Here is a 57,671-nt window from a genome sequence, read left to right as displayed (position 1 = left end):
CGTCGACGTGTGCCGCAGCCATCGGATGGGACTCGAGCCGGCTCTCACACCAACTCAGACGGCTCGAGAAGCGTCGGCTCGTGGAACGGAAAACAGGCGTGCTCGACGACGCCCGATCATCCGTAATAGCGATTTCGCCAGCGGGGTCTCGAGCCCACCGTGCCGCAGTCGGGGCGCACCTCCGAGCCGCTCAGACATGGTTCGCGGAAGCGTTGGACCCCGCCCAGCTCAGCGGCCTGCGCGACGCGCTGCTGGCCTTGGCATCCCATGTCGACCGTCTCGACCACCAGAACGAAAACACCTCAGAAGAGAGCAGAGCATGACCGAGAACACAGTTGGAACGTGGACTACACCGCAGGTACGCCTCGCTGGGAAAACCGTCGTGGTTGTTGGCGGGAGCGGTGGCGTCGGCGAGGGTGTCGTCCAAGCGTCGCTCGCTGCAGGCGCAACGGTGATCGCGACCGGACGCGATGAGAGCCGACTTCAGGAACTCGCGCAGAGAATGCAGGAGCTTGGACTGCCCGGCTCGATGCACGCACGCGTCCTTGACGCGATGAGCGCATCGCTGGAGTCCGATGTTGCGGCACTCTCTTCGGAGTTCGGCAAGTTTGACGGAGTCGTCGTAGCCGTCGCCTCGTGGGGTGACCAGGGCCGGAAGCCCGCATTGGCCCTGACCGATGCAGAATGGCAGCGGCTCCTCGACGGCAACCTCACGAGCGTGTTTCGCCTGTTCCGCGCATTCCTTCCCGTCACTGCGCCGCGAGGTGCCCTGCTGCAACTCAACGGGATGAGCGCGGACATGCCGTTCCCTGGTGGTGCCGGTGTAGCGCTGAGCGCGGCTGCAACGAAGTCCCTCACGTTGACGCTGGCCGCGGAACTCGGAGGTCGAGGACCGCGTGTTTACCAGGTGATCCTCGGAGTCATCCGCACCCGAGCTCGCCAGCTGGCGGGCATCGATGACCTGCGATGGATCGATGCCACCCAGGTCGGCGAGCATGTCGCCGGGCTCGTGGAGGGGACGAGCCCGTTGACGGGAACCGCGCTGCATTACTTCGTCGACCGAGCCGTGGGACCGCAGTCCGGTTCCGAAGAGAACTGACCGAGGGAATCATGCTTGAAATCGTTCGTCCCGCTGATAGCGGGTACTCGGAGTTGCAGCACGTGTACTCACGGGCAGGGCACCCGGCCGCCGTGTACCTGCCACGCTCCGCTAGTGAAGTCGCGGAGGCGGTCTCGCGAGTGCACGACAGCGGCCGGCCCCTCGCGGTTCGGAGTGGCGGGCATGGCATCAGCAGTGTCGCAACAAACGACGGCGGCGACGTCATCGACCTCCGCAATCTCTCCTCCGTCAACTATCTCGGTGGTCACTCCGTTCGCATCGGCCCCGGCGCTCGATGGGGCCAGGTCGCGCGCGAGTTGTACTCGAACGGGCTCGCTCTCAGTTCCGGTGATTCCGGCGACGTCGGAGTCGGGGGTCTGGCCACGACTGGGGGAATCGGACTGATGGGGCGGGCCCACGGGCTCACCATCGACCGTCTCCGCCGTGCCGAACTCGTCACGGCCGACGGCTCGGTGCGCCTCGTTTCGGAGGAAGAGTCGACGGATCTGTTCTGGGCTGTCCGCGGGGCAGGAGCGAACGTGGGGATCGTGACCTCGTTCGAGTTTGAGGCCGCCGCGACGCCAATTGTCATCCAGCTGACCGCCATGTACCAGCCGGGTGACATGGCTCGCTTCCTTCGTGCGTGGGGTGCGACGGTTGAAGAGGCACCGAACGAGGTATCAGCGTTTCTCTACACAGGCGGAGGTCCGACGCCGTTCGCGCAGGCGACGATCGTGTATGCCGGCGATGATGTGGATGCTGCACGCCCACATATTGAGTCGTTCCTGCAACTGCCTGGTCTCGCTGGCCAACGAGCTCTGGTGACCCCGTATGCCGCCGTCCCGCTGACGAGTGGGCAACCGCATACAGGACAGCAGACGGCGGGCACTCACACCGGATTGGCAACACATGTAGACGACGCTCTGTCTGAGCGCATCGCGGAACTTCTGCGCGGCGGCGGAGCTGACATGGTGCAGATCCGGTCCGTCGGCGGCGCCATCAATGACGTCTCAGCAAGCGCAACCGCCTATGCGCACCGTCACCAGAACTTCTCGGTGACCGCTGTCGCCACGGCCCCCGGCGACCACTTCGACTCGGCGTGGGAACCGGTGCATCAGCTGATGGACGGGATGTACCTCAGTTTTGAGAGCAACCATAACGCAGAGCACCTCCTCGAGGCGTTCCCGGCCGAGACCCTCAGTCGGCTTCGTCAGATCAAAGCTCGCTGGGACCCGGAAGACATCTTCAACCAGAACTTCGACGTCACCCCCAAGTGAAAACCGGGGCTTCAACACTCCTCGCCGCCGGCGCGGGAGTACCGGCGAGACCGGATCCGGCTAACGACCTTCAGGTGGTTGCACCGGTGGCCCCGGCCCCTCAGCAGGCGAATCACTGCTACTCGGGTGACGCGCCGACAACTCGCGGCGAGCTCAAGGGACGGCGATCTCCAGCCCGCATCGGGGTGGCGGTCCCCTGCCGATGCCGCGGGACGATCGCAAGTTGCACTGCCGCTCGTCGCAGACCGATAACCCCCAGCGGCTCTCTGCCCGCAACACTCATGATCGCGCGTCCGCGACAGCGTCCAAGCTGAAGCAGCCGTGTACTCGAGGTGCAAACCATTTACCCGGGGTGCAAGCGAAGTAGGTGAAGCGTGGGGAACTCGTGAGCGGCGGCGTCGGTCATCGAGCATCAAGCCAGCCGAAGGGGCACGGTATCGGAGCCGCGGCCGCGATGGTCGGGCATGCAGCTGCAACATCGCTTCGGCGCTATCGATCCGAGGTCCTAGCGGTGGTGCCAAGCGTCTACCGCCGCTCGCATCGTGCGGGGACGGCCGTCAGCGCTTGACCGCCCCGTCCCCCACCTTCCGTCGCGCTGCGCACGGTGGCGCACTGCGATTGCGCAGCCGACGGAAGGTTCGGAGCCGCTATCCGACGACAACGTCCTCGATGGCGATGGATACAATCAGAGGCTCCGGCAGTGCATGCCCTTCCTCGTCGCGAACGAAGATCTTCCGGTCGGTCGGCAGGAGCAATCCGTCGAACCAGCTCTGCCCGGTCATGTACTCGACAGCGGGAGACCCGCCGGCGACGTTGACCTCGTAGTCGCGGCGGCGCAGCACCCCGTCCACGTCTGCGTACAACGTCTGCGTCGTGCTGTGGGTCGCAATGCTGTCCGGGTACGTCACTTGCAGGCGGTCCCACGACTCCCCGGACGGTTCCGTCCACGACCCGGTTTCCTCCACCTCAACGCCGGGGAACGTGAACGACCACGGCTCGGTGTTGTAGGTCCACATGGCATATCCGGTGAAGTAGGCAAGCTGGAGCTTGCTCCAAGGTGTCTCGAGCACGTGTCCGTCGAACGATGCTCGCGGCTCCGCCAGTTCCTCGACGATCTCGTCGCCGTCCGGCGTACTGCGGATGATGGAGACGTGGTTGCCGGTGAACTCAGTACGCAGGTCCGGCGCGCCGAACTGCTCAAGCGAGCTGCGCTGACGGCGGAGATCGACCGTGAATCGGCCTTCCTCAGCGACCCCGGGAACCTGCTTCAGTCCCCAGAGGGCACCCCCGAAGTGGCGCGTCGCACTGATGGTCGACGCTTCGGCCCATCGGGTTGCGCCGCCGTGAGCATCGATGATGCGATCAAGAAGCGTTGTCATGATGATCTCCTCTGACTTAGGCGGCGGTCGCCGCGGTGATGAAGTTCCGGACGAGGCTCGCTGCCTCGTTCGGGTACTGGAAGATCGACGCGTGGGCGGCGTCCGGGAAGATGTGCATCTGTGCGTTCGGAATCAGTCCCGCGAGCGTGTGGCTGCCGGGCGTACGGATCATCAGGTCGTCGTCGCCCTGCAGGATGAGGGTCGGCTGGCCGATGCCGGTAAGGCGCTGCAGCTTCGTGATATCCGGGACACCCCAGTCGAGGATCGCGTCGTACTGGGCGTCTCGGACTGCCGGTGTCGTCGGCGCGTCGTGTCCATCAGTTCGTCCGCCAAGGCGGCCGAAGAACTCTGCGCCAAGCGCACGACTCGTGTCGGTGTGGGCGAAGAAGATGTACAGCAGGTTCGCGGGCGTGGGCACATCGTGTCGGGATTCGCGTTCGATGTCTTCACGCCAGCCGTGCATCGTCGGCGCACCGGCGGGGCCCGTGCCTGCGAGGACGAGGTTTCGGACAGCCCACGGGCGGAGCAGGGCAAGGTCCTGCGCGACGAAGCCGCCGAGGGAGAACCCGAAGAGATCGAACGAGCGAAGTCCGAGGGCGTCGGTGAAGGCCAACAGGTCCCGCGCCATCTGGGCGACGGTGGACGGTACAGCCCCTGTGGAGCCGCCGACGCCGGCGTTGTCCACGAGGATCACTTCTCGATCAGCGGCGATGCCGTCCACGAGCGCCGGGTCCCAATTGTCGAGGTTGCCGCGGAAGTGCATCAGGAACACCATGGGGACGGCATCCGGACTGGTGCCGAAGCGCCGGTATGCGTACGCCACCCCGTTTTCCGCGGTGATGGTCTGGGTTGAAGCGGTGACGGCCGTTGCCGTCGTCTGTTCGACGCTCATCGGGTGACTCCCTGTCTGCTGGTGCCGGTCGGTCGGCCGGTCGCGCAGTTGACGGTACGAGCACGGCTACTCGCGCAGCGTGCTCCCATCGGGGACACTTAGAGAAGCTGATCCTTGCGCCTGGCGATCCGTTCGAGGAGCGCAGACAAGGCACCTCTCGAGACTCCGGGGAACACGAGGCACACCAACCCCGTTGAACCCGGCGTGGTCACTGTGCAGGACGAATGGGACGTCATCGTCGTCGGCGATTCCGCTCGAGGGGTCCGCGGAGCTGCTGATGCGGCACGAGCGGGACAGCGTGTGCTTCTCCTGACGCCGCGACGGCTTGTGCCTCAGGCTGGACTAGACGACGTTGTTGTCGCGCAGGGACTGGTTGCGACGATTTCTTGGGACGGTGGTCACGGTCAGGTCACGACCACGGAGGCTGAAGCGTTCAGCGCATCAGCAGTGGTCTTTGCGGACGCCTTGAACCCCGAGAACTACTGCTCGATTTTCTGACGCCGAGTACTGGCTCCTCGCAGGGAGCGAACTCAGCTCGACGATTCGGGTAGGACGGCTCGAACAGCGGCTTCCTCAATGTCGAGGACCCTGAGGACCGTTCGTACCGTCGTCTCGGCGTAGCGGCCCTCCGCACGTGCGCTGAGGATGGCCCGACGTTCCTCAGCGATGGTGCGCATGCGGAGTTCGCCGTAAGCGTCTGCTCGCTCCGCGCGGACCTGGTCGTCGCCCACGAAGGTTTCACCGAGTAGCGCAGCTTCTGCACGGACGCGTTCTAGGACCCGATCCTCGTACTCCTCAGACCCGATCCTGCCAATGAGCTCCAAGCTCTCGGCGTGCGCCTCCGCCAGGAGCAGCTGAATCTCCATCCGTTCCTGGTCGAGATCCGGTGGCGGCAGAGCGACTTTCCGAACCACCCACGGCAAGGTCAACCCGATCAGCAACGTCCCAACGACGACAACGAAGGCCAAGAACTGTAAAAACTCGCGGTGTGGCGTTTCCTGCGGAAGGAGGAAAACTGCCGCCAGTGTCACAACGCCACGGACCCCGGCGACCGTGATCGGCATATTGAGACGCCACTGCCAGCTTCGCCGACGCAACCGCCGCGGACCCCAGTGGTAAATCGCGGTGATCGCGAAGCTCCATCCGAGCCGAGAGAGTACGAGCACTGCCAGGACCGTCACAACGATTCCTACTGCGCTCAACAGTGGGATCCCCGACTTGAGCGCGCCCCGCAGAATCGCGGGCAGTGCGAGACCGATCAGCAGGAAAACCGCGTTTTCGAGGAGGAACTGAATCGTGCGCCAATTGAGCGACTCCGCGAGCCGTGCTTCAGCTGATTGCAGGACTGGCGACCGGTACCCGAGGAACAGTCCGGCGACAACGACCGCCAGCGGCCCCGAAGCGCCGATGGTATGAGCTAAAAGGAACGCCACGTACGGAGTGACCAGGGACAGGCTGGTGTCCAATACTGGTGCGCTGATGCGGCGCCGGACGGCTCCCATCGCAAAAGCCACGAGGAGGCCGACGCCAATACCGCCCACGACAGCGAGAACGAACTCCCCCGCGGCCCGGACTGGGTCGAAGTTCGCAACGATGGCAAGTACTGCCGTGTTCAACGCGACGAGGGCTGTCGCGTCGTTCAGCAAGCTCTCACCGTCCAGCACTGATGCCAGCAGCCGCGGCAGCGGAGCTCGCCTCGTCACGGCAGTGACCGCGACCGCATCTGTTGGGGCGACCACAGCACCGAACGCGAACGCCGCAGCGAGCGTCACTGTAGGCACGACCGCCCACACGGTGAAACCAATCGTCAGCGTCGTGAACGCGACGAGACCGACGGAAAGCAACACGAGCGACTCACGGCGCGCACGGACATCGGCGAGGGAAGTTTGCAGAGCCGCAGCGAACAGCAACGGTGGCAGCAGTACCGACAACACGAAGTCCGGTTCGACGTCGACCCGTGGGACACCGGGCACGTAGGACACCGCCACACCGATCGCCACGAGTGCGAGCGGAGCCGACCATCCGACGCGACGCGCGGCAGCGCTGACGGCGACTGTCACGATCAAGAAGGCGACAATCCACGCCAGGGACTCGTTGATACCCATCAAGCCGCCGCCGTTGCTTCATCCGCGCTGACGCGTTCCGCGAGGTCGGTGAGTGCCGCTTCACTGATGGATCCTGGGTCCGCTCGGTATACGCAGAGCAGGTATCCGGGCGTACCTGGTACTTCCAGGGTCTGATGCCGGAGAACGACCTGCCCGTGCCCGTCGATGAACGGCTTCACGTCGCCGTCGTAATAGGGGTCTACTTCGTGACGTTCCCACAGCCTCCGGAACAGCGGATCCAGTGTCGACAGCCGATCAGCGAGAGCGTGCAACCTCGGGTCGAAGGGATGCCCGTAGGAGCGAAGACGGGTCACAGTGCGTGTTGCAAGCGTCTCCCACGTCGGCAGCGCGCGCACTTCCGGGGCGGTGAACACCACCTCCGGGATGTTCGAACCGACATGAAGAGCCAGAGGTACAACCGCCCGGGCCATCGCGTTCGAGAGCATGATCGTGTGGTTTGTGTCGATCATGTACGCCGGCACGTTCGCCCACGTGTCAAGAATCGCGGCGAAGGTGTCGGTCGAGACGTTCGCCGCGGCTGCACGGAGGTCAACGGGTTGAGCACTCGCGACCCGCATCATGTACGCCGTCGCGCCATCGTTGAGAAGCAGCGCCCGCGCAAGGGATCGAAGGACCTGATCAGAAGGGGTCTGGTCCTTCCCTTGCTCCAGGCGAAGGTAATACTCCTGGCTGATGCCCGCGGCTCGCGCAACCTCATCTCTGCGCAGCCCGGGAACACGACGCTGGGTGTACGACTGCACTCCGGCTTCCTCGGGAGTCACCGCCGCTCGACGAGCCCGCAAGTACTCACCCAGCGGTGTTCTTTCCTGTGCCACGTCCGTACCTTCCTTGGGCTACGGCAGCAACCCCTTGACACGATCGTGACGGATCGCCCGCAGCAGGGAAAGTTCGCCACGGCGCGTCCCGCGTGCCTGTCCCAAACAGGGACACCCTCGACCGCCCCGCCCCTCCTACCGTCAGGGGCTCGGACTCCCTGGTTCGAGACGAAAGCGACGGAGCGGACGCATGCGACGGATCAGGCGCGCGCACGCAGCTGCAGCAGCCCACTTTGATGAGCCGCCCCTGCGAGTCTGGGATCGGTTCTCAGATTTCGACATGCTGCCCTGCCCTCCGGGTGGCTCCGACTACGCCATCTTGGATCGGGGTCGGTCTCACTACATCCGGAACAGCGGCGAGGACCTCGGGTTCGTGGAGGACCTGGTCACACGCGGCAGCGGGTCGCTTCATTACCGAGCTCGGCGTCCGGGCGGCTCGCCGACGGAGGACGTCGATGCGGTCATTCGCATCTCGCAGGACGGACCGGGTTCCTTGGTGACGTGGTCCGCCGAGTTCCTCAGCGGAAACGGCGCCGGGCGTGAGGGGATGCGAGCGCAGTTCGCGCAGCGGCTCAGTGACGTCGGAGGGACAGCCCATCCGCCGCTGCGGATGTCGACGTATATCGGCGGGTACAAGACGCTTGCACGGACCGATCCAAGAGGCGGTGGCCCTGCGACATGGTCACCCACGTCCGCGACTCTGGTCGCAGGGCAGCGGGACGCGGTCCTCATCGATGCGTTGATGACAGTGGAAGAGGCGGAGGATCTCGTCGCATGGATCCGCACGAGCGGCAAGCGACTCACAACTGTCATCATCACGCAGGGGCAAGCGGATCACTTCTTCGGCCTGTCAACGGTGCTGCGTGCGTTTCCTGCGGCAATTGCAGTCGCCGTCCCAGATGTGGCGGAGCGAGCCGGAACGCAATCTGCTCCCCATTACATGGCACGTTGGAACTCGCTGTTCCGTGACCAGTTGCCTTCCGCGGTGTCCGTGCCGGCCACCTTCGGTACCGCCGCAGTGACGCTTGAGGGGCATGAGCTGCGTCTCTTCGACGTTGGTACCATCGCCGGTAAACCGGGAAGCATCGTATCGATACGTGATTTGGACGCGATCGTCGGTGGAGACCTGCTGTACAACGGCGTGCACCCCTGGCTGGTCGGGACAGATGCTGCTGATCGTTCCGCTTGGCTTGGAGCGCTCGACCTCGTTCGGGCGCTGCGCCCATCTTGGGTTATTGCTGCGCACCGCGACCCTGATGCGCCGTCGGATTCCGCCCCGAACCAGGTCGAATTCGTGGCTCGCTACCTCACCGATTTTGAGCGCGCGGTCCAGGCCCATCGACACCCCGCGGGCATCGTTGCTGCCCTCCACGGCCAGCACCCACATCTCGGCAACATCTCAACCCTCCACGCTTCAGCGGAAGCACAATTCGCCGGCTGGCGGCAGCGTCTCATAGGCGGCGAGTTTCCGGACTTGCTGCTCCCACCGGCATAGAGGCGCACCCCTCCCGGTTCACGCCGCATCGTAGGTGTCCGTGGCGCAGACACGCTCGGGCCGTCGAGGCGCCCCTACCGTCTCGGCATGAGCAGAACACACCCCGTCGGGCCCGCCGATGCCGGACGCGTCCGAGCACCAATGCTTGCTTCGCTTGCCCTCCGCCGCCTCCTGGAGGAGGACGCCGCACGCACGGACACCGCATCAAACCTCAACCTCACGTCCGCCGACCCTAACCGCTGAACCGAACGCCTGTAACTTCGTCACAGCGCCGCCAGCACCTCAGGGACAGCGATTCCAAGCAACACCAGCAGCTCCGCAAGCTTTCGATCCAAGCCGTGTGCCACTGCCGTGATGTGGTCATCGCCGAACGAGGCAAATGATGCGCTCGGGACGTCGGAGGTGAACAGCACCGGCTCCCCCATGCGCTGAGAGATTGTGACCCGCAACGGAGCCAACCCCATCACACGCGGGTCACGCCGGAACATGCGCTCTGCGACAACGTGGTTCCCCATCAGGTAGGACACGCAGGATGCGGTGTTCCCCGAGATGGCCATAAGCGCTGTCGGGTCGTTCCGCCAGTACCGAAGGAAGCCGTGCGGTGCGTGACGGATCGTCCACGTCTCGACGGTGTCCCAATCACTATGTTTCCGCACTGTTCTCACGAGGTCGTCCGCGTCGAGCGAGGGAACTGCCTGCTCGAAAGCGTCGACGATATCGGCGTAACGGCCCGCAACAGGGATTGAGAAGCGGTCCGACGTGTACTCCGTGATCTGGGTATGCATTCCGGCACGGTAAGCCGGTCCAGCCGGAGCCACGTGTCCCTCCGCGGGCTAGTCAACGTCCGCGTCGCCCGATGCCATCCGCAAGCGCATTCGTTCGTGGCGACACCAATCAGCCGGGCGCGAGATGGCGTGCCAGCCCGCCAGCCAGCTGATTGAAGGTGGTCCCGTTTGGGACACGCCCCGAATTCTGGGTGCTTCTAGCGTCAGCAGCGCCGTCGACGATCGTCCGGCACATGACCACGAAGCAAGGAGGCAACCATGCCCACGTTCACCACGCCCGACGGCATCGAGATGTACTACACCGAGCAGGGCGAGGGACAGCCCATCGTCTTCGCGCACGGCTGGCCGCTCAGCTCCGACGCCTGGCAGCCGGAGCTGAAGTTCTTCAGCGACAACGGCTACCGCACCATCGCACACGACCGTCGCGGCCACGGTCGCTCCGAAAAGACCGCGCTCGGCCACACCATCGACCAGTACGCCAAGGACCTCGCAGCGCTCATTGAGCACCTCGACCTGCACGACGTCATCGTGATGGGGCACTCCACCGGCGGCGGCGAGGTCGTCCGCTACGCCGCCCAGTATGCGAACGGTCGCGTCGCGAAGGTCGTCACCGCCGGCGCCATCCCGCCGATCATGGTGAAGAGCGACGCGAACCCCGAGGGGACGCCGATCGACGCGTTCGACGGCATCCGCGCCGGCGTGCTCGAGGACGCCTCTCAGTTCTGGCTCGACCTGTCCGAGTCGTTCTTCGGCGCGAACCACGGCCGTGACGTTTCCTACGGCGCGAAGCTTGACTTCTGGCGTCAGGGACAGAACGTGAACCTCTCCGCTGCTTACGACTGCGTTAAGGCGTTCTCCGAGACCGACCAGACCGAGGACCTCAAGGCCCTCACCGTGCCGATCCTCATCAACCACGGCGAGGACGACCAGATCGTACCCATCGACGACGCTGCACGTAAGGCAATCGAGCTCGTCGCAGACGGCACCCTGAAGACCTACCCGGGCGCCCCGCACGGTATCCACGGCGACTACCGCAAGGTCCTGCAGCAGGACGTGCTCGCCTGGATCAAGGGCTGACACGACGCTCGGCTCCCCGCTACACCCCGCCTGGCGCACCTCGGTGTGCCGATCCGTCGGGGTGCAGCGGGGCTGCGTTGGTGCTGCGGGAAGCCCTTCGCTGCGCTCGCGCTGGCGGCAAGAACCGCCACGACCTTCACAGGAATGCGACGACCGGTCGTCCCGTTCCGCTCGCATCAGCCTGAGGAGGCAGTGATGAACTCCATCAACACGAAGCGGCCACGACTCCCGCTGAACACATTCGGGATCGCCTTCGGTACTGCCGGCCTTGCCGGCACCTGGACGGCCACAGCCGCCCAGCTCAACGCACCAAGCGGGATCGGCGAGGTCCTCTGGGCTGCAGCCGCGATCGCCTGGCTGGTGACCATCGTCCGTTACCTTCGCAGGCCTGGCGGGATCGCCGGTATCCGCACGGACCTCCGCCATCCGGTTCTCGGACCGTTCGCGGCGTTGGTTCCAGCCGTTGGATCGCTCCTCTCAGCGCACCTTGCACAGTACTTCCCCGCCGTCGGCGCGGTCGGAGTGTGGGTGATGCTGGTGCTAACGACCGCGTTCGGCGCATGGTTCGTTACCGCACTGCTGACACAGCCCCGCGAGATCGCGACGCTGCACGGCGGATATCTCCTGCCCACCGTGGCGGCCTCGCTGCTCACCGCCCAAGCACTGGGCACGATGGGAGCGACGACGATCGCTATGGGGTACTTCGCTGCCGGCATCCTCTTCTGGCTGCTCATCGGCGCCGTGCTTTTCGCTCGTCTCGCAACCGGACCGGCCATCCCCGCACCGCTCCTTCCGACCCTCGCGATCCTCTCGGCACCGCCCGCAGTGGCAGGTAACGCCTGGTGGGCAATCACTGACGGTGAACCCTCAGTCGTGCACACCGTGCTCGCAGGCACCATGGTCGCACTGCTGCTGCCGCACCTGTTCCTCGTCCGCCGCTACGTGAAGAGTGGCTTCGCGATCGGCTTCTGGGCGATGACGTTCACCGCAGCAGCCAGCGCCACGTACAGCGTGCGGCTCCTCACTTCCAGCGGATTCGGCGCCGCGGGCACCGCCGCCGCGTGGACCGTCGTCGCCGTAGCGACTGCGCTTGTCGGCAGCATCGCGATCCGCTCGCTCGGGCTGCTTCGAAGGTCCGAATCGAGCGGACCGCGTTCAGCCGAACGCGGGTTCAGAGCGCTCGCGTTAAGCGGAGTTGTCATCGCCTCCGTGGCTGTCGCCTTCGGCGCCGGGGCAGGCAGCCCGCTGTTCATCGTCTATCAGAAGGCGTGGGGGTTCCCGGACTGGCAGCTGACGGCCGCGTTCACCGTGTACGCGGTCGCCCTGCTCAGCACGCTCGTCGTCGCGGGACGTGTCTCCGACCACATCGGTCGCCGACCAGTTCTGATCGGTGCACTGATCCTCATGCTCGCAGCGAGCGGACTGTTTCTCCGCGCGGACAGCATCGGGTGGATCATCGCCGCTCGCGCCGTTCAGGGCATCGCCACCGGTGCCGCGACGAGTACCTTCACGGCGGCAATCATCGAGCTCGCCAGCGAGCGCCGACGCCCTCTCATGACGGTGCTAACCAGCGCCGCACCCGTCGGAGGCCTGGCTCTCGGAGCAATCGGCGGGGGCGTCGCAGCACAGTTCTCCAGCAACCCGACGGCCGCCGTGTTCGTCAGCCTCGGAGTGGTGCTCCTCGTCGGGATCGCATCGGTGATCGCCGCAGACGAGACCGCCGACCGCCACCACGGCGCCGTCGCGTCACTCCGACCATCGCTGGCGGTCCCGATCCGCGCCCGGAGTTGGTTCGCCGTCCTCGCGCCGCTCGTGGCAGCGGGCTGGATGTTCTCCGGCCTGTTCCTCGGGCTCGCCCCGCGGTTCGACGGAGCGGTGTTCGGAATCACCAACGGTGCGGTCAGCGCGGTAGTTGTGGCCTTGCAGCCGGCGGCCGCCGCTGCCGCGGGCATGCTCTTTGCAAGGGTCGCTGCCCGGACTGCGGCGTCCATCGGTGCCGTACTGATCCTCATTGGGGCAGCAGCCGCAGGGTTGGCAGTGCTCACCTCCGACCTGCCGCTACTCATCGCCGCTGCCGCCGTCGGCGGCGCCGGACAGGGAGCGGCGTTCGGTTCATCTCTGCGGCTCCTTGGCCCGCTCGCTGACAACGCGAGCCGCGGCGGAATGTTCGCAACCGTCTACCTGATCGCATACGCCGCGTACGGCCTCCCCGTCCTCGCCGCCGGGATCCTTAGCAGCACGCTCGGCCTCTCCACAGTCACAGCGCTCTACGCGGCGCTGGTTGCGCTGCTCGCCGCGACAGCGGCAGTCGGGCTCGCCAGTCGCGCTCGGCAGAGCAACCCGACGACCAACACAATCGCCTAACTCGGGCGTCCAAACGAAGGAAGAGAATCATGACTTCGCAACAGGAACCCTCGCTGTCTGCAGCCACCGCTGGCACCTTTCTGATCGGTGGTGACATGCCCGTGGCGCGTCTGGGCTTCGGGTCGATGCAGTTCCCCGGCCGAAACGCGTTCGGGCCGCCGCGAGACGCAGACGGGGCACGAGCGGTGCTGCGTCGCGCAGTCGACCTTGGTGTGACACTCATTGACACAGCTGACGCCTACGGTCCGGGTGTGTCTGAGCGGCTCATCGGAGAGGCACTGCACCCATACCGACGTGACGTCGTCATCGCGACGAAGGGCGGGTTTGTTCGCGGTCGGCGGGGCGAGTGGGTTGTTGACGGACGTCCGGAGCATCTTCACCAGGCCGTTCGGGACAGCCTCACCCGTCTGCAGCTCGAACGAATTGACCTCTACCAGCTCCACCGCATCGACTCGCAAGTCCCGCTCGAGGACCAAATGGGGGCCCTGCGCGACATGCAGGAAGCCGGGCTTGTCCGACACGTCGGGTTGAGCGAGGTGACCGCATCCGAACTGCGGGCAGCACAGCACGTGGTACCGATCGTGACTGTTCAGAACCTCTTCAACCTGGTGGAACGGTCCTCGGAGGACCTCGTCCGCTACACGGCGGAGCACGGCATCGGTTTCATCCCGTGGTTCCCGTTGGCGACGGGCGGCCTGACGCGAGGTTCAGGTGCTTTGGGTGCGCTCGCGCAGCACAAGGGTGTGACAGCGTCACAGATTGCTCTGGCGTGGCTGCTGCAGCACTCCCCCAATGTGTTGCCCATCCCCGGAACCTCAAGCGTGGCGCACCTTGAGGAGAATGTCGCGGCAGGCAGCGTCGTGCTGTCGCCGGAAGAGAAGGCGATGCTCGACCGGGCCGCTTGACGTCAACGGACAAGCAAAAAGCGGCTCGCACCCAGATGGGTGCGAGCCGCTTTCTGCTTGTCCGCGGCGACCGACATAAGTAACCTCGCCGGTGCCCCTGCGTCCGCCGTTCCGCTCCTTGTTACGGCTCCGCGATGAAGAAATCGCCGTACGACGGATTCTCCGGGAGGGAACGTTCTGCGACAAGGCGAGCAACATCGCCCGGCGGCAGCAAACCTCGACGGCGCCACTCGTCCGGATCGTCGTGCAACTTCGACCCCTTATGAGTCCATCTACTCATCACCATGCCGCGTGCTCCTCGATTGCGCCCTAAGTCATGCTTTCGGCGCACCTCTCGCCGCTGACTCAACGGTAGGGCGACGTTAAGGGTGCCAGCGTGCCCCTCCGGAGGCCATCCTCGTCGGGGCCCTACGCGTGCGGAGTGAGCGTCAGCGAGACCTGGCATGTGTGGATCTGCGCCGCACACTGAGCATGGGAAAGAGGGTTGCCGCGACCATCAGCGGCCCCGTGATTGCCGCGCCGCTGAGGAGCGTGCCGATCGCCCACACTGGTCGGGCTTGCGGATGCGCACCGACCAGCAGCGCCCATTCAGCAGTCACCGTCACCGCAACGGCGAGCACCGCGAGCAGGAATGCCGTGAGAACGAGAACGAGGCCCTCGAAAACAGCCACGATTACCTGAAGCGCAGGCGTCCCTCCCACCTGACTCAACAACGCTTGCTCGCGTTCACGGTCTCTGCTTGCCATGAAGGAGATAGCCGCAGCACCGACTGCCGCAAGTAGAACTGGACCGCCGAGGATGAGCAGCGTCCCGCCGGAGCGTGCGGTGGCGCCGCCGAGCACCGTTCCGACCGTCTGTTGTCCGGCGACCAAGGCCGCCGGCAGGCCGATAGCAACCAGGAGCGCGGCAAGAGCACCGTCGCTTCGCGCTACTGACCAGCGCACCGTCGCTTGCGCCAACCAGAAAGCTACAAACCGGCCGGGCACCATCGCAGTCCACGAGTGCAGCACCGGCGTGCTCACGATGCGTCCCAAGACAGCGACTGTGGCCACCAAGACGGGACCGATGAGAACAGCCTGAGCTGCGCCAGAGTCCAGCGACGTCGGCAGCGTGGTCAGCATCTGCGCGGCGAGGGCAAGCAGGAGCAGCGCGGTAACGGCTCGTCGAACCGGACGCCGCCGCCGTCCGGCGGAAGCATCGCGGAGAACCAGGACAGCGGGGGTGCGGCCCGCTCGACGAGCCGCTCCCAATCCGCCAACCAGTGCGACTCCCACAGTGAGGATCGCGACGACCGCAACCGCCGTCAACGAGTCCGATACGCGAAGTGTCTCAAGTCCAGTAGCGTCTTGAAGAAGACGCTGGACTACTGCAGGAGCGACCAGACCGCCAGCTACGGCACCGACAACCGCCCCCGACACTGCGACGACGATGAGCTGCACCAGCACCGCAACGGTCACCGCGCGCGGCGTTACGCCGACGATCTGCCACAGCGCGTAGGTGCGGCGCAGGAGCGAAACCGTCAGCCCCATCACTGAGGTCAGCACGACCAGTACCGCGACCACAGTGAACGCGAGGACTGTGCCGGCGATCGAAAACAGTGCGAGGCCGCGGATCCCCGAAGTGTGAATCCCTGTTGCCACCAGCGTTCCGGGGACTGAGGCTGCGAGCGCAGCGGTTAAGCACACTACGAATGCTCCGAGCCATACCCGCCACGAACCCCGGAGATCAGAGCGCACCAACTGGAGCATCGTCATGACGGCAGCGCCGCAGCCTCGACCGCTGCAAGAACGGCCTCGGGCTCTGGTGCAAGTAGCTCGTTGTGTATGACTCCGTCTCGAAGCACCAGCACCCGGTCCGCTCGGGCGGCCGCTTGAAGGTCATGCGTGACCATCACCACCGACTGATCACCAGTCGCTGTTGACCGAAGCAAGTCGAGTACGGCGCTTCCCGAGACTGTGTCCAACGCCCCCGTCGGCTCGTCAGCGAACACAAGTCCCGGCGCGGAGACGAGGACGCGCGCGATCGCGACTCGCTGCTGTTGCCCGCCGGAAAGCGTCCCCGGGTACTTGTCTCGGTATTGGAGGAGACCAACCGATTCGAGGGCTGCGTCAATTTCTTCCCGTGACACCGGACGGTGCGCCACGCGGGCTGGCAGGGCGATATTCTCGCGGACAGACAGCGCGGGGATCAGGTTGTAATCCTGGAACACGAACCCGATTCGTCCCCGGCGGAAACGCGCGAGCCGCTGCGCAGAGAGCGTGGCCAAGGAGATACCGTCGACCTCGACAGTTCCACCACTTGGCCGTTCTAGACCCGAGAGACATGTCAGGAGTGTTGTCTTCCCGGACCCACTCGGTCCAACGACCGCGACCATCTCCCCCCGCCGTACGGTAAGCGACACGTGCCGCAGCACCGGCGTACTCACCCCCGAAGCAGACATGTACGCGTGATCAAGGCCAGACGCCGTGAGCATCGGTCGCTCAGCCACAATTCTCCTCCTTCAGAATGATTGATCGCCGCGTGTCACTGAGGCCTCCGCCTAGCGATCGGGGACCGCTCGCTCCGCACTCAGCTAGAGAACAAACGCGCACCAGACCCCTGTTCATTAGCAGCGGTCCTAGCCGGATAACCGGGCCGCGATGGACGCAAGCTTCGTCGTCGACGCTTCGTCCGCTCCGCGCCACAATAGGAGCGTGTCCCCCTCTGGCCCGGGAGCAAGGAACCGGTGGTACGCAAGCGTCATACCGTCCCGGAATCGGAATTCACCGGTTGGCGCAACCGGCAGGTCAGTTGCCCACGCCTCCGCGAACGGGTTGCTGCGCGCCGCTAGCTCGCCGACAAGTTCGACATAGGCGCGATCCTCGTCGTGCTGCTGCACAGCGTCTCGAAGAGCGGCGGCAACTTGCTCTCGCTTCTGGTCACCGTCGTCGACACCGTCATCGAGGTCCGTGACGAGAAAGGTCGCTCGTGCGAGATTGGTGCCCACCGTAAACGCTGATTGCACCTCACCCGCGAGCTCGTTCGCGATCAGCACGGTGAGGTGCCGGTCGTAGACCAGTGCCGGCGCTTCCCGCAACGCGAAGACCATCTGCGTCAGCCGTACGCGACGTTCGTCGGCACCGTCGTCAATAGAGAACACCACAGAACGGTACGTTCTGAGGTGGACAGGAACATGACCCTCTCTGGGACACGTTCCTGTCGTACCCTCATCGATATGGACGTTCAGCGCCATCTCGTCGGGCGCGAACCCGAGTTGACGAGGATCCAGCAGCACCTGAGCGCGGCCGCTGCCAGCCAGGGCTCAGGGCTCCTGCTCGTTGGAGAACCCGGCATCGGGAAGAGCGCCGTGGTCGAAGCGGCGAGTTCCATCGCTCAGGACCGCGGCTTCACGCTGGTGATTTGCGCTGGCGTTGGAAGCGGCGGAAGCATCGGCTTCGCAGCACTACACGAACTCCTCGCTCCTCTCCTCACCTACGCTGACGCCCTCCCGCAACGGCAGCGTGCGGCCTTGGATGCGGTGCTCGGCACTGGCGACGAGCAACCAGCAGACCGTCTCGTTCTCGCGCTGGCAGTGCTCGGCCTGGTACAGGAGGCAGCCCATCACAAGCCCCTCCTGCTCATCGTCGAAGACCTGCATTGGGTCGACCGGTCAAGTGCTGACGTGTTCGCGCTCTTGCCGCGACGGTTGGGGAACACCCGGGCAGCCCTCATCGCAACCTCCCGCCCGTACGCCGAAATTAGCGACCGCGAGCGGTCATTCCAGACGACGCAGACACTCGCGGCCCTGACTGCCGACGAAGCCGCGTCGGTGGTGGCGATGAGGGCCCCGCAACTCAAGAAAAATGAATCGGACCTGATCGTTCGTGCCTCCCACGGGAACCCTCTCGCGCTCACCGAGTTCATCGGCACAGTGCGGCGAGAGCCCGTGCATGGGTCGACTTCGCTTTCGCTCACCTCTCGTCTTGAACAGGCCTTCCTCTCCGAGGTATCGCAGCTTCCACATGGTTCGCGCCGCGCCGTGACCCTCGCCGCTATCGGTGAGCAGTCCTCGCAGGGTGAGATCATCGCGGCGCTTCGCGTCATCGGCCTGCAAGCCGGCGATCTCGCCGCGGCGGAGCAATCGCGACTCGTCCGTGCCGTCAACGGACGGTTTGTTTTTCGACACCCACTGCTCGTGTCCGCGATCGTCGGAGCCGCGGACTTCGCCGCTCGCGCTGAAGTGCACAAAGCCCTCGCCGAAGTCATCCACGATCCGGCACGCCGCGCCACCCATCGAGCAGAGGCTGTGATCGGGCAGGACGATGAGGTCGCCGCAGAGCTGGACGCCGCCGCTGAACGAGGGTTCCGACGCGGGGCCAAGGCAGAGGCCGCCTCCCGTTGGCAGCGGGCGGCTGAACTGTCAACGGATGCCGAAGGACGCAGCAGACGACTCGCTCTCGCAGCCGAATCTTCGCGTCAAGCCGGGGACGCGACCCGCACGGCTCAGCTCCTAAGCGAAGCTGACGCGATCACCAGCAGTAGCGCAACGCAGCGGCAACTTGCCCGCACCGACTGGATGCTCAGCATGACGGCTGCACACAGCGGAAGAACAACGGCGCAGCTCGTCGCATTGGCACGGTCAGCGGAGGAGACGGATGCGGCCCTCGAGGTACTCGTGTGGGCCGCTGCGAAATGCTGGGTCCAGCAGGAACCGGAAGAGGTTCGGTTGGAGGTGATGAGGGCAGCACATGAAAGGCGCGGCGGCTCCGCGTCACTGCGTGCAGTGCTCACTGTTCTGGTTGACCCGATACGAAACGGTCCAACGGACGCTCTGCCGCAGTTCCTTGAAGAAGTGGATGACACGAGCGCGGTGCTGTTGAACTGCCTCGCGTTCTCCGCAGAAGGGCTGGAGGATCTCGAGACGGCTGAGCGGTATTGGACTGCCGGGGTCCAGCTCTTTCATTCCACGGGTCGAGTGAGCGATGAAGTCATTTCGATCTGCGGGAGGAGCACCGTTCGACTCTCCGCCGGACGAGTGCTTGCCGGCATCGCTGACGCCGAACTCGCGCTTCGGCTAGCTCGCGACTTGAACTTGCCGATTGTCGCTGGCATGGCAGGGGCCGCACTTGCCCGCGGTCGCGCGATGCTCGGTGAGCGAGAGGCCGCAGAAGCGGCGCTTGCCGCCGTCGCTGACGAACCTGGCGCATCTACGTTCGCACGAATCGAAGCCGTCGTCGCATGGGCACGCGCCATCCTCGCCGCGGATGCTGGGGACCATGCTGCGGCAGTCCAGGAACTTTTCGTCGCGACGGCGTACCCGCCGATATCGGCGCGGGCGACCGGCGACCTCATCGAGTCACTCATTCGCGTCGGACGTCTCGACGTCATTGATGCATGGCTTGCGGCCGTCGGAACGACGGACGTGTCCGGCTTCCGAGTGATCGCAGGGCGCACACGCGCCCTGACTGATGAAGCTCGTGCAGAAGAACACTTTGTCAGCTCAGTTGCCGCTGCCGACGGCGACGGCGACGCAATCGAGGTTGCGCGGACCCGGCTCGCCTTCGGGGAGTTCTTGCGCCGCAAGCGCCGGGTGATCGATGCCCGCGAGCAACTTGCTGCTGCGCTCTCCATCTTCGAATCCCAAGGGATGCCGGGGCTGTCAAGGCGTGCCCGCGCAGAGCTGCGGGCTGCAGGAGTTCGAGATGCCGCTGGTGGGATCGAGGCGACCGGGCTAGCCGCGGCAGCCTTGACGCCGCAAGAGCTCATCGTCGTTCGCTTCGCAGCAAGCGGTCTTAGCAACAAGGAGATCGCCGACGAGGTGTATCTGTCTCACAGAACGGTCGGCGCGCACCTGCACCGCGCGTTCGCGAAGCTCGGTGTGAGCAGACGAGCACAGCTTTCCGGCATCGACGGATTACAGTCCGGCGGGGAAGCAGCCTGAGGACGTGATCGTTCCGCTGCTGTCGGCAATGTGGTCATTCGACCGATGCGTGCGAGCCGTCCGGAGCTGGATCCTGAGTGCATGTTCCAGTCTGAATCTCCGCTGGGCGACTACCTGCGGGCACGTCGAGCACTGATCCAACCCGAAGACGTCGGGCTGGTGACGCTGAAGGCGCGACGTGTGGTGGGACTGCGACGGGACGAGGTTGCAACGCGGGCTGGCATCAGCCAGGAGTACTACCTCCGCCTCGAGCAGGGGAGGGACCGGCAGCCTTCCGACCAGGTGCTCCGCGCGCTCGGTCGGGCACTCTTGCTGGACGACGATGCGCTTGAGCACATGACGCGGTTGACCCGTCTACGGGGCCTGCAAACGAGATCCTCCCGGACCGTTCCGTTCTCGCAGCCAATTGATGCCGGCGTAAGAGCACTGTTGGGCGCGTGGGATCACACCCCTGGATACGTGATGGACGGCAATCAGGATGTGTTGGCCGCCAACGACCTTGCACGAGCGATGGCACCGGGGGCGCTGGAGCCCGGCGTGAACCTGCCGTTACTGGTGTTCTCAGATGCCGCCCGCGCGGCCGATCCGAATTGGCGGGAGACCGCGGAACGGACAGTTGCGACCCTCCGGTTCGGAGCGGATCCGGACGACCCACGCCTCCGCGAGATCGTCGGACAGCTCTCTATCCGTGATGCTGACTTCCGACGCCTCTGGGCGCGCCACGATGCGAGACCGCACTACGTCGGCCCCGTAGATCATTGGATTCCGCCGTTCGGTCGGGTCACGTTGGTCTGCCAGACGCTGCTGATTCCTGGGCAATCGGGCGAGCTTCTCGTCCTGTTCCACGCCGCAGCCGGGTCCGTCGGCGAACGTGCGCTTGCCTCGCTCGGCGACGGCTTGAAGCAGGCAAGCGGCGGCGCATCCGAGACGCAAGAGCGGAGCGCGACAGTCGCCTGACGAAGTTTGAACAGCTCGCGTTCAACCCGACAAGCGCATATGCAAACCCGGGTTGCAGGAACCGATCAACAGCTCATCCGACATGCCGACGTTGGGGCTGTTAGCGCGGCCTTGCCCGACACTGATCGGTCCGTCCCTGGCAGGAGCGGAGCCGACCAGAGCCCATCACGACTACGAGCGCCCGCGTATCAGCCGATCACCTGCAGGACCTCGTTCAGCGCCTCGGTGCTCGAGGGGTGCGTCCAAAGCCCATCGCGAAGATCCCGTACCGTCGCGTTCAGACGCATTGCCAGCGCGATGAGGTTGATCACTTCTTGAGAGTCGACGGAGAACACGGTTGCTCCGAGGATCTGCTCCGTCGCGGAATCGGTCACGAATTTGATCACGCCGTGTGTGTTGCCCACGATCTTCGGACGGGGCATCGCCGCGATCGCGGCCACAGCCTTCGAAGCGACCTTCACGTCGTAACCCGCCTCCCGAGCCTCGCGTTCTGTCAGTCCCACCTGCGACAACGGCGGTGTCAGGAACGTTGTCACCGGAACTGCCACGCGGTCGTCCGTACGCCGCTGCCCGCCGCCGAGGATCTGGTCCGCGACGATTCGTCCGTCGTCAAGCGAAATGTAGGTGTGCTGAAGGCCACCGTTCACATCTCCAACGGCGAAAATATGGCCGTGGTTCGTGCGAAGCGTTCCATCCACACGAATGAAACCGCGCTCATCGCGGTCGACACCGGCAACATCGAGGCCCAGCTCGAGACTGTCGGCGACTCGGCCAACCGCAACCAGGACCGCTTCAGCGTCGAAGTCGCCGGAGTCGGTACGCACCGTAGCCGTTCCCTCCCCACCGTCCTCGATTGACGTCACTTCCACGCCATTGACGACGCGAACGCCCCGATCGGTGAGGGCGTCCTCGATGAAGGGGCGAACGTCGTCGTCGACCTGCGGGAAGAGCATCGCGCTCCTGTTGAGGAGAACTACCTCCGAGCCGAAGCCGGCGAACATGCTCGCGAACTCAGCACCGATGAACCCGCCGCCGATGACGACCAGTCGAGGCGGGAGGTTTTCAAGCTGCTGGATGGTGGTGGAATCGAACACGACCGGGCTGTCCTCGCCGGGCACGTTCAACCTCGCCGGTTGAGCACCGGTGCCGATGATGATGCTCTCTGCGTGCACGGCGATGTCGCCTTCAGCGGTAGAGACGACCGCATCGTGAGGGCCGGTGAGCCGGGCAGCTCCGTCCAGGATCGTCACGTCGGGCCGGCTCGCAAGCGCCGCGTGATTCGCTGCGTTCAACTTCGCAACCAGCGCGTGCCGCTCCTCCAACGACGTCCGGAAGTACTCACCCGGGGCGTCTTCCCGGCGTCGCTCGTCAGCGGCCGTGATCAAATCCTTCGTTGGGACGCAACCGATGTTGATGCAGGTCCCGCCGTACATCGCCGGGCTTCGCTCCGCGATCGCGACGCTGCGACCCGCGTCCGAGAGCTGCGCTGCGAGTGTCTTCCCGCCTTTGCCCCAGCCGATCACGAGGACGTCTACTTCAAGCGTGTTGCTTGTCGTTGTGGACACTGTGCTCCTTGTTGCTTCGATGGCTTCGTCTGCTCGGGTAGCCGGCTGTACCGGCTATCTTCCTGAGCGGTAACGCCCATAGGCGGTGTTTATGCCCGACTCGGGCCACGATTGCGCGCTACCGACGGCGCCCGGGGCTCCGCCTGCTTGCACCCGACGGCGTCGCCGGAGCCCCTTGGCAGACTCAGGCGAGGAATCCGCCATCGACGGCAAGATGAGCGCCGTTGATGTAGGACGCCTCATCGGAGAGCAGGAACGCGATGGCAGTCGCGATCTCTTCGCCAGTGCCGACTCGGCCTAGGGGAATACCCGTGTCGGCCACTGCTTGTGCCCCCTCGGGGTTCGCCTGAGTCATCTCCGTGTCGATGACTCCTGGCTGCAGCTCGTTCACGCGCACCCCCTGCCGTCCGAACTGGATCGCCGCGGTGCGAGTGAGCCCGCGGATGCCGTGCTTCGCGCTGGAATAGTCCGCGGTCGGCCCGCCACGATCGGCAAACACGCTCGATACGTTGACAATTGAGCCGCCTCCGGCGGCAAGAATCGCCGGAACCTCGTACTTCAGACCATAGAAGAGGCTGTTGAGGTCGATCTCGACGGTACGTCGCCACTGCTCGGGCGTCATGTCTACGAGCGGCGTGAAGTCTCCGGAAATGCCTGCGTTGTTGACCGCGTGGTGCAGCGCTCCGAAGGCGCTGTACGTGCTCTCTACAGCGCGTTCGACATCTTCGGGCTTGCTGACGTCGCCGGGGATGGCTAGTGCTCGCCCTCCATCCGCAGTGATGCGATCGACGACTTCCTCAAGTTTCGCCGCTCGGCGGCCCATCACCCCGACTGCGGCCCCTCGGTGGGCCAGGAGCATGGCGGTTGCTCGCCCCATGCCCGATCCAGCTCCGGTGACCAGTGCCACCTTGTTTGCAAACTGACTCATGTCGTCCACCCTCGGTCAGCTGTCTCGATCAGGCTTCGTCAGTCGGAAGTTCAACGCGGGGAGCGTCAAAGTCGGCAGACGCGGAGACGCTGGCCCAGGTCGCGGCCTCCTCGATCTGCGCGCGGGAGTAGTCCATGGCGAGTTGAGCGGCGTAGGCGCCCATCACGAGATGGGTCGGCATATTGTCCCGCTTCGCGACGCGCACGAGGATTTCGGCCGCGCGGTCCGGATCCCCAGCCTGCTCCGTTCCTCGAAGGCGTTCAGCGAATGCTCCAACGGATGCCTGGTAGTCGTCAGGGATTGAGTGCACGTTCATCGATGAGCCAGCCCAGTCCGTGGCGAAACCGCCCGGCTCGACAACGAGGTACCGGATCCCGAACGGCGCCGTCTCGGTGGCGAGCACGCGGGTGAGTCCGTCGATGCCGAACTTCGCTGCCTGGTACGAACCGAGCCCGGGGGTCCCGCCGACACGGCCACCGACGGAGGAGAACTGAATGATGATGCCACCACCCTGACGACGCAGGATGGGAACGGCTGCCTTCGAGACGTTGTACACGCCCCAGAAGTTCGTCTCGAACTGACGACGGAACTCGTCGTCGCTTGCTGTCTCGACCGGTTCGAGGTTCGCGTACCCCGCGTTGTTCACAACCACGTCCACTCGTCCGAACCTGGCTGCTGCTGCATTGAGGGCCGACGAGGCTGCCTGAGCGTCTGTCACGTCGAGGGCAAGCGGAAGCACTCGATCCCCGAACTCCTCCACCAGGTCGGCAAGTTGCTCGGGCTTTCGAGCGGTGGCTGCGACTGAGTCACCGGCACGGAGGGCTGCGATGGCGAGGGAGCGGCCAAAGCCGCGTGAGGAACCGGTGATGAACCATGTCTGTTGGGTTGTCATGGACTTAGTAAAACACCGTTTTGCAACTAGCGCAACCCTGTTGCGCTACGATGGCGCGATGACGACCGAGAGCTACGAGCGGGCACGGAGCCCACGTGCAAAGCAGGACCGGGAGACGTCGATCATGGACTCCGCTCGACGGCTTGCCGTGGAGCGGGGCGTCCGCGCAGTCACGCTTACTGACATCGCAGCCGGCGTCGGTCTGCACAAGTCGGGTCTACTTCGTTACTTCGAAACCCGTGAAGAGATTTTCCTGCGGCTGTCCGCGGAGGGGTGGTTGGAGTGGTCCCTCGCCGTAGCGGGAGCACTCGATTCATTGGCAGGAGGCGCCCTGCCCGCGCCGTCCGACGACACCATCACTGACATCGGGAGGACCGTCTCCGCGTCACTTGCGTCGCGCCCCTTGTTCTGTGACCTCCTGGCTCACACCCCGATGAATCTCGAGCGCGGAGTGTCCTTGGATTCCGCCCGGCGATTCAAACTCACCGCGCTCGGTTGTTCGGCGAACGTACAGCGCAGCCTCCAACGGCTCCTGCCTTTGAGCGACGTACAGGCTTCGAACACTGTCGCCACTGCGACCGGCCTGGCCGGGGCGCTCTGGCAAATGTCAGCCTCAGGGACCGCCCTGCGCGAGCTGTACGAATCCGATGCAGCTCTCGCACGAGCCATCGTGGACGTAGAACCCCGACTTACCGACGTACTCACCGCCCTGCTGCGCGGCTACACCACAGCCACGAGCACCAGCGAAGAGACCATCCTCGCTCCGGACCGCCAAGCCACGATCGACTGACAACGGCCTATCACGCGTCAACCTGACGTAGCCGCACCACGAAGGGAAGACCGTCGGCACCCCGGTCCTGCGCGTTCGCCTTCGACTCAAGCTCTCTCAACTGGCCGTAGCGTCGCCGAGGTGCCGGCTCCTCACCCAGCGGCGTCCTACCCCACAAATCGATTGGGCCCGCTACTCCCGCGCCGCCGCGGCAAGCGCTGCAGCTCAGGCTCCGCTGGGCGCGCTTGCTCGTCGTCGAAGCTAGAAATATCAGTCCTGCAACCCGTTCCGCTCGTCGAATGCGAGCCGTTCTCCCGCTATAACTTCCTGGTGTTCCACCACCCACTCGCCGAGGGTGAGCACGACATCTTGGAGCGACCGCCCCAGCTCGGTGAGGTCGTAGACCACGCGAGGAGGTACCTCAGCGAACACGGTGCGGACAACCAATCCGTCGCGTTCGAGGGCGCGAAGCGTCACCGTCAGCATGCGACGCGATATCCCGGGGATGATGGCGGCCAGCTCGGTGAACCTGTGCGGTCGCTCGCCGAGAATCCCGATGACGAGCAAAGTCCACTTGTCGCCGATGCGCCCGAGGAGCGATCGGAACAGTTCCGGGTTGTGCATAGTGCACATGCGGCTCATCGCCGGAAGCGCGGTGAGTAACCGCTCGCGCTGCTCGTCGCGAACCTGATCACTGGTCGTCTCGCTCATCGGCTCTCTTCGATCGTACTCAGTTACTGCGCGGTAACAGGGGCTCATTTGCAGTGACCGGCCATGTCAGCGTAGACCGTTACCGGGAGTAACCAAAGCGAGCCGAGGACGGGCCCCGATGGGTCCGGAGAGCGATATCGGTCACGCTGACCCACCTACCGGAGGAGTTCCATGTCCTTGTTCCGTCTTGATGCCAGCATTCGTGTCGACGGCTCCGCCAGCCGAGCTCTGGCCGACGTCGTCGAGAGCGAGTGGGCGGCCCTGGAACCAGACGCTCCCGTCGTGCGCCGCCACATCGGCGTCGAGCCCGTACCCGCAAATGCCTGGGCGAACGCGGTCGCGGGATCGATGAAAGCGGACAGTGACCGCACGCCGGAGCAGCGAGCGTCCATAGAGCTCGCCCGCACCCTCACCGACGAGCTCGCCGACGCGGAGGCGCTGCTGTTCGCCGTGCCGCTCTACAACTTCGGCGTTTCACAGCATTTCAAGTCCTACGTCGACATGGTCATCACCGACCCACGTATGGCGCCGGGCGCGGACCCCGTCACGGCCGGCAAGCCTGCCGTGCTCGTCACCGTGCAGGGCGGCAACTACGCCGCCGGCACCCCTCGCGAGGGGTGGAACCATGCCACCGCATGGATGCGTCGGATCCTCGAAGACGTGTGGCAGCTCGACCTCGAGGTCGTGACGCGTGAGTTCACCCTCGTCGGCGTCAACCCTGCACTCGACCAGTTCACCGAACTCGCTGAGCAGCTCAAGTCGGCCGCTGAGGACCGCGCGAAGGTACACGGGCGCACCCTTCCCTCCCGCCGATCCGCCGCTGCCTGACGGACCGGAGAGCCGCCGACACTCCCTATCCTGTCCCCGCATCAGAGGACGGAGGGATTCCTTGCGACTAACGGACGTACGCTGCCGCACGCATTGACTTCAACCCAAACCGCCTGGCCCGAAGTCGGTGGTGCAGTGCTACCCGCGGCCGTCGGGCGCGAGGCGGAAGCGGAAGGCTTCCTCGAGCTGCACCGATGATGCCAGCGACTCGACCAGCCACCAGTGTGACCGCGCGATTAACAGCACACCGATGACTGCTCGCCATCCCGGCAGATCGATTGGGCTCGTCCAGCTGCAACCGCAGCGGGACGGGCCCGTCCTGCGGTTTCGGCTGTACTGATAAGGAGCGGTTACCGGCCGTTCGGCACGAGCGTCACCCATTCCTCGTCGCGGACGTAGCCCAGCGCATCGTTTGCTCGGAGGATCGCGGCATTGTCTGCCGAACCACCGGTGCGGAAGCGCGTGACACCTTCTGCTGTGAGTGCGAGAACGGATGCCGCTTTCACTGCGACGCTCAAACCTCGACCGCGCCAGGCTCGGTGGACGACGGTGAATTGCGTCTCAGCATCTGCTCCGTCGATGTCAACGAAGGTCATTGCGACGAGTTCGGCGTCGGGCACGAACGCGCCGAACGCTCGCCGTGAAGCGCTCGGCGTCGCTGCACGTCGGTCGAGGGCCGCATGTTGCGTCGCGGCACTACCCGGATAGTCCTCAACGGTCGCGGCGTCCAGGTGCAGCACGGCATCGACGTCAGTGTCTGTAATTTCCCGCACCGTTCCCTCAGCTTGAGCAACCATCGCCTGCAGTCGTTCGACGTTGATGCTGTTTGAGTCGAGCTGGGCTCCGAACGACCGAGCCACGACGACCCACCCCTCTGCTTCAAGTGCCGCTCGCCGCGGCGCCTGAATCAGCAGCACGATGCTTTCCCCCATGGCTCGATACTTGCACGGCTTAGCAAGACCCCGGCAGCCCCTACGCATTGCATCGCTTTTGAGCATGGTTGCGACGCCGTTGGCCACGACTGGCTCAGCGGCAACGCAACGAGCTCGTCCCGCCGGTCGAAGCTTGCCTGTGTGCGACCGCAAGCGCGTGCGGCTTCGCCGTTCTTGGAGACTGGACAGGGGCGTCCCACTGGGTCTACCGTTCATATTTATGACCACTCCGGATTCGCTCGCAGACTTCCTGAGTCTCGTCGCGGACGTCGAATTGCCGCGCCTGGGGTGGCCGACGTCCCTGCTCCCTCCGGACGGCGTGCACGTGTCTGCCGTCGAGCGCAAGGGCGGGTCCAGCGTCAGCATCTTCGCATCATCGGAGGGTGCGGAGGCTGGCGCCCGATTGGACCTCGTCACGCGAGAAGTCGTGGTCACATCCAGTGGCATGGACGCAGTGCAGGAGCGAACCCTCCGTCGCCTCGTGCTGAGTTACGTCGCAGATCGGAACGCGTTCGACGAACAAAGCGGCATCGACACCCGTCCCGCACCGCCCGACCGCGGTGAAGACGATCCCGACAGGTGGACCTCGATGCAGCTCCTCGCGGCGGTGACCGATGGCTCCTGGTATCCGCCAGCGCCGGCACGTCGAGATCCCGCCAACTGGGCAGAGTTCTTCGCCCGCGCTGAGGAGTTCAACCGCGAGTTCCGGAGGCCGGACGACGTGGCCACAGCTCCGCGTCAAGTCCCGCCTCAAGCCGGGCAATTGTCTGCAGATCCGGCCACGCCTGACCCGCAAGAACCCGCTGGAGAGTGACATGGCCGATGCCGGCATCAGCGGCGACCGCGCGGAGACTGCGTCCCGCCATCGCGTCACGGAGATTGAGGACAAACTGGCGGGCGACTTCGCCGAACGGGTCACGGGACGGAACACTCGGCCACGGTGCGTCAGCGAGCTCCACTGGCAGCGCACGCATCGGTCGACCCATACGTTCAGCGTAGAGGGCGCGGAGGTTCTAATGCTGTCGCCAGATCACGACCAGGTCCGCGCCACCGCCCACTGCCCGGCGTCGGGGACTATGTCGACGACGACGGACTCCGTTCCAGCGGTGATCTGGAATCGCCATCCAATGGTCTGCTCGGGCGCATGGGTCATGGCGGAGGGCAGGAACTCCGCGGTTGCCGTCAGCCGTGTCGGCTGGTCACTGACCCGCCACCGGCTACCGCGCCACACAACGCGTTCCGGCACGCCGCCGCCCCACCAGACTGTCGCGGGCTCAAGTGTTGTAGCGCGCATCAAGTACCTCCTCATTCGAATGTGTGTTCGAATGCTAGGTGGCTCCAGTGACGTTCGACAATCCTTCCCCACTCGGACGCCAGCATCAGCGGCGTGTCGCGTCCGTACCGTCCGCAGCTCCCGAAACGAGACTGGGACGCGACCGGCCGACACGTCCACGCCCACCAAGCGGGCCCGGGACAAGGACTTCCGCGGACGAGCCGTCCGCTCACACCAGCCCTCCAATCCGACGAGTTCCAGGCAGGCCGTCCCTGCGTTCGGGAGTGACAGCTGGACGGCCATGTACTCGGAGGTGCACGGCGACGCCGAGACGCTCAAGACGAAGCGAGGGGACGAAGCGAAGCCCGGACGGCGACCCGGCATGCGTGATCGGACCGCCGAAGGCAGATACATGCGGCGCGCCACCAGCGCACTCCCGGCCTCGACGCCATATGAGCACCGCGCGCTCGGCCCGGATAGCACCGCCCTTCCCGCAGGACTGCTCTCGGCTCAGGGCAGCTCCACCGACTCATCCCGGCGGGGCACCCGCCCGAGCAGTTGCTAGTGAGCGGCGGCGATGGGTCGTTAACCACTGAGAGCATCGACGCCCTCGCCCAAAGAGGTCTCGAAGAACCCTCCGCTGGCCGGACGCCGAAGCGCCGGAATACGGACTCACCGAAGGTTGCGCTCACGCCTATGGGCTTCAACCTGCCGTCGACGTCGAACGACCTCGCGGCACCTCAGGCCGACGCCCGGATGGCGACGGCGCCTTCAGAGTTTGCTGCATTGCGGGATGCGCTCTTCGAGAAGCAGCGCCAAATGCACCCCGGTCGAGAGGGGTGAGCGGCAACATGTCGAGCGCTTGAGGTGGCTCTGGTGCCGGCCGACACGCAATTGTTCATTACTACGTACATACAGTGTGGCCAGAATCCGCTACCGGCCCGGACGTCCCCTGGCCCAACCCACACACGTGCGCAACGGCCGGCTTCACCGTCAACGCTCGCAACGGTTCCGTCGCCACCCAGCCTTGCGAGCAGTTCGCCCAACCTGGGCGGATACCACCGTTCCACCACAACCAATGGAGGGAATCCTTCCCGTGAGCCCCGAATCATCACAGACCTACCGGCCACAACTCCCGAGAAAGGACTGGGATGCGATCAAGGCATACGTGCTCGATATCGTCGACCGTGCTGAACCGCACGTCACCTACACCGAACGGCAGCTCCTCACGCCGGTGTCCCATCTGGTGCACTTCGCATACGTGAACCACATCCCTCTGGAAGACGGTGCCGCCCTCAGCCCCCGGACCGTTGAGCGGTTCGTGCAGAATCATCTCGCCAGTTACAACCGCGCCAGCCGAAACACCATCAGAGCGCGACTCCGACGCGTCTCCGAAGCGCTCCTCGGCGACGACGCCGCCGGGCGCTTCCGCGCGCTCGGGAAAGCTGACGCATCGCGGCCGTACTCCGACAACGACATCAGCCTTCTACGCGCGTGGGGCAGGTCGATGCGCACCGACGAGCTGACCAGCTCCGCCGGGGCGCTGCTCGCACTCGGACTCGGCGCAGGGCTCACGGGCGCGGAGATCATCCGGCAACGCATGGAGGACGTCGATGTGGAGCGAGCGACGATGCATGTCACTGGCGAAAACGAACGGGTCATCCCCATCACCGGAGAGGTCTGGACGGATCTTCTGCGGACACGGCGGGAGGTCCTAGGAGAGACCGGGTGGGTCTTCCGCGCCCATCAAAGGGGTGACAACATCAACCTCATCACCGACTTTGTTTCCCGCACGTCCCCGCAGATCCCGCTGGTCACCAGGCGGATGCGGGCGACATGGCTTGTTCATCATTTGAACGCCGGCACACCTCTGAGACGGCTCCTACGAATCGCCGGACTGCAGTCCGCGGAAGCTCTTGATCGGATTCTGCCCTTCACCGCTGATGATTAGCCCCGCGTCTGTGGGTCACATACCAGCTAGTCTCCCCTGTTCGTGCAGGAAAGGATGTTGCTTATGACATCTCCGGAAGAACGCGGACGGGCGCTCCTTGACGCTTGGGCCACAAACTCGGGCTCGAGCACGCCGACAATGGCCGGGGCTCGCTGAACACGACGATCGACCTTGAACCGGAGACCAACGAAGAGGTCTGGCGCCACGGGATCGTCAGCGAACACGTTGCCACGGTGGGATCGCGCCGGAGCCCGCAGAACGACGAGCCACCCTCCGTCGTCGCACTTGCATTCCCGTACAGGACAACGGCGCGTGCCACGGAACAGCATCACCCGGACGCCATCGGCCAACGTCAGCCAGTCGGTCATCGACGCAAACTGGATCGGAATGCAACCCGAACGAGTGACATCGCACTGAGCCTTGCTCACGGTACGGTTCTTTGATGCACGACCCGCAGTTCGCCGACATCTACCACGCCGACCCCGGTCGCATCATCGGCGGAGACGCACACCCCAATTCGATCCGCCCATGTGCGGTCGTTCAACCAGGCCCGCAGTTGGTCAAGGTCGTGGGCCGTTCCGCTTCAGGCGCGCACGAACCGCCGTACACCTTGCGGTCGGCAGCGGAACCTTCCTGCGGGCTCAACAGGCCAGGAGTGTTCGACGAGCGACACCAGCACACACTCTGGCGCGACGACATGACCGTAACGCCGTACCACCAATACAAGGGCCCGCTCCCTACAGACCCCGCACGGGCACTGCAGGAGTTCTGGGACGGGCTCGCCTACCGGTAACGGCGGTATGCGCGCATAGGACTTGTGCTCAGTCCTGAGCGATCATCTAAGCTGGCAGACTTTGCTCGCCAAGAAACCGGAACCCTGATGCCCTCCCTCTCACTCACCAGTGCGCCGGACGCGCTCCGCGCGGACGCTGCGAAACGGTGGACTACCACACCGGACACCGACCCCGCACCCGGACAGCTTTGGCTTCTCTCCTGGGACGGTGCAGCACCGGTTGCGGCACTGCTCACCGCAGTTCGCAGCACCTACGTCCTCGCAATGCCGGTCACATTCGATCCGGCAGCAGCAAGCGACGGCGAAGCGATCACCAACGCAGAGCGCCTCGGCACACCACTGGTCATCTGGCACCGGCTGGAGACCGGTCTCGGATCGTTCCTGCTCCATCGCTACATCGGCGACGTGGCAACGGCCGACGACGTCACCGCCCTCCGACGGGGACATCGCGGAGAGAAGGTGACACGCTACGACGCCGGCGCTGGCAACGACACGACAACCCTTCGCGAGCTGGTGAACACGTTCGCGCGGCTGTGCAACATCGAGTGGCCATCCGAGGCGGACGGCGACGCCGTCGTCGACACGGAAGCACTGACTGCTGCCAGGGTCACTCCGCGCCTGTTCGCCGAACGCACCGGCCTGCCGACCGCGACCGCCCTGGCGCTGTGGACCAACGAGCTCACGCTCACAGCCGAGCAAGCCCGCATCGTCACCGACGCGTTCGCTGGCACCGTCGAGCATGCGCTCTCCGTGCCCAACGACTGGATTACCACCTCACTCGCAGATCCGAGAGTGAAAGACGGCGTCCTGCAGGTTGCTGAGCACACCAGTAGCGGGGAGCGGGCTGCGCGGGATCTCGTCCGAAGCAGCTTCGCTCTCGCCGCCCGCACGCCGAGCGTCGCGGAACAACGTCGCTCCGCTATTCGCGACGCTATCGCGCTGCTGCTCCAGGACTGACATGACGCTGACGATGCTGCCGAACCCGCAGGACTGGCTCCGCCCGGAGCACACCGACCGGGCCGTCACGTACCTCCTCGGCATTGCCGCGAACCACGACGACGCCGCCCTCGCGGATCTCGCAAACGACGCGATCGGCGTCCTCGGACGATGCCGGCACATCGACCTCCGTTACGGCGCCCGCCGCATCGAGACTGCTTGCGAGTACGCCGGCCGGTACCGATGGGACCCGCCAACCATCGAAGTCAGCCAATCACGGTCCCGCGCCAGGGATGCGTTCACAGCGCTCCACGAATACGGCCACCACCTGCAGAAAAACGACACCACCTGGGCGTTGGACGTCCTCGGAACGCTGCCGGACTTCACACGACGCCGACTCGAGGAGACCATTTCGAACGCCTTCGCGTCTCGCGTCCTGATCCCCGACACAGTGATCGACGACGTGTTCACCGGCACGATCTCCGCCGCGCTGCTCACGGAACTGCACAACCGAACCGCTGCATCGCGCCACGCGATCATCCGTCGAGCCGTCGCGCTCGCGACCACTCCGACGCTCCTGGTGGTCACCGACTATCGCGGCGACGTCACCGCGGCGATAGCAAACGATTCGAATCTCTTCGCGCCGCCCCGAGGCTCGCACCAACCCGACCTTGCACGCCTCTCTGCTGCCGTCGAAGTTGGTCGGGTTAGTCACGGACGCACCGAATCAGGGCTGCAGTACAGCACTGGCAGGACCCGCAGCGACCTCAGCATCGAGCTGGCTGCTGACCGCGACGGATTCCACTTCTTCAGCGTCATCACCCCGACGTACCGGTTCGGATCTCAACAGTGGGACGAAGAGCTCGTCGAATGCAGCAACGAAGCGTGCGGCGCAACGTTCACCGCAACGCCGCAGAACCGGCACGACCCCTGTGGCGGCAACCGCTGCCCACGCTGCGGAGCGTGCGGATGCGAACGTCGAGCAACACCGATCTGCCCGCACTGCACCCTCGAGCTCTCGGCCGCGGACACTGCCGCCGGCCGGACCGAACACGAAGCATGCTGAAACGGACTCACGGGAACCGGGCGACTTCACTTCTGACGGTGAGCCGTCCTTGGTGACCGAAGCAGTGCCGGAAGCGGTGCTGCCCTGGCTCAGCGCTGCAGCGGCAGCGGTCGGACTCGTCGAACCGATTGGCCGCGCCTTCTCGGTCCGCGCCGCGCGGAAGCTTCTCGAACGCTTCAACGACCTGCAGCGCACTGCCGAAGCGCTCAGAACGCTTGGACCCAACCACGGCCCCAGCGCCTCACCATCCGCCCGCATCGAACACCGGAGACTTGTCGCCGCCGTTGACGACGAGGCGCGACTAGTCCTCGCCGACTACGCCCGGCGAACACGGCGCCGGCCGGGAAGCATGGCCTTCGCCGTCGTCGCCTGGTTGTACGGCTCAGGGCTCAGCTACCTCGGGTACCTCCTTCTCATCGCACCGTCCACTGCTGACCGGACAGATGGGGTGCTGATCGCCGCAACCATCCTCTGGGCAGGGGCCTTCTTCTGCTTGATCTACGGGTTGCTCACGGCGCGAAGGCGGCTCCTGACGCGGGACCTCCGCATCAAATCCGGGATCCGCGACCAGTACACGGGACCGGGGATGCACTATTCGTGGCGGCGGCTGAAGCGCATACGCCAGCGCAGCAAGGCAACAAAGCGCGCGAAGCGCATCGCTCACTCCCCTCACCTCGCTGAACAAGTTCACGACGTCATGGCGACGCCCGACTCACACAGGAGCTCGACCAGCACAGCGGCAACCGAGCAACAGCGCGCGGCGCAGCAGACGACCGACGCCTCCTGATGGTTACGGCCGCGCCGAACTCAACTGGGCAGCCCGTCACGAGAGAAGTCGACGGGTCGAATTGTCCCTCGCAGCCCCGCCGGGGTCGCGACACGCCCGAGGTGCAACTGAAGCTGCCGCCATTCTCCGCGAATCGGGTTGATGACCGAAACGCTCGCTGATCGGGACTTTCCCGGACGCAGACGCCAGCGCGAGCACCCAGAATCGTTCGATCTCACACTCCAGATCCCAGCTCGGCCGCCCCTCCGCGCATAGGCCGTCACGTGAACACCTCCTCCATGAACCCCGGCGCGACCACAACCGACGAGCACGCCGCCCCTTCCGAATTCGACCGGGTTATAGCACACTCTGTTCCTAGAAAGGACCACACCACGCGGGTAGTGCAGGAGGCGCTGATGCGGCAACGACCCCACGGCATCAACGCCGCGACCTGGGCAGCAATTCGTGCGCTCCTGCTCGAGGTGGTCGTCAACTACCAGCCGAACAACGACCACCTCGCCCGCCGGCTCACCAGCGTCGCCACGCACTTCGCCGTCTGGGCAGTCCGGACCCTCAAAGCCCCCATCGTGGCCAGCGACATCTTCACGTACAACTCCATCCGGAAATACGTGCTGGAGCACTCCTCCGCACCTGGCACTCGTCTGACAAGGACCTCCCAGCTCAACCAACTCGCGCTCGCAGCATCCGGGAAACACATCGGGCAGTACCCCCAACGCGGAATGCCGAACCCCGCCGCATACACCAGCCGAGAACTCGCGAATATCCGTTCCTGGGCACGCTCACGCCCCGAGCACCGACGCGACAACACGATGCTGCTCCTCGCCCTCATCGGCGGCGCGGGACTTCGCACCAGCGAAGCCGTTGCCGTCCGAGTCAGAGACCTTCACATCGACGCCGACACCGTCACCGTGACGGTCACTGGCGGCAGCCGACCCCGCACTCTGCCCCTCATCCATGAGTGGGCTGCCCTCGCCGCCGCTGCGGGCCACGAGGCACGCCCCGACGACCAATACCTCGTCCTGCCCCAGGTGAACGGACCAGCGAACCGCCGCGACCGAGCGGGGTTCCTCTGCGCCGGCTCCGGTGACAACCCCAACCTCGCCAAGCTCCGCGACACGTGGGTCATCACCATGCTCGACAGGCTCCCCACCAGCGTCCTCATCCATGCAGCCGGATACACCTCCACTTCATCGCTGCACACCCGCTACGGCCAGTTCGCCATCCACGCCGACGACATCGACGCAGCGGCGTTCCACCACGTGATGGTGGAGGCACAGCGATGAGTGGCGACTCGTTCCAGCGCACCGAAGAGCTTGACGCGGACGACATCTTCGACGAGACGCTCTACGGGCTCATGCCCGCCGACGAAGTGGTCATCGGCACTACCCACACCACCCGCATCGACAAGACCATCGTCGTCCGTTGGCTGCGCCGAGCTCGCCGCTCCGGCGTGCTTCCGCAAGTCGCCGCGTGGCGCGCAGAAGACGCAGCACTCCGGTACCGCGGCGGCAGGGAGCCTCTCATCAGTGACGAAGTCATCTTCACCATCTGCCTCATCCTCATGGCCGAACACTCGAAGTTGCAGTCCAAGGTGATGGGTCAGGCGTTCCTTCGTCTCACCCCTCTCGCTCGGGAAGCACTCGGTATCGAGCATCTCTTCAACGGGCAGCCGCGGGACTGGAAGGTCCTATCAAACCGAGCCGTCAGACGATTCATCGACACCTTCGACGGCTGGAAAGCGAAGCGGAAGTGCTCCATCTACCGCAAGGCACGTGAAGCGCGAGCCGCATGGCTCAAGGAAAACGCGAAGCACGTTGACGTGATGCGTCAGCGCGGCGAATGGTTCACGAACAAGCTCATCGCGATGACCCTCGAAGAGCTTCCAGCAGACCTGCAACTCGACACCACCGCGCTGACCGTCGACCAGACCGCGTTCCGCGCGGGCACCCAACAGTTCCCATGGAAACGAGACCGGGCAACGAAGAAGGAGCAGTACGAGCGGTACGTCGATGACAACGAGGAAGTGAAGCGTCCCGTCTTCGAGCCGGAAGCCGGGCCGTGGCCGAAGGAGAAGGGCGCAGCGCTGCGCGACCCGTCGAAAGCCAAAGGTGCCATTGTCCTGAGCCAGTGGCAGATGGTGTTCATGGGAAACGTCCTCCTCGGCGTTCACGAAGACCCATCTCTCGACAACACCCTCGCGCGCCCACAGCTCATCCTCGCGGCGAGCCTCGGCAGCCCCAACAACCGCATCGCCGAACACACCATCGCGCTCATCGACCTCATCCTCGCCCGAGGTACGCGCATCACCCGCCTGTCGTTCGACAAGGGCTACAACAACGAGACCAATAAGAAGTTCCACAAGCCCCTCCGCGACCGCGGCATCCTCGTCGTGAAGGATTACCGGAAGCGGGAGACCGGCATCACCAACGGTTACGGCGGCGCCCACTTCGTGGAAGGCGACTGGTACTGCGCTTCCACCCCGAAAGAGCTCCTCGAAGCCACCGTCCGGTTCAACAAGAAGCTCATCACAGAGGAAGAGTGGCACCGCGACATCGACCTCCGTCAGGCATACAAGCTGCACGTCAAGGAAGTGATGCCGCACGGCAAAGCCGTGAAGTACCAGTGTCCAGCCCTCGGCGCCTCAGCCACCGTCTGGTGCCCGCTCAGAGAGATGCATGCGAAGGCGGAAGCCAAGACCAACCTCGCCGAGGTCTTCGAGAGTCAGATTGAGGACCGGAACGTCACTGTCTGCTGCCAGAAATCCATCAACATCCCCATCAAAGAAGAAGGGAAGCTCGGCGGGCAGAAGCACTCCCACGGCACCCGCATCCACAACCGGCTGTACAAGGGCGACCGAGCCAGCAGCGAATCAGCGAACAAGACCCTGCACGACCACGTCGCACCGTACTCGAAGCCAGCGAACCGCCCCATGCGCGGGCTCGCAGCCGCACAGTTCGCTTGGGCACTGCTCATCGTCTCGTTCAACTACGCCCGCATCGCCGAGCACATGCATCAGCGGTACAAGCAGCAGCAGACAAAGCTCGCCGAACGACTCCCCAGACAGAGCGTGCCAAAGCCCGTGCAGAAGCCCTCAAAGCGGCGGAAGGTCATCAGACGTCGCGACGCCGAACGGCTCTCCAACTACCGACGGAACTACATACGCCGAGCGACCTACGTCGTCGTCCGCGGCTAGCCACACAGCCGCAACCAACCAGGGCCCGACCGCACCCGACAGGTGCAGTCGGGGTCACCGGCGTTTCGGGGAACCAAGATGTTCCCAACGCGACGAAGCCCCCGGCTGCTGCCGGGGGCTTCGTTCGAGGTTGAGATACGCAATCGTTCTTGCCGAGATACGCAACCAACCCTGTGGCGGTACCGGTGGGATTTGAACCCACGGTGGAGTTGCCCCCACACATGTTTTCGAGACATGATCCTTCGGCCGCTCGGACACGGTACCGGGAAAGAGTTTACACGATCCGGGAGGCCCGTCGCACCACCGCAGGTCGGCTCACCCTCCACAGGTGGCCGGTCTCGAACCCCCGTCCACAGTTCAGGCACCCCTCATTGAGCACCTGGCTGGACGGCGTACCGTCCGGTGAATGAGATCGCGCACCCTCATCGCCCTGCTCACGTCGATCGGCGGCGGCCTCGCCGTCCTCGGCGGGGCGACGTTCGGCGCCCGCGCCGGCGTCCGCGGGCAACGCGCCGCCGCTCGACGCGTCGTCGACATGCTCCCCGTGCACGCGGACTGGTGGCGCGAGCGCCTGCAGCACGACGGGCAGATCACCTACCTGGCGATCGGCGACTCGGCTGCGCAAGGGGTCGGGGCGAGTGAACCGCACCGCGGCTACGTGGGGCTGCTCGCACGCCGGATCCGACACCGTTCCCGCACCTCGGTCCGCGTCGTGAACCTCAGCGTGTCCGGATCGACGACGTGGGGCGCTCGGAAGGACCAGCTTCCGAAGCTCCGCCACTACTCGCCGGACATCTGCACGGTGTCGATCGGTGCGAACGACATCGCCGACTTCCACCCGGACAAGTTCGAGCGGAACATCCGCGAGATCTACGGTGCCGTGCCGTCCCACGCCATCGTGGCGGAGCTGCCGTGCATGTTCGTGCCCGACCGTGAGCGCAAGGTCGCCGTGGCGAACGAGATCGTGCACCGGGTGGCAGACGAGTTCGGTCTGACGGTGGCACCGCTGCACACCATCACGAAGCGGGTCGGGCTGCGTCGGACGTTCTTCAACAGCTACGGGGACCTGTTCCACCCGAACGACCGCGGGTACGAGATCTGGGCGAGCGCGTTCGAGCCCGCCGTCGATGCCCGTGTGGACGTGGTCGCGGCGATCCGGCACTACCTCTCCGCGCGCGAGGCCGAGGACCTCGGCGCCGGTGCGGGCGCGGTGGCGACGGCACGTGCCGAGCAGGACGTCGAGGGTGCAGAGGCACTCGACCACGCCGACCGTCCCGGGCGCATCGACCGGCTCCGGCAGCGCATGACGGGGTCGGTCCCGATCCCCGGAGCAGGGCACGACGACCCGGACGACCAGTCCGGTGGTGTCGGCGGCACGGCCTAACCTGACGAGCATGGCGCGCCCCCAGTCTCTCTACCGCTGCACCGAGTGCGGCTGGACCAGCATCAAGTGGGTCGGCCGCTGCGGCGAGTGCCAGGCTTGGGGCACCGTCGAGGACACCGCAGCCGCCACGGTGAGCGCACGCGGGACGAGTGCCGTCGCGGTCGCCGGCAACCGGGTCGCGCGTCCCATCACCGAAGCGCGGGGCACCACGGTGCAGCGCTGGCAGACCGGCATCGGCGAGTTCGACCGGGTGCTCGGTGGCGGCGTGGTCCCGGGTGCCGCGGTCCTGCTGTCCGGCGAGCCCGGCGTCGGCAAGTCGACGCTCCTGCTCGAGGTGGCCTCACGCGCGGCGGCGTCCGGCAAGCGCGTCCTCTACGTCAGCGCCGAGGAATCGGTGGACCAGGTCCGCCTCCGGGCCGAGCGCACGGGCGCCATGCACGACGACCTCTACCTGGCGAGCGAGGTCGACCTCGGCGTCATCATCGGCCAGATCGACCAGGTGCGCCCGGACCTCCTCATCGCCGACTCGGTGCAGACGATCTCGTCGAGTGCGATCGACGGCATCGCCGGGGGCACGTCCCAGGTGCGCGAGGTCGCGTCGACCCTCATCCGGATCGCGAAGGACCGCGCCCTCCCCGTCCTGATCGTCGGCCACGTGACGAAGGACGGCACGATCGCCGGTCCACGGCTGCTCGAGCACCTCGTCGACGTGGTGTGCCACTTCGAGGGCGACCGGCAGACGGCGCTCCGGTTCGTCCGCGCGCTCAAGAACCGCTTCGGCCCGACGGACGAGGTCGGCTGCTTCGACATGGCCGGCGACGGCATCCACGAGGTCCCCGACCCGAGCGGGCTCTTCATGTCGAAGAACGGCGCCCCGGTGTCGGGCACCTGCGTGACGGTCGCCCTCGAAGGACGTCGCGCACTCCCGGTCGAGGTGCAGGCGCTCGTCGTGCCGAGTTCGGCGCCGCAGCCCCGTCGCGTCGTGAACGGCGTCGACTCGTCCCGCGTGGCGATGCTGCTCGCCGTCCTCGAACGACGTGCCGGCCTGAAGCTGTCCGACGCCGATGTCTACGTGTCCACCGTCGGCGGCATGAAGCTCACCGAACCCGGCGCGGACCTCGCGATCGCACTGGCCCTAGCGAGCGCCGCACGCGACCGCCCCTTCCCGCACTCCCTGGCCGCGGTCGGCGAGATCAGCCTCGCCGGCGAGATCCGACCGACGACGGGCACGAAGCAGCGCGCGAACGAAGCCGCACGGCTCGGGTTCACGACCGTGCTCGGTGCCGATTCGCAGCACCTTCGCGAAGCCCTGCGCGTCGCGTTCTCCCTCGCCAGCAGTGAGCGGGAACGCGAGCTCGACCGCGCCTTCTGATCGACGTCGGACCGGCCGGCGACCTGCCCCACCGATGGTGACACGCCGAAGGACGCGAACCGAGCAGAACGGTTCAGGCGCGCAGTGCGGCCAGCAGGTCCTCGGGCGTCGCCTGCATCGTGTGCGGTCCGGCGATGTCGAAGAACACGCCCTCGAGCGAGTCGAGGTGGGCGGCGAGGAACTCGTCGAGGCGCGCGCCGTCGTAGACCATGACCTGCCGGATCTTCTCGTCCGGCACCATCGCGGTGTAGGCATCCGCCGACGAGAACAGCAGCAGGATGCGCTTCTCGGACCCTTCACGACCGAAGACCCGCACCTGCATGTCCTTCTTGCCGGTGACGAGCCGGGGGACGATCACGATGTCGTTGCGGAGCGCGAACGCCACCGCTGCGACGTCCTGCTGTGCGAGGGCTTCCTCGAGCTGTTCGCTCCGAAAGCGCTGTTCCTTGTCTGCCATCACCCCCTAGTCCACCAGATTCATGACGGTTCAGCGACTTCGGCTCTTCCCTTGCGGCCCGGAGCCTGTAGGTTGGTACCAACCGCTTCGGCGGGAGTCCATCGTTCTTCCGGTGCCCTGCACCTCGAGCGCCATCGGTCACTGGCCTTCCCCGGCCGCCTGGCCCCGAACCCGTTCCGCCGGCCCAATGCCCGCGGGGCGCATCGATCAGACAGCAATCGGTTGTCGGATCGGCGGTAGCAAGTACCGCTTCGCAAGACAGGCAGCGAAAATCTCGCCTGGCAAGAAAGTAAGGAACGCCATCATGGCAACTGGAACCGTCAAGTGGTTCAACAACGAAAAGGGCTTCGGCTTCATTGCGCCGGACGACGGCAGCGCTGACGTCTTCGCCCACTTCTCCGCGATCGGTGGCAACGGCTACAAGTCGCTCGAGGAGAACCAGAAGGTGGAGTTCGAGATCACCGAGGGCCGCAAGGGCCCGCAGGCGGAGAACATCACCGTCATCGGCTGATCACCCTCAGCTTCGAACGGGCCCGTCGTCCTCTGGACGGCGGGCCCGTTCTGCATCTCCCGGCACGAGCAACCGCGCTGGCAGAACCAGCCGCGCCGACACGACCGGCGGACCGCAGGACCGGTGAACCGGCAGCATCTAGCCGAGGATGAACTGCACCGAGTCCTTCGACTCCAGGTTCCCCACCGCGACCTGCAGGTGGTAGCTGGCTCCCCCGGCGGTCACCGACGGCCGCGACGAGTCGCACGTCGACGTCGACGAGCGCGTCCGGTCCCACTCGATCGCCGGCGTGGTGAGCGTCTGCCCGGCCTTGATCGTGACGTCCTGGTTCGTCCCACCGGTCTGGCAGTCCTTCGACGACCAGTACTGCTCCTCGCCCGAGCTGATGGTGAGCACCTGCTGCGCGGACCCGAGGTCCATGTGGCACGACACCGAGCCGGTGTTCTTGATCGACATCGCGATCTTCGGGTCCTCCGTCGGCCCGTAGGACGTCTTGTCCACGACAGGGGTCAACTGGATCTGGCCCTTCGCGCAGGTCGAGCCAGCGGACCCGGCAGCAGCGGCCCCCGACGGTGAAGCCGATGACGACGGGGCTGCAGGCGGCGTGGCCGGCGCCGACGAGCCGGATGAGGGCGCCGAAGCGGCTGTCGACTCAGCTGACGACCGGGCCGAGGACGACGCCGACGCGGACGGTTCCGCCGAACTCGCCCCGCTCCCCCGCCCGACGACGATCAGCACGACGACGACCACGATGAGCAGCAGCACCCCGACGACGGTGGCGCGACGGCGCCAGTAGACACCCGGCTTCTCGGACCCGACAGGGTGGCGGAACGACGACATGCGCACAGGGTAGACAACCGCGCGCCCATGACGAGTCCACCCCGCCGACGCGTTGCCGAAAGCGACAGGCGATGTCCAGCGTCACGGCGCTCTGCCGGGAGCGATGTCTCGAGAGTTGAGCATGTGGTATTTCGTACTTCAGTAGAGTGGCTCTGACGTCATCACGACAGAAAGAGGCCTCCATGAACAAGAAGTTCATCTCCACGACCACGGCCGGAGTCGGGCTCGCGCTCGCGCTCGTCTGCGCTGCCCCCGGGGTCGCGAACGCCGCGCCCCCGTCGGACTCGTTCGGTCACGCAGCGAGCTCCGCGGCGACGCAGCTCCCGACGCCGACGGTCACGCAGGTCACCCGCGGCGCCGACGACGTCTCGCTGACCGTCCGCACCGCGAAGTCGGGCACGCTCGTCGTCCGTGACTCGGCCGGTCAGGTCTTCCTCAGGACCGCCCTGTCCGTTGGGTCCCCCCGGACGATCGCTCCCGCGATCGGCGCCGATGCGACCACCCTCGAACTCACCCTGGCCCAGGGAGACGTCGAGTCCGAACCACTGACGCTGCACATCGACAGCGCCGCCGACAGCAAGCCCGCTGCACCGAAGGCCTCGGTGCTCGAACGTCAGAGCAAGTCGGTGACGATCGGTGCGAACGCCGATCGGATCGGGACGTACATCGTCCGCGACGACGCGGGTAGGACCATCGGCAGTGCCGATGTGCGCACCCTCGGCGGCACCGCTCGCGTCAGCGCGCCGGTCGGTGCAGCGGGCACGACGCTCAGCCTGTCGTTCGTCCAGCGGGGCATCGAATCGGACCGCACGTCGGTCGAGGTACCCGCGTACAGCGGCTCCTTCGTGCCACTGATGGTGACCTCGTCGACCGCGTTCACGATCGGTCACACCGCGACGCTCTCCGGTACGGCGACACCCGGAGCGCGTCTGGCCGTCCGTCTCGACACCGCCGGGTTCTCCAAGTCGGTGGCGGTCGGTGCGGACGGGAACTGGCACGTGGCCACGCCGGTGCTCCGGGCGAGCCAGGTGCGTGCCGACGTCCAGCAGTACGCGGACGGGGATCACGACGCGGTCTCCGTCACCCTGCGGGCCACGGGACTCCCGACTCCGATCGACCCCGTCCAGCCGGTCACCCCGATCGGCTCCGGGACGGGGAACGGGAACGGGAACGAGGCCGGGAACGGCGTCGCTCCTTCCCCCGTCACGGACAAGCCCGCCGCGCCGCGTGCGTCCGTCACCGACCGACCGGCCGACGGCGCGACGATCGCTCTCTCGAGCGATCAGCCCGGCACCTTCGTCGTCTACGACGCTGCGCACCGTGTGATCGGCCGCACGGGCTCGACGCCGACCACCCGCACCGGCGTCTGGGTGCCCGTCGGTCCCGGGGAGGTCACCGTCACCGCCGAGCTCACGGACCGGAACGGTGTCCGGTCCGACCCCACGACCGTCGTGGTCCCGGCCTTCACCGGGACCGTCGACGCTCCGGTGACGGTCACCTCGTCGCCGACGTTCACCGACGGCGCGCACAAGGTCGTCACCGGTACGTCCGAGCCGAACGCGCGGATCACCGTGACGCTTCCCGGCTACGGGTTCTCCGCGACGACGACCGCTTCGGCAGAAGGCAAGTGGAGCGTCACCCTGCCGCACCTCCAGGCGAGCGGCCTCCTCGGCAACACCGTGACGGCAGTCGCGACGACCCGTCAGACGACGGAGTTCGACCTCGTCCGCGGCTGAGCGATCGACGACGTCGACCGGGAGGCACGGGCAGCGCTTGCCCGTGCCTCCCGGCACGAACCGCAGGAACCGCACGACGCGCACGACGAGAACGACGCGCACGAACCGCGCAAGTCGCGCGAGCGCCACGCGCCAGGCCCGTCCGGCACCGAACGAGCGTCAGAGGATCTTCAGCATGCGGGTGTTGCCGAGCGTGTTCGGCTTGACCCGGGCGAGGTCGAGGAACTCCGCGACCCCTTCGTCCGACGACCGGACGAGTTCGGCGTAGACGTCGGGCGAGACGACGCTCTCGCCGATCTCGAGGTAGCCGTGCTTCGTGAAGAACTCGACCTCGAACGTCAGGCAGAAGATGCGTGCGACGCCGAGCTCGCGGGCGTCGTGCTCGAGCGCTTCGAGCATCCGGTGTCCGACCCGCTTGTGGATCCAGTCCGGGTCGAGCGCGAGCGTGCGCACCTCGGCGATGTCGTCCCAGAACACGGCGAGCGCTCCGCACCCGATCGGCACACCGTCGGGGCCCTCGGCGATCCGGAACTGCTGGATCGAGCCGTAGAGCGCGACGTTCTCCTTGCCGAGCAGGATGCGGCGGTCGACGTAGGGCGCGATCAGCCGCTGGATGTGCGGGACGTCGGAGGCGAGCGCCGGGCGCACCAGGATGCCGTGGTCGTCCCGTTCGTGGAACGCGTGCTTCCCGTGCTCTGTCATCCCGACAACCATAGCCGGGCGCGGACGAGCGGCACCCGGCGACCGGGGGACGCCGCCCTGGACGGCGCCCAGCCGACGCCGCCTACCGTCCACACCATGCCTCAGATCATCGAAACCGTCGACGTCAACGTCCCCGTCCGTCAGGCCTACGACCAGTGGACCCGCTTCGAGGAGTTCCCCCACTTCCTCGACGAGGTCGAGAAGATCGTCCAGGTCGACGACAAGACCACCGACTGGACCGTCAAGGTCGCCGGTCAGGAGCGCGAGTTCCGGGCTCTCATCACGGAGCAGCACCCCGACGAGCGTGTCGCCTGGACCGTGAAGGACGGCGAGACCGACCACGCCGGTGTCGTCACCTTCCACAAGCTGTCGGACAACGAGACCCGTGTGACGGTGCAGATCGACTGGGAGCCCTCCGGCTTCCTCGAGAAGCTCGGCTCCGCCGTCGGCGTCGGCGGTCACGCCGTCAAGAAGGACCTGCAGAACTACAAGGAGCGGGTCGAGAACGCCCCGACCGAGCCCGGCTGGCGAGGCGACGTCCAGGCGTAGGACGCAGCCCCGGATCGGACTGGAGGCGCGGTGCCAGCTGGCACCGCGCCTCCAGTCCGTCCACCGGTCCCGCCCACAGCGCACGGATCGCGTACCCGGTTTCGGCATCCCCCCACGAAATGCCGACCTGACGGGCGGGCCGGACCCTGGCAGAGTGGTCGGGGCTGGCCGTCGCGCTGGTCCAGTTTTATCATGTCTGAGACAGATGTAAAGGGTGGGACGACGTGATCGAGTACAACGACGACGACGCGCACCGGCGCGAACTCTCCCGGAAGCTCCAGCTCCTGATGGACGTCGTCGAGGCGAACTCGGGCCAGCGACCGTCCTACAAGGAGATCGCCGCCGAGATCGAGACGCAGGGTGTCTCGATGAGCCGGCCGCGCTGGGGGTACATGCTCGGCGGCAACGGACCAGCCGTGCGCGACCAGCGGCTCCTCGCCGCCCTCGCCGACTACTTCGGCGTGCCGCCCGAGTACCTGACCGACCCCGCGGGCAGCACCGACGTGCCGGAGCGGGTGCAGGCGCAGCTCGAACTCGTGCTCGAGCTGCGGAAGCGCGAGGTCGTCGCGTTCGCCACCCGCCGCCTCGGCGAGTTCGCCACGGCCGACGAGATCCGCGACTTCACCGAGCACGTCCGACGCCTCGACGAGTCCGGGGGTGCATCGTGACGGCGTTCCGCGACCGGCTCGGCGCGATCCGCCGGCAGTCCGACGCGCGCCGTCGGGTGGAGCGCCTCGGACTCCCCCGCCGGCTGTCCCTGCCCGAGCTCGTCGAGCGTGCGGAGACCGCGCTCGGCAAGCCCATCGCGGTGCGCACGGCGGACCTGCCGGGCGACCTGTCGGCGCGGCTGATCCAGCGCGCGGACCACGCCCTGCTCGAGACCCGGCCAGACCTCTCCGAGCGCTCCCGGGTCGCGTGCGTCCTGCACGAGCTCGCGCACGTCTTCATGGACGACCGTGGGTGCGACCACCAGGCGTACACCGGGCTGCTCACCGGACGGACCGCGTTCACCCGCTCCCTGGACACCCCGCACGAGCACGAGGTCGAGCTCGTCGCCGACCAGCTCGCGCTCCGCATCGGGCTGCTCGACCCGGACGGCCAGCAGCCCGGGATCTTCCGGTGACGCTGCACGTCTGGGGCTCGCTCCCGGTGTGGTTCATCCTGCTCGTGCTCGTCGCGCGGCTGTGGCTCGTGCGCACGCAGTCGGCGAGCGTGACCTGGCTCATGGTCTGCTGCGCCTTCGTCGCGGTGGGGCTGACGATCAACCAGTCGGACGTGCTGACCTTCCTCGCCACGGTCACCCACGAGCCGAACGTCGCCGACCTGCTCGGTCGCTGCCTGATGGTCTGCGGGCTGTTCGCGCTGGCGCAGTCGGTCGAGGCGGCCGCCAGCTCGGCGAACCTGCTCCGACCGAGCCGGCTGATCGGCTGCGTGGCGGTCCTCGTCGCCCTCGTCGTGCTGTTCTCGCTGATCGACGCCCCGCACCCGACGTCGTCGTTCATGGCGGAGTACGGCGACCAGTGGCCCACCGCGGTGTACTCCGCGGTCGAGATGACCTACGTCGCGATCGTCATCGCACGGTCGGCGCTGGCGGTCCTCCGGGCCTTCCGCACGGGTGACCTCGGCCGGACCTACTGGCCGTTCGTCATCGGCGCGGGTGCGATGGTGCTCCTCGCCGTGATCGCGGTCGCCCTCGACGCCGTGCACGTCCTGGGCGCCGACGACGTGATGCGGGCGCTGTCGGCCGTGTACGCCCCGGTGTTCCTCACGTCGATGGTGCTGCTCGCCGTCGGCGCCGCGGGCGGGGTGCTACCGGACGCCGCGCGGGAGTTCCGCGACTGGCGCCGGACCCGTCGGCGCTTCCGGGTGCTCGAGCCGGAGCTCCGACGCCTCGAGACCCAGTCCGGCAACCACGGCCTGTACTTCACGATCGTCTGGCAGCGTCGCCAGTGGCGGAGCCGCCTGCACCGGCTGTCCGTCGAGCTCGAGGACCGCGCGCGCGAGGCCGGACAGGACGTCCCGGCGGTCGCCGCACCCACCACCGGACGCACCAGGGAGACCACATGACAGGCGGACGCTTCGCCGCACTCGGCACCACCGTCGGCGCGGCCGGCACACTCGGGCTCGGGGCCCTCGTGGCGCGTCGGCTGATCGTCCCGACGCCCTACACCGCGACCGCCACGGTGCGGAGCTCCTCCGCCACCGAGGTCGACCTCGTCGAGACGCGGGACACTCGCCTGCCTGGCACGTACCGGCTCACGCGAGACGGGCACGACGTCCGCGTCGGCGAGGTCCTGAGCTCCGACGCGGACGGCGTCCGGCGTCGAACGGAGTCCGCCGCGGCCGACGGTGAGTGGACCTGGGACGCGATGCTGTTCGACGACGCCGCGGACGCCCCCGGTACCGAGCCCGTCAGCGCCGACACCCACGTCGTGCACGTCCACGGGCAGTCGCTCGGCCCGCGCCAGGTCCTCCGTGGCCTCGGGGTGTGGCGCGGACTCGGGGCGACGTCCGAGGTGCTCGACACCACCGACCTGCCGCTCCGCTCGCTCGACCCCGTCGCGGTGGACCGCATCGTCGCCGCCGTCCGAGCCGCTCGTGCCCGAGGTGTCGCCCGAGTCGTGCTGCAGGGATGGTCCGCCGGTGCGCTGGCGTGCTCCGTGGCCGCGATGCGTGAGCCGGTCGACGGGATCGTCGCGTTGTCCCCGCTCCTCGACGTCCGGTCCGCCCTGCGCGGTGCGGTCGGCGCAGCCCGACTCCCCCGCTTCGTCGGCACCGTCGCGGCGCGCATCGCCACCACACCCGTGGTCTCCCGCCTCGCCGGTGCTGCGCAGCCGGTGGGGACGACCTCGTGGCAGGACACCCGGACGCCGACCCTCGTGCTGCACTCCGAGGCCGACGTGCTGGTGGCGGCGGACGACGTCACCCGGCTCACCCGACGCCGCGACGTGCGCGCGGTCGCCTTCCGAACGGCGCCGCACACGCTGGAGTGGAACGAGGACCCGGAGCGCTGGGAGACCGCGGTCCGCGAGTTCTCCGCCACCCTGCCCGCCTGACACCAAGGCCCCGGAACGAGCAACGGCCCCGGTCTCCGAGGAGACCGGGGCCATCGGCGTCTCGACCCGTTGGGGGGAACGGGTCGATCGCTGTGCGCGAGGTGTTGGGGGGAACGCCTCACGCAGTCCTCACCGTACCCCCGGAAGGGGGTCGGCGGACACACGACGCGCACACAGGACGTCGGAACGACGGGAGGCGCGGTGCCAACCGGCACCGCGCCTCCTGTACGGACGTGTCCTAGGACTCGATCTCGCCCTGCGGAGCGTCGGCGGCCTCGACCGCTGCCGCCCCGGCGAGGACCTCTTCGCGGCCCGGCTGACGCCCGGTCTCGAACTCGAACTTGCCGTCGACGAAGTCGACCTTCACGTGGTCACCGGCGTTGAGCTCACCCTGCAGGATGTGCTCGGACAGCTGGTCCTCGACCTCGTGCTGCATCGCGCGGCGGAGCGGGCGTGCACCGAGGGACGGGTCGAACCCGACCTTGATGAGCTGCTCCTTGGCGGCGAGCGTGAGCTCCACCGTCATGTCGCGGTCGAGCAGACGGTCCGACAGACGCTTCACGAACAGGTCCACGATCTGCAGCAGCTCGGGCTGCGACAGCTGCGGGAACACGATCGTGTCGTCGACGCGGTTGAGGAACTCGGGCTTGAAGTGCTTCTTCAGCTCCTCGTTCACCTTGCCGCGCATCCGGTCGTAGCCGACGGCCGAGTCACCCTCGACCTGGAAGCCCACCGGGCCACCCGCGATTCCCTGCGAACCGAGGTTCGTGGTCATGATGATGACGGTGTTCTTGAAGTCGACCACGCGGCCCTGACCATCGGTCAGACGACCCTCTTCGAGGACCTGCAGCAGCGAGTTGAAGATGTCCGGGTGGGCCTTCTCGATCTCGTCGAACAGGACCACGGAGAACGGCTTGCGGCGCACCTTCTCGGTGAGCTGGCCGCCCTCCTCGAACCCGACGAACCCGGGAGGGGCACCGAAGAGACGCGAGACGGTGTGCTTCTCGCCGAACTCCGACATGTCGAGGGAGATCAGGGCGCCCTCGTCGTCGAACAGGAACTCCGCGAGCGCCTTGGCGAGCTCGGTCTTGCCGACGCCCGTGGGGCCGGCGAAGATGAACGAGCCCGAGGGGCGGTTCGGGTCCTTGAGGCCGGCGCGGGTGCGGCGGATGGTCTTGGACAGGGCCGAGATGGCCTCTTCCTGACCGATGACCCGCTGGTGCAGGGCCTTCTCCATGAAGACGAGACGCGAGGTCTCCTCTTCGGTGAGCTTGAACACCGGGATGCCCGTGGCCTGCGCCAGGACCTCGGCGATGATGCCCTCGTCGACGGTGCCGGACGCGGCGACGTCACCCGCACGCCACTGCTTCTCGAGGCGGAGACGCTCGCCGAGGAGCTTCTTCTCCTCGTCGCGGAGCGAGGCGGCCTTCTCGAAGTCCTGCTCCTCGATCGCGGCTTCCTTCTGCCCGCGGACCGTCGAGATCTTCTCGTCGAACTCGCGGAGCTCCGGCGGCGCCGACAGGATCGACAGGCGGAGGCGTGCGCCGGCCTCGTCGATCAGGTCGATGGCCTTGTCCGGCAGGAAGCGGTCCTGCACGTAGCGGTCCGCCAGGTTCGCCGCGGCCACGATCGCGCCGTCGGTGATGGACACCTTGTGGAACGCCTCGTACTTGTCGCGGAGGCCCTTGAGGATGTTGATCGCGTGGGGCAGCGACGGCTCGTTGACCTGCACCGGCTGGAAGCGACGCTCGAGTGCGGCGTCCTTCTCGAAGTGCTTGCGGTACTCGTCGAGCGTGGTGGCACCGATGGTCTGGAGCTCACCACGGGCGAGGAGCGGCTTGAGGATCGACGCGGCGTCGATCGCGCCCTCGGCAGCACCGGCACCGACGAGCGTGTGGATCTCGTCGATGAAGACGATGATGTCGCCGCGGGTGCGGATCTCCTTCGTGACCTTCTTCAGGCGCTCCTCGAAGTCACCGCGGTAGCGGGACCCGGCGATGAGCGACCCGAGGTCGAGCGAGTAGAGCTGCTTGTCCTTCAGCGTCTCGGGCACGTCGCCCTTGACGATCGCCTGGGCGAGGCCCTCGACGACGGCGGTCTTGCCGACGCCGGGCTCACCGATCAGGACGGGGTTGTTCTTGGAGCGGCGGGAGAGGATCTGCATGACCCGCTCCATCTCCTTCTCGCGCCCGATGACGGGGTCGAGCTTGCCGTCGCGCGCCGCCTGGGTGAGGTTCCGACCGAACTGGTCGAGGACCTGCGAACCCTGCTGGGCGTTCTGCTGCTGCTCGCCGCCGACGGCGACCGCTTCCTTGCCCTGGTAGCCGGACAGCAGCTGGATGACCTGCTGGCGGACCCGGTTGAGGTCGGCGCCGAGCTTCACGAGCACCTGGGCTGCGACACCCTCGCCCTCGCGGATCAGGCCGAGCAGGATGTGCTCCGTACCGATGTAGTTGTGGCCGAGCTGCAGCGCCTCGCGCAGGGACAGCTCGAGCACCTTCTTGGCGCGCGGCGTGAACGGGATGTGCCCGGTCGGCTGCTGCTGGCCCTGCCCGATGATGTCCTGAACCTGCTCGCGGACGGCATCGAGCGAGATGCCGAGCGACTCCAGCGCCTTCGCGGCGACGCCCTCGCCCTCGTGGATGAGGCCGAGGAGGATGTGCTCGGTGCCGATGTAGTTGTGGTTGAGCATCTTCGCTTCTTCTTGAGCGAGGACGACAACACGACGGGCTCGGTCGGTGAATCTCTCGAACATGTGCTCTCCCTTGCCGGACTCGTGGAAGTCCGGTGACGTACATCGAGAGTAACCAGCGCTCCCCCCGGTGGCTGCCCCTGTTCGCCGTGGGCGTGACCCCGTTGCGGGTTGTGCGCGGTGGGCGGACGGATCGACGGCCTGGAGGCGCGTGGCGGGTCCGCCACGCGCCTCCAGGCCGTCGTCCGGTCCGGTCGACTACGCCTGCCGCGCTGCGCGACGGACGGCCCGCCGGAACCGGCGCGGCTCGACGCCGAGCTGCTCGAGCACGTCGTGCGCGGCGCCCATGAACGGGTCGTCGATCCCGTCGAGCACCGCGAGGACCACGTGGTGCGGTCGGACCCGCGCTGCCGGGTCGGCGAGCTGCGCCGCGCGGGCCAGGACGCGGGCCGCGGCCGGGGTGCAGGCGACCCGGTCGGGTGCGTACGGCGTCGCGGAGCGCGCTCCGACGAAGGCGTTGCTGGCGGCGCGGACCCGGTCCGGTGTGACGCCGTGGGTCTCGATCACCTGTCGGAAGCGGGGCATGCCGGAGCACAGGGTGACGGCGGCGAGGAGCAGGTGCTCGGCGTCGAGGAACCCGAAGCCGGTCTCGCGCGACTCCTGCTCGGCGAGGAGCACGATCTCGCGGCCGTGCCGAAGGGTGGGCACGGGGACGGAGAGCGTGGCGATCTGCATGCATGCAGAATATCGCACATCTGTGATGAGAACCAGGGCTGTTCGGGACGAGGTCGGTACGATTCCGGCATGGAGCAGCCCGTCGTCGGCCTCGTCGTCCACCCGACCAAGAACGTGCAGGAGTCGGTCCGGACCCTGCAGCGCTGGAACGCGTCCGGACGGGGACGCCTCGTCGCCCGTCGCGCCGACGCCCAGCGCATCGGCGGCGGCGTCGACGTCATCGGGGACGAGGACTTCACCGAAGAGGTGGACCTCGTCGTCGCGCTCGGCGGCGACGGCACGATGCTCGGCGCGATGCGACTCGTGGCGAAGCGACCGGTGCCGGTCCTCGGCGTGAACTACGGCAACGTCGGCTTCCTCGTGGAGATCGAACCGCCGGAGCTCGAGGCCGCGCTCGAACGCCTCTCCGCCGGCCAGTACCAGCTCGAACCGCACCACGCGCTCGAGGCCAGGCTGTTCTGGAGCGGGGCGCGCACGGACTACCTCGCGTTCAACGACCTCACGATCGTGCGGCGCCCGGGGGCCGGGCAGGTGTCGGCGGACCTCAGCGTCGGCGGGCTCGGCTACGGCTACTACCGCGCCGACGCCATCGTCGCGGCGACCCCGGCCGGGTCCACCGCGTACAACTACGCCGCCGGAGGTCCCGTGCTCTCCCCCGCGCTGTCCGGCTCCGTGGTGACCCCGGTCGCGCCGATGGCGGGGATCGACCGCGCCGTGGTGCTCGCCGCCCGCGAGCGCTACCGCTTCGACATCGCCGAGGGCACCCGGAGCGCGGCGCTCGAGGTCGACGGGCTCGTCGTCGGCGAGGTGGCGACCGGTGCGCAGCTCGACGTCCGGCTCCGGAAGGACGCCGGCAGCGTGGTCCGCCTCGACGCCGAGCGGCACGGCCGGACCGGGCGGGTGAAGCTCAGCCTGCTCGACCTGCCGGTGCGGCCGGACCAGCTCATCGAGCTCATCCCGCAGGACCTCCGCCAGAAGCTGGGGCGCGAGGTCGAGGAGTAGCCGGGGAATAACCACCCTGGGTGGTTCGGTTCCTCGGACACGCGCCCGAGGAGGCACCCCATGGCCAGCAACAGCTCGACCCGTCCGAAACTCGCACTGAACACCTTCGGCATCGCCTTCGGGACGGCCGGGATCGCCGGCACCTGGACGGCTGCCGGCGCCGAGCTCCACGCCCCGCAGGTCGTCGGCGAGGTCCTCTGGATCGTCGCCGCGGTCGTGTGGGTGACCACGATCGTGCGGTACGCCGTCCGGGCCGGCGGGCTGCCCGGCGTCCGCGACGACCTGCGGCACCCGGTGTTCGGTCCGTTCGCCGCACTCGTGCCGGCCGTCGGCTCCCTGCTCAGCGCGCACCTGGCCGGGTGGCTGCCGGTGGTCGGCGCCGTCGGGGCCTGGACGACCGCCGCCCTGTCGACCGCCTTCGGTGCCTGGTTCGTCGCGTCGCTGCTGACCTCGCCACGGGAGCCGGGGACCCTGCACGGCGGCTACCTGCTGCCGACGGTCGCGGCGTCGCTCCTGACCGCGCAGTCGCTCGCGGCGATCGGACAGCAGACGCTCGCCGTCGGGTTCTTCGCGACGGGGATCCTCTTCTGGCTGCTCATCGGGGCCGTGCTCTTCGCCCGACTCGCCACCGGGCCGGCTCTCCCGCCGCCCCTCTTCCCGACCCTGGCGATCCTGTCCGCTCCACCGGCCGTCGCCGGCAACGCATGGTGGACGATCACCGGCGGTACGTGGTCGACGGTCGACACCGTGCTGGTGTCCACGATGGTGGCGTTCCTGCTGCCGCACGTCTTCCTGGTCCGGCGGTACCTCCGCACCGGCTTCGCGATCGGGTTCTGGGCGATGACGTTCACCGCGGCCGCGAGTGCGACCTACGGGGTCCGCGTGCTCACGACGACCGGGCTCGGTGTCGTCGGGACGGTGGCCGCCTGGGTCGTGGTGGCCGCGGCGACGCTGCTCGTCGGCACGATCGCCGTGCGGTCCGTCGGACTGCTCCGCGCTGGCCGCGTCCCGCACGCCGGGCGTCCTGACCGCTCGCGCTCCGGCCCCCGGAGACGTGAATGGCCCGCCCAGGCAGTACCTGAGCGGGCCGTCCCATCACCCCACCGAGTCGCCTTCCCACGGAACGACCCGGTTCCCCGAGCCAGCGCTCACGCGCCGGCCGAAGTGTTCTGACCTCAGTCGGTCAGGTACAGCTGCATGTCCTGCGAGACCGCCTTGGCGAAGAGGCGGAGCTTGGCGCGGGACTCCACACGGCTGACCGCCTGGCGGGTCGTGTGGACGATCTTCGAGATCTCGTCGAGCGTCATCGGCTTGTCGTCGTCGAGGCCGTAGCGCATGCGGATCACGTTCGCCTCGTCGCTCGGGAGCTCGGCGACGATGGAGCGGATGTCGCGGTGCAGCAGCGTCGTCTCGGTGAGCTCGTTCGGGCTCGCGGCGTCCTCGTCCTCGATGAAGTCGCCCAGCTCGCTGTCGTCCGAGTCGCCGACCACGGTGTGGATCGAGACCGGCTCGTGCGAACGGCCCTTGAGGTCGACGAGTTCCTCGACGCTCATGCTCAGCTCGGCGGCGACCTCGTCGGGCATCGGCGCACGGCCGAGGTCGACGGTCAGGTCGCGCTCGGTGCGCGAGATCTTGTTGATCAGCTCGACGGTGTGGACCGGGATGCGGATCGTCCGGGCCTTGTCGGCGAGACCACGCGAGATCGCCTGGCGGATCCACCAGGTGGCGTAGGTCGAGAACTTGTAGCCCTGCGTGAAGTCGAACTTCTCGACCGCACGGACCAGGCCGAGGTTGCCCTCCTGGATGACGTCCATGAACGGCAGACCACGCTGCGAGTAGCGCTTCGCGATGCTCACGACCAGGCGGAGGTTCGACGTGATCATGCGCTCCTTGGCGCGCTCACCGTCACGGACGAGCCAGCGGAGCTCGCGCTGCAGGGTCTTCGCGAGGTCCTTCTCGGTGTTGAGCTTCTCTTCTGCGAAGAGGCCCACCTCGATGCGGCGGGCGATTTCGGCCTCTTCCTCGGCGGTGAGGAGCGAGAGGCGGCCGATGTGGCGGAGGTAGTCGCCGACCTGGTCGACCGAGGCGCCGCGGACACCGGCGAGCTGCTCGTCGGCTTCGACCTCGGTGTCGAGCGTGGTGGTCTCGCTGGTGGCGGCGGAGGTCTTCGCTGCTGCCGTCTTCTTGGTGTTCCGGCGCGCGGTGGTGCCAGTGGTCGTCGTCTTCGGTGCTGCGGTCGCGATCGTCATGATGACTCTCCCTGCGTTCGACGGTGTTGGCCTCGGTGGGGTGATCACGAGTAAAGCGGTCACGAGGTGTACCCCACAAACCGATCCGATCGATTCTCAGGCTTCTCCGTGCTTCGCCATCGGAACCGTCCCCCACGGGGTACACCACCGCGTCGATCCGGTCCCCCATCTGGCCGCAGATCGGCCCGGATTCGCCGTGTTTCCGGCGTTGCGGAGATGTTTCGCCCGGGTTACCAGGCGTGTACCCCGCGAAGTTGCGTCCTCTGGACACGAGAAAGGGGTACGGCGGCCGGGATCGGTGCGATCCGGTCGTCGTACCCCGAAAGCGGAGCGCTGGGGGTCACCAGGAGGGTTCGAGCCACCCTTCGCGGCGCTTCGAGACCTCGAGATCGGCGTCACGGTCGAACTCGTCGTACTCGCTCTCGATGTCGCCGACCATGCTGCGGCCGGTGAAGACGGTGCCGCGGTTCGTGCCGACGGCGCTCTCGCCGTTGACGGCGGCGATCGGGCCGCTGACGTCGGCGCTCCGGCCGGCGAGGATGTGCGTGATGGACATGCGGACGATCGTCACCCCGCGACGCGTCGTCCGGGTGAACGGGCGGTGACGATCCCCGGACGGTCAGACGTCGATGTCGTCCTCGTCGCCGTCCGACCAGACCGCGTCGTCGCGGGCGGCGTCGGTGAGCGCCGGGTGCCCGAAGGCGTCGTCGGTGTCGAGGTCGTCGAGGGGCTCAGCCGGCCCGACCGGCTCGGCTGCGGCGTGCATGGGCGACAGCGTCACACTGTGCGGTGAACGCCGAGTGAACCCGCGTGCGGCGCTACTCGGCGGAGGCCGGTGCCGGCGCGGGGACGCCGTGCTCGCGCTCGAACCGGGCGCGCTCTTCGGCCTCGACCTTGGCGTACACGGCACGCTCGCTGCGGTCGGCCCGCATGATGGCGCGCATCACGAACCAGAAGATGAGGCCGACGACGACGGTCGGCGTCAGGGCGAAGATGATCCCGGTCACGACTCCATGCGGCACCCGAGCATGATACCTCGCCCGACTGGGCTCACTTCACGAGCGGGAACAGGATCGTCTCGCGGATGCCGAGCCCGGTGATCGCCATGAGCAGGCGGTCGATGCCCATGCCCATGCCACCCGACGGCGGCATCGCGTGCTCGAGCGCCCGCAGGAACTCCTCGTCGACGCGCATCGCCTCCGGGTCGCCCCCGGCAGCCAGCCGTGCCTGGTCGACGAAGCGCTCACGCTGCACGACCGGGTCGACGAGTTCGGAGTACGCCGTCGCCAGCTCGAAGCCGCGGACGTAGAGGTCCCACTTCTCGACGATGCCCGGACGGGTGCGGTGCTCGCGGGTGAGCGGGGAGGTGTCGACCGGGAAGTTCATCACGAACGTGGGGCGGTCGAGCGAGTCGATGACGAAGTGCTCCCAGAGCTCTTCGACGTACTTGCCGTGGGTGGCGTGCGCGACCTCGACGCCCTCGGCCGCGGCGAGTTCCTGCAGCTCGGCCAGCGGCGTCTCCGGCGTGATCTCGCGACCGGCGGCCGACGACAGCGAGCCGTACATGTCGATGCGCGGCCACTCGCCACCCAGGTCGTACGAACTGCCGTCGGCGAGGGTGACCTCGAGCGGACCGCCGGTCACCGCACGCGCGGCGTTCTGCACGAGCTCCTGGGTGAGGTCGGCCATCTGCTCGTAGTTGCCGTAGGCCTGGTACGCCTCGAGCATCGCGAACTCCGGCGAGTGGGTCGAGTCGGCACCCTCGTTGCGGAAGTTCCGGTTCACCTCGAACACCCGGTCGATGCCGCCGACGACCGCGCGCTTCAGGAAGAGCTCCGGGGCGATGCGCAGGTACAGGTCGGTGTCGAAGGCGTTCGAGTGCGTGACGAACGGACGCGCCGAGGCCCCGCCGTGCTGGGTCTGCAGCATCGGGGTCTCGACCTCGAGGTACTCGTGACCGGCGAACGTCTGGCGGAGCGACGCCATCACGGCGGCACGGGCACGGACCGTGGCCCGTGCGTCCTCGCGCACGATGAGGTCGAGGTAGCGCTGGCGGACCCGCGTCTCCTCGTTCAGCTCGTTGTGGAGGTTCGGCAGCGGCAGGATCGCCTTCGCCGCGATGGCCCACTCGTCGACCATGATCGACAGCTCGCCGCGGCGCGAGGAGATCACCCGGCCGTGCACGAACACGTGGTCGCCGAGGTCGACGAACTCCTTCCAGCGCGCGAGGGACTCGTCGCCCACCTCGGCGAGGGACACCATCGCCTGCACACGGGAGCCGTCACCGGACTGCAGGGTCGCGAAGCAGAGCTTGCCGGTGTTGCGCGAGAACACGATGCGTCCGGCGACGCCGACGACGTCCTGGGTCTCCTCGCCGGTCTCGAGGTGCGCGTACTGCGCCCGCACGGCCGGGATCGTCGTGGTGATCGGGAGCTCGGCCGGGTAGGCCTCGATGCCCGACTCGAGGAGCTTCGCCCGCTTGTCGAGCCGGACCTGGCGCTGCTCGCTGGTCTCCTCGGCTGACAGGACGTCTGCGGCGGTCTCTTCGCTCATGCTGGTGCGGCTCCGATGGTCGTGGGGGTCGCGTCGATGCTACCCGCGCGCGGGGTCCGACCCGGAATCCCGCCCGTCCGGTCGTCCAGTCGCCCGGACGTCCGGTCGTCCGGTCGTC

At 66.8% G+C, this 57,671-nt stretch carries 52 protein-coding genes and 1 tRNA gene; 28 read left to right on the top strand and 25 right to left on the bottom strand.

The features are described 5' to 3' along the window. The first annotated feature begins 319 nt into the window (after positions 1-319). Positions 320-1,099, top strand: coding sequence for an SDR family oxidoreductase (locus BIU96_RS14990; protein WP_175477572.1), 780 nt, complete (start codon positions 320-322; stop codon positions 1,097-1,099). 11 nt (positions 1,100-1,110) lie between these two features. Beyond that, positions 1,111-2,376 (top strand): FAD-binding oxidoreductase, encoded by a 1,266-nt coding sequence (locus tag BIU96_RS14985; protein WP_071293410.1) that lies wholly within the window; start codon positions 1,111-1,113, stop codon positions 2,374-2,376. Between the two features lie 647 nt (positions 2,377-3,023). Here the strand turns inward: BIU96_RS14985 and BIU96_RS14980 are convergent. From BIU96_RS14980 to BIU96_RS14965, 4 genes are all read right to left on the bottom strand, one after another. Next, a complete protein-coding gene (locus tag BIU96_RS14980) occupies positions 3,024-3,755 on the bottom strand; it encodes a hypothetical protein (RefSeq protein WP_071293409.1) in 732 nt (243 codons plus the stop codon). 16 nt (positions 3,756-3,771) lie between these two features. After that, positions 3,772-4,647, bottom strand: a complete 876-nt coding sequence (locus BIU96_RS14975; RefSeq protein ID WP_071293408.1) for an alpha/beta fold hydrolase — start codon at positions 4,645-4,647, stop codon at positions 3,772-3,774. A gap of 530 nt (positions 4,648-5,177) precedes the next feature. After that, on the bottom strand, positions 5,178-6,752 hold the full coding sequence (locus BIU96_RS14970) for a sodium:proton antiporter (protein ID WP_071293407.1): 1,575 nt from the start codon (positions 6,750-6,752) through the stop codon (positions 5,178-5,180). Beyond that, the gene (locus tag BIU96_RS14965) at positions 6,752-7,588 is read right to left on the bottom strand and encodes a helix-turn-helix domain-containing protein (protein WP_071293406.1); all 837 of its coding nucleotides are present in this window, start codon (positions 7,586-7,588) and stop codon (positions 6,752-6,754) included. The genes BIU96_RS14970 and BIU96_RS14965 overlap by 1 nt, the downstream gene beginning before the upstream one ends. Positions 7,589-7,961: 373 nt before the next feature. On the opposite strand from BIU96_RS14965, the gene BIU96_RS14960 reads away from it, so the two are divergent. Continuing rightward, positions 7,962-9,083 carry an MBL fold metallo-hydrolase gene (locus tag BIU96_RS14960; RefSeq protein WP_175477571.1) on the top strand — a complete coding sequence of 374 codons (1,122 nt, stop codon included), beginning with the start codon at positions 7,962-7,964 and terminating at the stop codon, positions 9,081-9,083. A gap of 263 nt (positions 9,084-9,346) precedes the next feature. On the opposite strand, the gene BIU96_RS14955 is transcribed toward BIU96_RS14960, so the two are convergent. Next, on the bottom strand, positions 9,347-9,868 hold the full coding sequence (locus BIU96_RS14955) for a hypothetical protein (protein ID WP_083402956.1): 522 nt from the start codon (positions 9,866-9,868) through the stop codon (positions 9,347-9,349). A 258-nt stretch (positions 9,869-10,126) separates the two neighbouring features. Between BIU96_RS14955 and BIU96_RS14950 the strand changes: the two genes are divergently transcribed. The 3 genes from BIU96_RS14950 to BIU96_RS14940 all read left to right on the top strand — a co-directional run bounded on the left by BIU96_RS14950 (position 10,127) and on the right by BIU96_RS14940 (position 14,214). Continuing rightward, complete coding sequence (locus BIU96_RS14950; RefSeq protein WP_071293404.1) at positions 10,127-10,945, top strand: alpha/beta fold hydrolase; 819 nt, start codon at positions 10,127-10,129, stop codon at positions 10,943-10,945. Positions 10,946-11,140: 195 nt separating this feature from the next. Further along, a complete protein-coding gene (locus BIU96_RS20115) occupies positions 11,141-13,309 on the top strand; it encodes an MFS transporter (RefSeq protein WP_217642279.1) in 2,169 nt (722 codons plus the stop codon). A gap of 29 nt (positions 13,310-13,338) precedes the next feature. Continuing rightward, the gene (locus tag BIU96_RS14940) at positions 13,339-14,214 is read left to right on the top strand and encodes an aldo/keto reductase (RefSeq protein ID WP_071293403.1); all 876 of its coding nucleotides are present in this window, start codon (positions 13,339-13,341) and stop codon (positions 14,212-14,214) included. A 428-nt stretch (positions 14,215-14,642) separates the two neighbouring features. Here the strand turns inward: BIU96_RS14940 and BIU96_RS14935 are convergent, their stop codons facing one another. From BIU96_RS14935 to BIU96_RS14925, 3 genes are all read right to left on the bottom strand, one after another. Then, positions 14,643-15,854 carry an FtsX-like permease family protein gene (locus tag BIU96_RS14935; RefSeq protein WP_071293402.1) on the bottom strand — a complete coding sequence of 404 codons (1,212 nt, stop codon included), beginning with the start codon at positions 15,852-15,854 and terminating at the stop codon, positions 14,643-14,645. A 110-nt stretch (positions 15,855-15,964) separates the two neighbouring features. Next, the gene (locus tag BIU96_RS14930) at positions 15,965-16,654 is read right to left on the bottom strand and encodes an ABC transporter ATP-binding protein (RefSeq protein WP_302847735.1); all 690 of its coding nucleotides are present in this window, start codon (positions 16,652-16,654) and stop codon (positions 15,965-15,967) included. A gap of 177 nt (positions 16,655-16,831) precedes the next feature. After that, positions 16,832-17,353: a hypothetical protein gene (locus tag BIU96_RS14925; protein WP_071293400.1), complete on the bottom strand. Its 522-nt coding sequence runs from the start codon at positions 17,351-17,353 to the stop codon at positions 16,832-16,834. A gap of 75 nt (positions 17,354-17,428) precedes the next feature. Here BIU96_RS14925 and BIU96_RS14920 point away from each other — a divergent pair, with 75 nt between their 5' ends. Continuing rightward, positions 17,429-20,134 (top strand): AAA family ATPase, encoded by a 2,706-nt coding sequence (locus BIU96_RS14920; RefSeq protein ID WP_175477570.1) that lies wholly within the window; start codon positions 17,429-17,431, stop codon positions 20,132-20,134. 81 nt (positions 20,135-20,215) lie between these two features. Next, positions 20,216-21,091, top strand: coding sequence for a helix-turn-helix domain-containing protein (locus BIU96_RS14915; protein WP_071293399.1), 876 nt, complete (start codon positions 20,216-20,218; stop codon positions 21,089-21,091). Positions 21,092-21,279: 188 nt separating this feature from the next. On the opposite strand, the gene BIU96_RS14910 is transcribed toward BIU96_RS14915, so the two are convergent. The 3 genes from BIU96_RS14910 to BIU96_RS14900 form a co-directional block, all read right to left on the bottom strand. Continuing rightward, complete coding sequence (locus BIU96_RS14910) at positions 21,280-22,656, bottom strand: NAD(P)/FAD-dependent oxidoreductase (RefSeq protein WP_071293398.1); 1,377 nt, start codon at positions 22,654-22,656, stop codon at positions 21,280-21,282. A 184-nt stretch (positions 22,657-22,840) separates the two neighbouring features. Continuing rightward, positions 22,841-23,584 (bottom strand): SDR family NAD(P)-dependent oxidoreductase, encoded by a 744-nt coding sequence (locus tag BIU96_RS14905; RefSeq protein ID WP_071293640.1) that lies wholly within the window; start codon positions 23,582-23,584, stop codon positions 22,841-22,843. A 28-nt stretch (positions 23,585-23,612) separates the two neighbouring features. Then, entirely contained in the window at positions 23,613-24,476 is an 864-nt protein-coding gene (locus BIU96_RS14900) for an SDR family NAD(P)-dependent oxidoreductase (protein WP_071293397.1), read from the bottom strand. A 58-nt stretch (positions 24,477-24,534) separates the two neighbouring features. Between BIU96_RS14900 and BIU96_RS14895 the strand changes: the two genes are divergently transcribed. After that, the gene (locus tag BIU96_RS14895; RefSeq protein ID WP_071293396.1) at positions 24,535-25,266 is read left to right on the top strand and encodes a TetR family transcriptional regulator; all 732 of its coding nucleotides are present in this window, start codon (positions 24,535-24,537) and stop codon (positions 25,264-25,266) included. 249 nt (positions 25,267-25,515) lie between these two features. On the opposite strand, the gene BIU96_RS14890 is transcribed toward BIU96_RS14895, so the two are convergent. Further along, positions 25,516-25,956, bottom strand: coding sequence for a winged helix-turn-helix transcriptional regulator (locus tag BIU96_RS14890; protein WP_368072979.1), 441 nt, complete (start codon positions 25,954-25,956; stop codon positions 25,516-25,518). Between the two features lie 171 nt (positions 25,957-26,127). Here BIU96_RS14890 and BIU96_RS14885 point away from each other — a divergent pair, with 171 nt between their 5' ends. Further along, entirely contained in the window at positions 26,128-26,784 is a 657-nt protein-coding gene (locus BIU96_RS14885) for an FMN-dependent NADH-azoreductase (RefSeq protein ID WP_071293395.1), read from the top strand. Positions 26,785-27,134: 350 nt separating this feature from the next. Here BIU96_RS14885 and BIU96_RS19120 read toward each other — a convergent pair whose 3' ends face one another. Beyond that, on the bottom strand, positions 27,135-27,716 hold the full coding sequence (locus tag BIU96_RS19120) for a GNAT family N-acetyltransferase (protein WP_083402953.1): 582 nt from the start codon (positions 27,714-27,716) through the stop codon (positions 27,135-27,137). Positions 27,717-28,408: 692 nt separating this feature from the next. Further along, on the bottom strand, positions 28,409-28,582 hold the full coding sequence (locus BIU96_RS20510; RefSeq protein ID WP_368072981.1) for a helix-turn-helix domain-containing protein: 174 nt from the start codon (positions 28,580-28,582) through the stop codon (positions 28,409-28,411). A gap of 1,503 nt (positions 28,583-30,085) precedes the next feature. On the opposite strand from BIU96_RS20510, the gene BIU96_RS14870 reads away from it, so the two are divergent. The 6 genes from BIU96_RS14870 to BIU96_RS14840 all read left to right on the top strand — a co-directional run bounded on the left by BIU96_RS14870 (position 30,086) and on the right by BIU96_RS14840 (position 37,715). Further along, a complete protein-coding gene (locus BIU96_RS14870) occupies positions 30,086-30,940 on the top strand; it encodes a hypothetical protein (RefSeq protein ID WP_139200071.1) in 855 nt (284 codons plus the stop codon). Positions 30,941-31,997: 1,057 nt separating this feature from the next. Next, the gene (locus tag BIU96_RS14865) at positions 31,998-32,690 is read left to right on the top strand and encodes a hypothetical protein (RefSeq protein ID WP_071293392.1); all 693 of its coding nucleotides are present in this window, start codon (positions 31,998-32,000) and stop codon (positions 32,688-32,690) included. Between the two features lies 1 nt (position 32,691). Then, complete coding sequence (locus tag BIU96_RS14860; RefSeq protein WP_071293391.1) at positions 32,692-33,735, top strand: ImmA/IrrE family metallo-endopeptidase; 1,044 nt, start codon at positions 32,692-32,694, stop codon at positions 33,733-33,735. A 52-nt stretch (positions 33,736-33,787) separates the two neighbouring features. Then, on the top strand, positions 33,788-34,522 hold the full coding sequence (locus tag BIU96_RS19545; RefSeq protein WP_139200070.1) for a hypothetical protein: 735 nt from the start codon (positions 33,788-33,790) through the stop codon (positions 34,520-34,522). A 263-nt stretch (positions 34,523-34,785) separates the two neighbouring features. Continuing rightward, positions 34,786-35,805, top strand: coding sequence for a tyrosine-type recombinase/integrase (locus BIU96_RS19115; protein ID WP_139200069.1), 1,020 nt, complete (start codon positions 34,786-34,788; stop codon positions 35,803-35,805). Beyond that, positions 35,802-37,715 (top strand): hypothetical protein, encoded by a 1,914-nt coding sequence (locus BIU96_RS14840; protein ID WP_071293387.1) that lies wholly within the window; start codon positions 35,802-35,804, stop codon positions 37,713-37,715. Before BIU96_RS19115 ends, BIU96_RS14840 begins: the two co-directional genes overlap by 4 nt. 174 nt (positions 37,716-37,889) lie before the next feature. Here the strand turns inward: BIU96_RS14840 and BIU96_RS14835 are convergent. Then, positions 37,890-37,979, bottom strand: a tRNA-Ser gene (locus BIU96_RS14835). A gap of 142 nt (positions 37,980-38,121) precedes the next feature. On the opposite strand from BIU96_RS14835, the gene BIU96_RS14830 reads away from it, so the two are divergent. Together BIU96_RS14830 and radA are read left to right on the top strand one after the other, a co-directional pair. Further along, positions 38,122-39,099, top strand: a complete 978-nt coding sequence (locus BIU96_RS14830) for an SGNH/GDSL hydrolase family protein (protein WP_071293386.1) — start codon at positions 38,122-38,124, stop codon at positions 39,097-39,099. A gap of 10 nt (positions 39,100-39,109) precedes the next feature. After that, positions 39,110-40,471, top strand: a complete 1,362-nt coding sequence (gene radA / locus BIU96_RS14825) for a DNA repair protein RadA (protein WP_071293385.1) — start codon at positions 39,110-39,112, stop codon at positions 40,469-40,471. Positions 40,472-40,544: 73 nt separating this feature from the next. Here radA and BIU96_RS14820 read toward each other — a convergent pair whose 3' ends face one another. Next, positions 40,545-40,928 (bottom strand): SseB family protein, encoded by a 384-nt coding sequence (locus BIU96_RS14820; protein ID WP_071293384.1) that lies wholly within the window; start codon positions 40,926-40,928, stop codon positions 40,545-40,547. Positions 40,929-41,232: 304 nt separating this feature from the next. On the opposite strand from BIU96_RS14820, the gene BIU96_RS14815 reads away from it, so the two are divergent. Then, entirely contained in the window at positions 41,233-41,439 is a 207-nt protein-coding gene (locus tag BIU96_RS14815; protein ID WP_065963953.1) for a cold-shock protein, read from the top strand. 138 nt (positions 41,440-41,577) lie between these two features. Here the strand turns inward: BIU96_RS14815 and BIU96_RS19110 are convergent, their stop codons facing one another. Continuing rightward, complete coding sequence (locus BIU96_RS19110; protein ID WP_083402950.1) at positions 41,578-41,940, bottom strand: hypothetical protein; 363 nt, start codon at positions 41,938-41,940, stop codon at positions 41,578-41,580. Here BIU96_RS19110 and BIU96_RS19105 point away from each other — a divergent pair. Together BIU96_RS19105 and BIU96_RS14805 are read left to right on the top strand one after the other, a co-directional pair. Next, positions 41,933-42,235 carry a hypothetical protein gene (locus BIU96_RS19105; RefSeq protein WP_083402949.1) on the top strand — a complete coding sequence of 101 codons (303 nt, stop codon included), beginning with the start codon at positions 41,933-41,935 and terminating at the stop codon, positions 42,233-42,235. The genes BIU96_RS19110 and BIU96_RS19105 overlap by 8 nt on opposite strands. 226 nt (positions 42,236-42,461) lie before the next feature. After that, complete coding sequence (locus BIU96_RS14805) at positions 42,462-44,015, top strand: hypothetical protein (protein WP_071293382.1); 1,554 nt, start codon at positions 42,462-42,464, stop codon at positions 44,013-44,015. Positions 44,016-44,174: 159 nt separating this feature from the next. Here the strand turns inward: BIU96_RS14805 and BIU96_RS14800 are convergent, their stop codons facing one another. Beyond that, the gene (locus BIU96_RS14800) at positions 44,175-44,717 is read right to left on the bottom strand and encodes an amino-acid N-acetyltransferase (RefSeq protein WP_071293381.1); all 543 of its coding nucleotides are present in this window, start codon (positions 44,715-44,717) and stop codon (positions 44,175-44,177) included. Between the two features lie 96 nt (positions 44,718-44,813). Between BIU96_RS14800 and BIU96_RS14795 the strand changes: the two genes are divergently transcribed. From BIU96_RS14795 to BIU96_RS14775, 5 genes are all read left to right on the top strand, one after another. Then, positions 44,814-45,266 carry an SRPBCC family protein gene (locus BIU96_RS14795; RefSeq protein WP_071293380.1) on the top strand — a complete coding sequence of 151 codons (453 nt, stop codon included), beginning with the start codon at positions 44,814-44,816 and terminating at the stop codon, positions 45,264-45,266. A gap of 224 nt (positions 45,267-45,490) precedes the next feature. Continuing rightward, positions 45,491-45,934, top strand: a complete 444-nt coding sequence (locus BIU96_RS14790) for a hypothetical protein (RefSeq protein ID WP_071293379.1) — start codon at positions 45,491-45,493, stop codon at positions 45,932-45,934. Next, the gene (locus tag BIU96_RS14785) at positions 45,931-46,389 is read left to right on the top strand and encodes a hypothetical protein (RefSeq protein WP_071293378.1); all 459 of its coding nucleotides are present in this window, start codon (positions 45,931-45,933) and stop codon (positions 46,387-46,389) included. Before BIU96_RS14790 ends, BIU96_RS14785 begins: the two co-directional genes overlap by 4 nt. Next, on the top strand, positions 46,386-47,333 hold the full coding sequence (locus tag BIU96_RS14780; protein ID WP_071293377.1) for a hypothetical protein: 948 nt from the start codon (positions 46,386-46,388) through the stop codon (positions 47,331-47,333). The genes BIU96_RS14785 and BIU96_RS14780 overlap by 4 nt, the downstream gene beginning before the upstream one ends. Further along, on the top strand, positions 47,330-48,322 hold the full coding sequence (locus BIU96_RS14775; RefSeq protein ID WP_071293376.1) for a hypothetical protein: 993 nt from the start codon (positions 47,330-47,332) through the stop codon (positions 48,320-48,322). The genes BIU96_RS14780 and BIU96_RS14775 overlap by 4 nt, the downstream gene beginning before the upstream one ends. A 238-nt stretch (positions 48,323-48,560) precedes the next feature. On the opposite strand, the gene BIU96_RS14770 is transcribed toward BIU96_RS14775, so the two are convergent. Both BIU96_RS14770 and BIU96_RS14765 read right to left on the bottom strand, forming a co-directional pair. Beyond that, the gene (locus BIU96_RS14770) at positions 48,561-51,077 is read right to left on the bottom strand and encodes an ATP-dependent Clp protease ATP-binding subunit (protein ID WP_071293375.1); all 2,517 of its coding nucleotides are present in this window, start codon (positions 51,075-51,077) and stop codon (positions 48,561-48,563) included. 195 nt (positions 51,078-51,272) lie between these two features. Further along, positions 51,273-51,749, bottom strand: coding sequence for a Clp protease N-terminal domain-containing protein (locus BIU96_RS14765; protein ID WP_071293374.1), 477 nt, complete (start codon positions 51,747-51,749; stop codon positions 51,273-51,275). Between the two features lie 69 nt (positions 51,750-51,818). Between BIU96_RS14765 and BIU96_RS14760 the strand changes: the two genes are divergently transcribed. Next, complete coding sequence (locus BIU96_RS14760) at positions 51,819-52,751, top strand: NAD(+)/NADH kinase (RefSeq protein WP_071293373.1); 933 nt, start codon at positions 51,819-51,821, stop codon at positions 52,749-52,751. Positions 52,752-52,811: 60 nt separating this feature from the next. Beyond that, positions 52,812-53,924, top strand: coding sequence for a hypothetical protein (locus BIU96_RS14755; RefSeq protein WP_071293372.1), 1,113 nt, complete (start codon positions 52,812-52,814; stop codon positions 53,922-53,924). A gap of 2 nt (positions 53,925-53,926) precedes the next feature. On the opposite strand, the gene BIU96_RS14750 is transcribed toward BIU96_RS14755, so the two are convergent. The 5 genes from BIU96_RS14750 to lysS all read right to left on the bottom strand — a co-directional run bounded on the left by BIU96_RS14750 (position 53,927) and on the right by lysS (position 57,553). Continuing rightward, positions 53,927-55,000 (bottom strand): sigma-70 family RNA polymerase sigma factor, encoded by a 1,074-nt coding sequence (locus BIU96_RS14750; RefSeq protein WP_071293371.1) that lies wholly within the window; start codon positions 54,998-55,000, stop codon positions 53,927-53,929. A gap of 340 nt (positions 55,001-55,340) precedes the next feature. Then, positions 55,341-55,556, bottom strand: coding sequence for a hypothetical protein (locus BIU96_RS14745; RefSeq protein WP_139200068.1), 216 nt, complete (start codon positions 55,554-55,556; stop codon positions 55,341-55,343). A 63-nt stretch (positions 55,557-55,619) separates the two neighbouring features. After that, positions 55,620-55,766, bottom strand: a complete 147-nt coding sequence (locus tag BIU96_RS19935) for a hypothetical protein (RefSeq protein WP_175477569.1) — start codon at positions 55,764-55,766, stop codon at positions 55,620-55,622. A gap of 52 nt (positions 55,767-55,818) precedes the next feature. Beyond that, complete coding sequence (locus tag BIU96_RS14740) at positions 55,819-56,022, bottom strand: hypothetical protein (RefSeq protein ID WP_071293369.1); 204 nt, start codon at positions 56,020-56,022, stop codon at positions 55,819-55,821. A gap of 28 nt (positions 56,023-56,050) precedes the next feature. Continuing rightward, positions 56,051-57,553, bottom strand: coding sequence for a lysine--tRNA ligase (gene lysS / locus BIU96_RS14735; RefSeq protein WP_071293368.1), 1,503 nt, complete (start codon positions 57,551-57,553; stop codon positions 56,051-56,053). Positions 57,554-57,671: the final 118 nt, after the last annotated feature.

The sequence above is a fragment of the Curtobacterium sp. MCBA15_008 genome (assembly GCF_001865065.1).
Taxonomy (GTDB): Bacteria; Actinomycetota; Actinomycetes; order Actinomycetales; family Microbacteriaceae; genus Curtobacterium.
This window is presented reverse-complemented; position numbering and strand designations above follow the sequence as displayed.

Bases quoted from the DNA above. Each gene is read 5' to 3' on its own strand.
- BIU96_RS14990 (WP_175477572.1), top strand. From the start codon at position 320: ATGACCGAGAACACAGTTGGAACGTGGACTACACCGCAGGTACGCCTC.
- BIU96_RS14760 (WP_071293373.1), top strand. From the start codon at position 51,819: ATGGAGCAGCCCGTCGTCGGCCTCGTCGTCCACCCGACCAAGAACGTG.
- BIU96_RS14905 (WP_071293640.1), bottom strand. From the start codon at position 23,584: ATGAGTCAGTTTGCAAACAAGGTGGCACTGGTCACCGGAGCTGGATCG.
- BIU96_RS14755 (WP_071293372.1), top strand. From the start codon at position 52,812: ATGGCCAGCAACAGCTCGACCCGTCCGAAACTCGCACTGAACACCTTC.
- BIU96_RS14900 (WP_071293397.1), bottom strand. From the start codon at position 24,476: ATGACAACCCAACAGACATGGTTCATCACCGGTTCCTCACGCGGCTTT.
- BIU96_RS20510 (WP_368072981.1), bottom strand. From the start codon at position 28,582: ATGGCGGGACGCAGTCTCCGCGCGGTCGCCGCTGATGCCGGCATCGGC.
- BIU96_RS14805 (WP_071293382.1), top strand. From the start codon at position 42,462: ATGAACAAGAAGTTCATCTCCACGACCACGGCCGGAGTCGGGCTCGCG.
- BIU96_RS14970 (WP_071293407.1), bottom strand. From the start codon at position 6,752: ATGGGTATCAACGAGTCCCTGGCGTGGATTGTCGCCTTCTTGATCGTG.
- BIU96_RS14980 (WP_071293409.1), bottom strand. From the start codon at position 3,755: ATGACAACGCTTCTTGATCGCATCATCGATGCTCACGGCGGCGCAACC.
- BIU96_RS14815 (WP_065963953.1), top strand. From the start codon at position 41,233: ATGGCAACTGGAACCGTCAAGTGGTTCAACAACGAAAAGGGCTTCGGC.
- radA (WP_071293385.1), top strand. From the start codon at position 39,110: ATGGCGCGCCCCCAGTCTCTCTACCGCTGCACCGAGTGCGGCTGGACC.
- BIU96_RS14985 (WP_071293410.1), top strand. From the start codon at position 1,111: ATGCTTGAAATCGTTCGTCCCGCTGATAGCGGGTACTCGGAGTTGCAG.
- BIU96_RS14775 (WP_071293376.1), top strand. From the start codon at position 47,330: ATGACAGGCGGACGCTTCGCCGCACTCGGCACCACCGTCGGCGCGGCC.
- BIU96_RS14795 (WP_071293380.1), top strand. From the start codon at position 44,814: ATGCCTCAGATCATCGAAACCGTCGACGTCAACGTCCCCGTCCGTCAG.
- BIU96_RS14885 (WP_071293395.1), top strand. From the start codon at position 26,128: ATGTCCTTGTTCCGTCTTGATGCCAGCATTCGTGTCGACGGCTCCGCC.
- BIU96_RS14745 (WP_139200068.1), bottom strand. From the start codon at position 55,556: ATGTCCATCACGCACATCCTCGCCGGCCGGAGCGCCGACGTCAGCGGC.
- BIU96_RS14770 (WP_071293375.1), bottom strand. From the start codon at position 51,077: ATGTTCGAGAGATTCACCGACCGAGCCCGTCGTGTTGTCGTCCTCGCT.
- BIU96_RS14890 (WP_368072979.1), bottom strand. From the start codon at position 25,956: ATGAGCGAGACGACCAGTGATCAGGTTCGCGACGAGCAGCGCGAGCGG.
- BIU96_RS20115 (WP_217642279.1), top strand. From the start codon at position 11,141: ATGAACTCCATCAACACGAAGCGGCCACGACTCCCGCTGAACACATTC.
- BIU96_RS14865 (WP_071293392.1), top strand. From the start codon at position 31,998: ATGCCGGTCACATTCGATCCGGCAGCAGCAAGCGACGGCGAAGCGATC.
- BIU96_RS14750 (WP_071293371.1), bottom strand. From the start codon at position 55,000: ATGACGATCGCGACCGCAGCACCGAAGACGACGACCACTGGCACCACC.
- BIU96_RS14955 (WP_083402956.1), bottom strand. From the start codon at position 9,868: ATGCATACCCAGATCACGGAGTACACGTCGGACCGCTTCTCAATCCCT.
- BIU96_RS14915 (WP_071293399.1), top strand. From the start codon at position 20,216: ATGTTCCAGTCTGAATCTCCGCTGGGCGACTACCTGCGGGCACGTCGA.
- BIU96_RS14975 (WP_071293408.1), bottom strand. From the start codon at position 4,647: ATGAGCGTCGAACAGACGACGGCAACGGCCGTCACCGCTTCAACCCAG.
- BIU96_RS14940 (WP_071293403.1), top strand. From the start codon at position 13,339: ATGACTTCGCAACAGGAACCCTCGCTGTCTGCAGCCACCGCTGGCACC.
- BIU96_RS14930 (WP_302847735.1), bottom strand. From the start codon at position 16,654: ATGTCTGCTTCGGGGGTGAGTACGCCGGTGCTGCGGCACGTGTCGCTT.
- BIU96_RS14840 (WP_071293387.1), top strand. From the start codon at position 35,802: ATGAGTGGCGACTCGTTCCAGCGCACCGAAGAGCTTGACGCGGACGAC.
- BIU96_RS14950 (WP_071293404.1), top strand. From the start codon at position 10,127: ATGCCCACGTTCACCACGCCCGACGGCATCGAGATGTACTACACCGAG.
- BIU96_RS14765 (WP_071293374.1), bottom strand. From the start codon at position 51,749: ATGCAGATCGCCACGCTCTCCGTCCCCGTGCCCACCCTTCGGCACGGC.
- BIU96_RS14800 (WP_071293381.1), bottom strand. From the start codon at position 44,717: ATGACAGAGCACGGGAAGCACGCGTTCCACGAACGGGACGACCACGGC.
- BIU96_RS19935 (WP_175477569.1), bottom strand. From the start codon at position 55,766: ATGCACGCCGCAGCCGAGCCGGTCGGGCCGGCTGAGCCCCTCGACGAC.
- lysS (WP_071293368.1), bottom strand. From the start codon at position 57,553: ATGAGCGAAGAGACCGCCGCAGACGTCCTGTCAGCCGAGGAGACCAGC.
- BIU96_RS14920 (WP_175477570.1), top strand. From the start codon at position 17,429: ATGGACGTTCAGCGCCATCTCGTCGGGCGCGAACCCGAGTTGACGAGG.
- BIU96_RS14860 (WP_071293391.1), top strand. From the start codon at position 32,692: ATGACGCTGACGATGCTGCCGAACCCGCAGGACTGGCTCCGCCCGGAG.
- BIU96_RS14820 (WP_071293384.1), bottom strand. From the start codon at position 40,928: ATGGCAGACAAGGAACAGCGCTTTCGGAGCGAACAGCTCGAGGAAGCC.
- BIU96_RS19120 (WP_083402953.1), bottom strand. From the start codon at position 27,716: ATGGGGGAAAGCATCGTGCTGCTGATTCAGGCGCCGCGGCGAGCGGCA.
- BIU96_RS14830 (WP_071293386.1), top strand. From the start codon at position 38,122: ATGAGATCGCGCACCCTCATCGCCCTGCTCACGTCGATCGGCGGCGGC.
- BIU96_RS14895 (WP_071293396.1), top strand. From the start codon at position 24,535: ATGACGACCGAGAGCTACGAGCGGGCACGGAGCCCACGTGCAAAGCAG.